This is a genomic window from Pseudomonas halotolerans (assembly GCF_039581215.1).
GTDB classification, from domain to species: domain Bacteria; phylum Pseudomonadota; class Gammaproteobacteria; order Pseudomonadales; family Pseudomonadaceae; genus Aquipseudomonas; species Aquipseudomonas tehranensis.
The window spans coordinates 1-57,671 of the sequence record NZ_JBCNTJ010000013.1 but is presented as its reverse complement, the minus strand read 5'-3'; the positions used below and the strand labels follow the sequence as shown (position 1 = coordinate 57,671).

At 60.6% G+C, this 57,671-nt stretch carries 43 protein-coding genes, 3 tRNA genes and 1 pseudogene (1 of these 47 running past the window's edge); 19 read left to right on the top strand and 28 right to left on the bottom strand.

Annotated features, from left to right (window positions below; genetic code table 11):
• Positions 1 to 979: the 5' portion of an ATP-binding protein gene (locus AAIS01_RS17700; RefSeq protein WP_047229018.1), read on the bottom strand. It extends 284 nt beyond the left edge of the window; 979 of the gene's 1,263 nt are visible here — the first part of the coding sequence; its start codon is at positions 977 to 979; the stop codon falls past the left edge of the window.
• Positions 980 to 1,350: 371 nt separating this feature from the next.
• Between AAIS01_RS17700 and AAIS01_RS17695 the strand changes: the two genes are divergently transcribed.
• Positions 1,351 to 2,067, top strand: coding sequence for an SIMPL domain-containing protein (locus AAIS01_RS17695; RefSeq protein WP_343469993.1), 717 nt, complete (start codon positions 1,351 to 1,353; stop codon positions 2,065 to 2,067).
• Between the two features lie 207 nt (positions 2,068 to 2,274).
• On the opposite strand, the gene AAIS01_RS17690 is transcribed toward AAIS01_RS17695, so the two are convergent.
• Entirely contained in the window at positions 2,275 to 2,661 is a 387-nt protein-coding gene (locus AAIS01_RS17690) for a DUF6124 family protein (RefSeq protein ID WP_343469991.1), read from the bottom strand.
• A 1,413-nt stretch (positions 2,662 to 4,074) separates the two neighbouring features.
• Here AAIS01_RS17690 and AAIS01_RS17685 point away from each other — a divergent pair.
• The 8 genes from AAIS01_RS17685 (at position 4,075) to AAIS01_RS17650 (ending at position 14,885) form a co-directional block, all read left to right on the top strand.
• Positions 4,075 to 5,700 (top strand): ABC transporter substrate-binding protein, encoded by a 1,626-nt coding sequence (locus AAIS01_RS17685; RefSeq protein ID WP_343469990.1) that lies wholly within the window; start codon positions 4,075 to 4,077, stop codon positions 5,698 to 5,700.
• A 397-nt stretch (positions 5,701 to 6,097) separates the two neighbouring features.
• Positions 6,098 to 7,699, top strand: a complete 1,602-nt coding sequence (locus AAIS01_RS17680; protein WP_343469989.1) for an ABC transporter substrate-binding protein — start codon at positions 6,098 to 6,100, stop codon at positions 7,697 to 7,699.
• Positions 7,700 to 7,868: 169 nt separating this feature from the next.
• Positions 7,869 to 9,248: an OprD family porin gene (locus AAIS01_RS17675; protein ID WP_343469988.1), complete on the top strand. Its 1,380-nt coding sequence runs from the start codon at positions 7,869 to 7,871 to the stop codon at positions 9,246 to 9,248.
• 75 nt (positions 9,249 to 9,323) lie between these two features.
• Positions 9,324 to 10,919, top strand: a complete 1,596-nt coding sequence (locus AAIS01_RS17670) for an ABC transporter substrate-binding protein (RefSeq protein WP_343469986.1) — start codon at positions 9,324 to 9,326, stop codon at positions 10,917 to 10,919.
• Positions 10,920 to 10,993: 74 nt separating this feature from the next.
• Positions 10,994 to 12,004: an ABC transporter permease subunit gene (locus AAIS01_RS17665; protein ID WP_047229029.1), complete on the top strand. Its 1,011-nt coding sequence runs from the start codon at positions 10,994 to 10,996 to the stop codon at positions 12,002 to 12,004.
• A gap of 10 nt (positions 12,005 to 12,014) precedes the next feature.
• On the top strand, positions 12,015 to 12,926 hold the full coding sequence (locus tag AAIS01_RS17660; RefSeq protein WP_092394199.1) for an ABC transporter permease subunit: 912 nt from the start codon (positions 12,015 to 12,017) through the stop codon (positions 12,924 to 12,926).
• 10 nt (positions 12,927 to 12,936) lie between these two features.
• Complete coding sequence (locus tag AAIS01_RS17655; protein ID WP_092394202.1) at positions 12,937 to 13,905, top strand: ABC transporter ATP-binding protein; 969 nt, start codon at positions 12,937 to 12,939, stop codon at positions 13,903 to 13,905.
• Entirely contained in the window at positions 13,905 to 14,885 is a 981-nt protein-coding gene (locus tag AAIS01_RS17650; protein ID WP_343469982.1) for a peptide ABC transporter ATP-binding protein, read from the top strand. The genes AAIS01_RS17655 and AAIS01_RS17650 overlap by 1 nt, the downstream gene beginning before the upstream one ends.
• Positions 14,886 to 15,136: 251 nt before the next feature.
• On the opposite strand, the gene AAIS01_RS17645 is transcribed toward AAIS01_RS17650, so the two are convergent.
• Together AAIS01_RS17645 and AAIS01_RS17640 are read right to left on the bottom strand one after the other, a co-directional pair.
• Positions 15,137 to 15,370, bottom strand: coding sequence for a hypothetical protein (locus AAIS01_RS17645; protein ID WP_343469980.1), 234 nt, complete (start codon positions 15,368 to 15,370; stop codon positions 15,137 to 15,139).
• Between the two features lie 617 nt (positions 15,371 to 15,987).
• Positions 15,988 to 17,571, bottom strand: a complete 1,584-nt coding sequence (locus tag AAIS01_RS17640) for a peptide chain release factor 3 (protein ID WP_343469977.1) — start codon at positions 17,569 to 17,571, stop codon at positions 15,988 to 15,990.
• 331 nt (positions 17,572 to 17,902) lie between these two features.
• On the opposite strand from AAIS01_RS17640, the gene AAIS01_RS17635 reads away from it, so the two are divergent.
• The 6 genes from AAIS01_RS17635 to AAIS01_RS17610 all read left to right on the top strand — a co-directional run bounded on the left by AAIS01_RS17635 (position 17,903) and on the right by AAIS01_RS17610 (position 25,718).
• Positions 17,903 to 18,619, top strand: coding sequence for an ABC transporter permease (locus tag AAIS01_RS17635; RefSeq protein WP_343469976.1), 717 nt, complete (start codon positions 17,903 to 17,905; stop codon positions 18,617 to 18,619).
• 25 nt (positions 18,620 to 18,644) lie between these two features.
• Positions 18,645 to 19,547, top strand: coding sequence for a glycine betaine ABC transporter substrate-binding protein (locus tag AAIS01_RS17630; RefSeq protein ID WP_343469974.1), 903 nt, complete (start codon positions 18,645 to 18,647; stop codon positions 19,545 to 19,547).
• 15 nt (positions 19,548 to 19,562) lie between these two features.
• Positions 19,563 to 20,216, top strand: coding sequence for an ABC transporter permease (locus AAIS01_RS17625; RefSeq protein WP_343469972.1), 654 nt, complete (start codon positions 19,563 to 19,565; stop codon positions 20,214 to 20,216).
• Entirely contained in the window at positions 20,213 to 21,370 is a 1,158-nt protein-coding gene (locus AAIS01_RS17620; RefSeq protein ID WP_343469970.1) for an osmoprotectant ABC transporter ATP-binding protein OsmV, read from the top strand. The genes AAIS01_RS17625 and AAIS01_RS17620 overlap by 4 nt, the downstream gene beginning before the upstream one ends.
• A 501-nt stretch (positions 21,371 to 21,871) precedes the next feature.
• On the top strand, positions 21,872 to 23,035 hold the full coding sequence (locus AAIS01_RS17615; protein ID WP_186657836.1) for a type III PLP-dependent enzyme: 1,164 nt from the start codon (positions 21,872 to 21,874) through the stop codon (positions 23,033 to 23,035).
• Between the two features lie 157 nt (positions 23,036 to 23,192).
• Positions 23,193 to 25,718: a PepSY domain-containing protein gene (locus AAIS01_RS17610; RefSeq protein ID WP_343469969.1), complete on the top strand. Its 2,526-nt coding sequence runs from the start codon at positions 23,193 to 23,195 to the stop codon at positions 25,716 to 25,718.
• 141 nt (positions 25,719 to 25,859) lie between these two features.
• Here AAIS01_RS17610 and AAIS01_RS17605 read toward each other — a convergent pair whose 3' ends face one another.
• The 4 genes from AAIS01_RS17605 to ptsP all read right to left on the bottom strand — a co-directional run bounded on the left by AAIS01_RS17605 (position 25,860) and on the right by ptsP (position 33,165).
• Entirely contained in the window at positions 25,860 to 27,401 is a 1,542-nt protein-coding gene (locus tag AAIS01_RS17605) for an alkaline phosphatase D family protein (RefSeq protein WP_343469968.1), read from the bottom strand.
• 200 nt (positions 27,402 to 27,601) lie between these two features.
• The gene (locus AAIS01_RS17600; protein WP_343469967.1) at positions 27,602 to 29,344 is read right to left on the bottom strand and encodes a PTS fructose-like transporter subunit IIB; all 1,743 of its coding nucleotides are present in this window, start codon (positions 29,342 to 29,344) and stop codon (positions 27,602 to 27,604) included.
• Positions 29,345 to 29,358: 14 nt separating this feature from the next.
• On the bottom strand, positions 29,359 to 30,300 hold the full coding sequence (pfkB, locus tag AAIS01_RS17595; protein ID WP_343469966.1) for a 1-phosphofructokinase: 942 nt from the start codon (positions 30,298 to 30,300) through the stop codon (positions 29,359 to 29,361).
• The gene (ptsP, locus tag AAIS01_RS17590; protein ID WP_343469965.1) at positions 30,301 to 33,165 is read right to left on the bottom strand and encodes a phosphoenolpyruvate--protein phosphotransferase; all 2,865 of its coding nucleotides are present in this window, start codon (positions 33,163 to 33,165) and stop codon (positions 30,301 to 30,303) included.
• A 289-nt stretch (positions 33,166 to 33,454) separates the two neighbouring features.
• Between ptsP and cra the strand changes: the two genes are divergently transcribed.
• Together cra and AAIS01_RS17580 are read left to right on the top strand one after the other, a co-directional pair.
• Complete coding sequence (gene cra, locus AAIS01_RS17585; RefSeq protein WP_092394245.1) at positions 33,455 to 34,450, top strand: catabolite repressor/activator; 996 nt, start codon at positions 33,455 to 33,457, stop codon at positions 34,448 to 34,450.
• A 20-nt stretch (positions 34,451 to 34,470) separates the two neighbouring features.
• Entirely contained in the window at positions 34,471 to 35,247 is a 777-nt protein-coding gene (locus tag AAIS01_RS17580; RefSeq protein WP_343469963.1) for a TatD family hydrolase, read from the top strand.
• Positions 35,248 to 35,368: 121 nt separating this feature from the next.
• On the opposite strand, the pseudogene AAIS01_RS25725 reads toward AAIS01_RS17580, so the two are convergent.
• The 4 genes and pseudogenes from AAIS01_RS25725 to AAIS01_RS17560 all read right to left on the bottom strand — a co-directional run.
• Positions 35,369 to 35,941 (bottom strand): annotated as a pseudogene (locus AAIS01_RS25725) (methyl-accepting chemotaxis protein); the annotation flags it as partial.
• A gap of 1,731 nt (positions 35,942 to 37,672) precedes the next feature.
• Entirely contained in the window at positions 37,673 to 38,509 is an 837-nt protein-coding gene (gene ampE / locus AAIS01_RS17570) for a regulatory signaling modulator protein AmpE (protein ID WP_214963769.1), read from the bottom strand.
• On the bottom strand, positions 38,506 to 39,066 hold the full coding sequence (gene ampD, locus AAIS01_RS17565) for a 1,6-anhydro-N-acetylmuramyl-L-alanine amidase AmpD (protein ID WP_343469959.1): 561 nt from the start codon (positions 39,064 to 39,066) through the stop codon (positions 38,506 to 38,508). The genes ampE and ampD overlap by 4 nt, the downstream gene beginning before the upstream one ends.
• 64 nt (positions 39,067 to 39,130) lie before the next feature.
• Entirely contained in the window at positions 39,131 to 41,344 is a 2,214-nt protein-coding gene (locus AAIS01_RS17560) for a DUF1631 domain-containing protein (protein ID WP_343469958.1), read from the bottom strand.
• Between the two features lie 268 nt (positions 41,345 to 41,612).
• Here AAIS01_RS17560 and nadC point away from each other — a divergent pair, with 268 nt between their 5' ends.
• The gene (gene nadC / locus AAIS01_RS17555; protein ID WP_343469956.1) at positions 41,613 to 42,461 is read left to right on the top strand and encodes a carboxylating nicotinate-nucleotide diphosphorylase; all 849 of its coding nucleotides are present in this window, start codon (positions 41,613 to 41,615) and stop codon (positions 42,459 to 42,461) included.
• Between the two features lie 70 nt (positions 42,462 to 42,531).
• Here nadC and AAIS01_RS17550 read toward each other — a convergent pair whose 3' ends face one another.
• Positions 42,532 to 42,837 carry a DUF6388 family protein gene (locus AAIS01_RS17550; RefSeq protein WP_092394266.1) on the bottom strand — a complete coding sequence of 102 codons (306 nt, stop codon included), beginning with the start codon at positions 42,835 to 42,837 and terminating at the stop codon, positions 42,532 to 42,534.
• Positions 42,838 to 43,137: 300 nt separating this feature from the next.
• Here AAIS01_RS17550 and AAIS01_RS17545 point away from each other — a divergent pair, with 300 nt between their 5' ends.
• A complete protein-coding gene (locus AAIS01_RS17545) occupies positions 43,138 to 43,683 on the top strand; it encodes a hypothetical protein (RefSeq protein ID WP_343469955.1) in 546 nt (181 codons plus the stop codon).
• A gap of 10 nt (positions 43,684 to 43,693) precedes the next feature.
• On the opposite strand, the gene AAIS01_RS17540 is transcribed toward AAIS01_RS17545, so the two are convergent.
• The 15 genes from AAIS01_RS17540 to AAIS01_RS17470 all read right to left on the bottom strand — a co-directional run.
• A tRNA-Thr gene (locus AAIS01_RS17540) sits at positions 43,694 to 43,769 on the bottom strand.
• Between the two features lie 125 nt (positions 43,770 to 43,894).
• On the bottom strand, positions 43,895 to 46,000 hold the full coding sequence (pnp, locus tag AAIS01_RS17535) for a polyribonucleotide nucleotidyltransferase (RefSeq protein WP_047229052.1): 2,106 nt from the start codon (positions 45,998 to 46,000) through the stop codon (positions 43,895 to 43,897).
• Between the two features lie 175 nt (positions 46,001 to 46,175).
• Positions 46,176 to 46,445 (bottom strand): 30S ribosomal protein S15, encoded by a 270-nt coding sequence (gene rpsO, locus AAIS01_RS17530; protein WP_024684882.1) that lies wholly within the window; start codon positions 46,443 to 46,445, stop codon positions 46,176 to 46,178.
• Between the two features lie 142 nt (positions 46,446 to 46,587).
• Positions 46,588 to 47,505 (bottom strand): tRNA pseudouridine(55) synthase TruB, encoded by a 918-nt coding sequence (truB, locus tag AAIS01_RS17525; RefSeq protein WP_076383530.1) that lies wholly within the window; start codon positions 47,503 to 47,505, stop codon positions 46,588 to 46,590.
• Positions 47,506 to 47,508: 3 nt separating this feature from the next.
• On the bottom strand, positions 47,509 to 47,910 hold the full coding sequence (rbfA, locus tag AAIS01_RS17520) for a 30S ribosome-binding factor RbfA (RefSeq protein WP_003177871.1): 402 nt from the start codon (positions 47,908 to 47,910) through the stop codon (positions 47,509 to 47,511).
• 159 nt (positions 47,911 to 48,069) lie between these two features.
• The gene (infB, locus tag AAIS01_RS17515) at positions 48,070 to 50,592 is read right to left on the bottom strand and encodes a translation initiation factor IF-2 (protein WP_092394272.1); all 2,523 of its coding nucleotides are present in this window, start codon (positions 50,590 to 50,592) and stop codon (positions 48,070 to 48,072) included.
• 27 nt (positions 50,593 to 50,619) lie between these two features.
• The gene (gene nusA, locus AAIS01_RS17510) at positions 50,620 to 52,101 is read right to left on the bottom strand and encodes a transcription termination factor NusA (protein WP_047229054.1); all 1,482 of its coding nucleotides are present in this window, start codon (positions 52,099 to 52,101) and stop codon (positions 50,620 to 50,622) included.
• A 59-nt stretch (positions 52,102 to 52,160) separates the two neighbouring features.
• Entirely contained in the window at positions 52,161 to 52,619 is a 459-nt protein-coding gene (gene rimP, locus AAIS01_RS17505) for a ribosome maturation factor RimP (protein WP_013692254.1), read from the bottom strand.
• Between the two features lie 140 nt (positions 52,620 to 52,759).
• Positions 52,760 to 52,836: transfer RNA gene (locus tag AAIS01_RS17500), tRNA-Met, on the bottom strand.
• A gap of 97 nt (positions 52,837 to 52,933) precedes the next feature.
• Positions 52,934 to 53,019 (bottom strand) — tRNA-Leu (locus AAIS01_RS17495).
• A gap of 21 nt (positions 53,020 to 53,040) precedes the next feature.
• The gene (gene secG / locus AAIS01_RS17490; RefSeq protein ID WP_047229055.1) at positions 53,041 to 53,424 is read right to left on the bottom strand and encodes a preprotein translocase subunit SecG; all 384 of its coding nucleotides are present in this window, start codon (positions 53,422 to 53,424) and stop codon (positions 53,041 to 53,043) included.
• 4 nt (positions 53,425 to 53,428) lie between these two features.
• Positions 53,429 to 54,184: a triose-phosphate isomerase gene (gene tpiA, locus AAIS01_RS17485; RefSeq protein ID WP_343469954.1), complete on the bottom strand. Its 756-nt coding sequence runs from the start codon at positions 54,182 to 54,184 to the stop codon at positions 53,429 to 53,431.
• A 66-nt stretch (positions 54,185 to 54,250) separates the two neighbouring features.
• Entirely contained in the window at positions 54,251 to 55,588 is a 1,338-nt protein-coding gene (glmM, locus tag AAIS01_RS17480) for a phosphoglucosamine mutase (RefSeq protein WP_343469953.1), read from the bottom strand.
• A gap of 16 nt (positions 55,589 to 55,604) precedes the next feature.
• Positions 55,605 to 56,456: a dihydropteroate synthase gene (folP, locus tag AAIS01_RS17475; protein WP_343469952.1), complete on the bottom strand. Its 852-nt coding sequence runs from the start codon at positions 56,454 to 56,456 to the stop codon at positions 55,605 to 55,607.
• Positions 56,457 to 56,464: 8 nt separating this feature from the next.
• The coding region (locus tag AAIS01_RS17470; RefSeq protein ID WP_343469951.1) for an ATP-dependent metallopeptidase FtsH/Yme1/Tma family protein at positions 56,465 to 57,671 on the bottom strand (1,207 nt) is incomplete at its 5' end.

Below are 57,671 nucleotides of genomic sequence, written 5' to 3'. Positions count from 1 at the left end.
CGGCGTTGTTCAACAGGTTGAGCAGCGCCTGGGTCAGGTCCGGCGGCGGCGCCATGCGCGGCACCGGGCCCTGGCCCAGACGCTGGAAGCGATAGCTGGCCTCCGGGCGCATCAGGTGCCAGCGATTCAGGGCCTCGTCGAGCCAGTCGGTGACGTCCTGCATGTCGATGGCCAGGCGGCGGTTGGCCTCAGCGGCACGCACCAGGTACTGCAGGGTCTCCTTGCAAAGCTGGACCTGATCCTGCAGCACGCCAAGGTCTTCCTGCAGCGCCGGGTCGTGATGATCCTGGCGCATCTCCTTGAGCAGTACGCTCATGGTGGCCAACGGCGTACCCAACTCATGGGCGGCACCCGCGGCCTGGGTCGCCACGGCCAGCAATTGCTCATCCCGCAGGCCCTCTTCACGGCGAATGGCCCGCAGCTCTTCTTGACGACGCAACTCTTCGGCCATGCGCGCGGCAAAAAACGTAATGACCGCCGCCGCCAGGGCGAAACTCAGCCACATGCCGTAGATCTGCAGGTTTTCCCGGGCGATGGGGAAGGTTTCCAGCGGATAGAACCGCGCCAGCAACAAGGTGTACAGCGCCAGGGCGATGCCGGACAGGATCAGCGAATACCGCCACGGCAACGTCACTGCGGCGATGGTCAGCGGCACCAGGTAATAGGACACGAAGGGGTTGGTGGAGCCGCCAGAGAAATACAGCAACGCGCTGTGGATAAACAGGTCGCAAGCCAGTTGCACGGCGTATTCCAGCTCAGTCACCGGCCACGAGGTGCGCAGGCGAATGGCGGTCAGCGCGCACAGTATCGAAGAGCAGGCCAGGGTGATCGCCAATTGCAGCCAGGGCAGCGGCAGCAGCTCGAACCAATAGGCGAGCCCCACAGACCCGGCCTGGGCGGCCAGGACCAGAATTCGGATAAACGTCAGGCGCCAGAGGTTCTGGCGAGAGGCGGAAGTCATTTGCAAAGGGGCGAGCATGAGCTCTCCTGATGAGCGCTCCAGGCGGATCGCACGGAGTATAACCAAGGCGCGGGTGGCACAGGCAGCTATGCGGCAAAGCGCCACAGCTCCGAAATGACACACTCACCATTGTGGCGAGGGGATTTATCCCCGCCGGGGCGCGAAGCGGCCCCCAAAATAAGGTCGGGCACCACGCTGAGCTAGATCATGACAATTCTGGGACTGCTGCGCAGTCCAGCGGGGATAAATCCCCTCGCCACAGAAGCCCTCCATTGTCTTCAGGTATCTGTATCGAAGTTGTAACTGTGCGAACCCACCCATAAAAGCTAGAGTCTTATCCTTCACGCAGGCCCGGACCTCACCCCTGCGCCTCAACCCAAGGAGCTTTCATGCACACGTTCAGTCGTCACGCCGCCCTGCTCGCCTTAAGCCTCGGCACCGTCGCCAGCCTGCCGGCCCTGGCCGCCGATGAGCTTCACTACAACCAGATTTCCGTGCGCGCCGAAGCCAGCCAGGAAGTCGCCCGCGACCTGATGATCGTTACCCTCTACACCGAGGAACAAAACACCGACCCGGCCAAACTCGCCGCTGCCGTCAGCACCACGCTGAACAAAGCCATCGGCCAGGCCAAGCAGGTCAAGGACATCACCCTGCGCCAAGGCAGCCGCAACAGCTACCCGGTCTACGACAACAAAGGCCAGAAAATCACCGGCTGGCGCGAGCGTGCTGAACTGCGCCTGGAAAGCGCCGACTTCGCCGCCTTGTCCAAACTCACCGGCGAGTTGCTCACCGATATGAAAATGGCCGGCATGGACTTCGCCATCTCCACCGCCACCCGCCAGACCAGCGAAGACGCCCTGCTCAAGGACGCCGTCAACGCCTTCAAGGCCCGCGCCCAACTGGCCACCGAAGCCCTGGGCGGCAAGGGTTACAAAATCGTCAACCTGAACCTCAACAGCAACGGTTATCCACAGCCCTACATGCGCCCGCAGATGATGATGAAAGGCGCGTCCATGGATGCCGAGTCCGTCACGCCTGAAGTCGAAGCAGGCACCAGCAAAGTGAACATGACGGCGGATGGAGTGGTTGAGGTGTTGATGCAGTAATGATGGGCTGACAGAGACATCCAGCCCAGTGAAATACCCTTGTGGCGAGGGGATTTATCCCCGCTGGGCTGCGTAGCAGACCCAAACCTGACACCCCGGTGCGTCAGGTTTATTGAGTCGCTGCTTTGGGGTTGCTGCGCAACCCAGCGGGGATAAATCCCCTCGCCACAGAACGGTGCCCGACCTGAATTAGGCGGAGAGCCCCCGCTACACCTCAGCCGAACCGGCCGGCACTTCAAGCTGATCCAACGCCTTGTCCACCAGCAACTGGCACAACTCCACCAACTGATGAATCCCCAACGCCACACTTCGCCGCGTCCCCTCCACTTCAAAGGCCAGATCCTCAGCCATGGCTTTTACCGAAGCCAAGGTTTCGGAGGTGCTGGTCAGCAACGTGTCAGCGTCAGCTTTGGCGGTGACGGAAAACAGGCTGTCGATGCGGGAGTCGGTGCTTGGCTCTGGTTTTTTTGGATTGAGGTAATGATTGAGTGCCCGCTCGGCGGCGGCGCGGTCATTGAGTAGGTCTTCGATGGAGTCGAAGCCGGAAAGGGGGTTGGTTTTGTTGAAGGGTGGGTCGGGGACTGACTTATCCATTTATTTGTACCTATTTAGTGATGAGGACCATCACTTGCCGTTTCTCACTCGGCAAAGTGGTGGCAGCTGTGTGCAGGGGTGAGAAATCCGAGAAATAGGTACTCGGCCAGACCGAGGCCTGCCCGCACACAGCCGCCATAACGCATCTACTACAGGCAGCGGATAAGCTGGCGGCAATTATGCAGGTACAGAGGCTGGATGCCTATTATTCGGGTTTCTCACGCCCGGTCGCTGAATCGCAGCGACAGCAAAAGGTTAGAGAGCGCATTTCCGAGGGACAACCTTAAAAGCTTGTCGGATGTTTCGTTCTGAAGAGCGGATCCTTCCGACGGACCTGAATGATTTATGCGGCCTTCCGCCCCACCGCAACCCCCGTGGCGAGGGAGCTTGCTCCCGCTGGGCTGCGCAGCAGCCCCAACCCAGGCACTGCTGCGGTGTGCCAGATGTAGGGAGCCGCTGCTTTTAGGGCCGCTTCGCGCCCCAGCGGGAGCAAGCTCCCTCGCCACAGGTTTGGTGTTCGACGAAGCGTAGGCGTCGGCTGCAAGACCGTCTGCGCAAGCAGGCTCACTCACCATTGGATTGGGGTACAACCGCAAGAAACAGGTCGGCTATAAGGCCGCCTCGCGAGCAAGCTTTGCTCCCACAGGTCCTGCTCAAACAGGTCTGATGGGTGTACACCCGCAAGAGACAGGCCGGCTATAAGGCCGCCTCGTCCCGGCTTTTGATCTGGGCGCCCCGTTAACCACGCTGGCCGAACGCAGGTATTGCGCAGTGGGCAACCCGGCATGGATGCCGGGTTAGCCGCGCTGGGCCATGGATGGCCCTTCGCGGCGGGCCCACGGAGCAATGCCGGAGTGAGGGCATGCCGAGCCCTAGCGAGGCACCGAGTGGTGGGGCAAAGCGCTTTTGGTTACTTTTGGCGCTCTTCCAAAAGTAACCCGCCGTAAGGGCGGAACCCTAAGCCGCCGTTACCGCAGAAATGGATATGTACCCGGTCAAAAAAATCCTGGCCAGCCGCCAGACCGCCTCGCGAGCAAGCTTTGCTCCCACAGGTAAGCGGCCAAATACAATCGCCCGCAATACACACAAAAACCGCCCCGCTAAACACGCCAAGACACTTTGGTTGCACCGCTCTACCTCACGGGTTTCAAGAAGTGATACCCGCCCCAACCCGGTGCGCAGGCGCCTTGCCGACGCACCGGCAAGGAGCACCATTGCAGCGAAAAACGTCCTCGCAAACGATCAAATGCGTCAGAAGTTACACGGATGCGACATTAAGGTACGTTCGTGCCACTGTTTCAGCCTTGTAACGGCTCTGGATCTTGCATTGGGTATGGGGCCTGCATAAGTATCCGCAGGTCGACTCACGAGGTCGCCCTCAAATCAAAAATGACAACAAATCATGAGGCCAACATGCTTAAACAAGCGGTCATTCCGTTTTTAGTCGGCGCAGGCTTATTAGCCAGCGCACCTTTCGCCCAAGCGGCGACTAACCTGGTGTTCTGCTCCGAAGGCAGCCCGGCCGGTTTTGACCCTGGTCAGTACACCACCGGAACCGACTTCGACGCCTCTGCAGAAACCATGTTCAACCGCCTGACCCAGTTCGAACGCGGCGGCACCGCTGTGATTCCTGGCCTGGCGACCAAGTGGGACATTTCCGAAGACGGCCTCACCTACACCTTCCACCTGCGTGAAGGCGTCAAGTTCCACACCACCCCGTATTTCAAGCCGACACGTGAATTCAACGCCGACGACGTGCTGTTCACCTTCAACCGCATGATCAGCAAGGATGACCCGTTCCGTAAGGCCTATCCGACCGAGTTCCCGTACTTCACCGACATGGGGATGGACACCAACATCACCCAGATCGATAAAATCGACGACCACACCGTCAAGTTCACCCTCAAGGATGTTGACGCCGCGTTCATCCAGAACATGGCCATGAGCTTCGCCTCGATCCAGTCCGCCGAGTACGCGGCCCAACTGCTCAAGGAAGGCAAGCCTGCCGACATCAACCAGAAACCGATCGGCACCGGCCCGTTCGTGTTCAAGAGCTACCAGAAAGACTCCAACATCCGCTACACCGGGAACAAGGACTACTGGAAGCCTGAAGACGTGAAGATCGACAACCTGATCTTCGCCATCACCACCGACCCGTCGGTACGCATTCAGAAGCTGAAGAAGAACGAGTGCCAGATCACCCTCTTCCCGCGCCCCGCCGACCTCAAGGCGCTGAAGGAAGACAAGGCCCTGAAAATGCCTGACCAGGCTGGCTTCAACCTGGGTTACATCGCCTACAACGTGATGGACAAGATCAAGGGCAGTAACGAGCCGAACATTCTGGCCGACTTGAAAGTGCGCCAGGCGCTGGACATGTCGGTCAACAAGCCGCAGATCATCGATTCGGTCTACCAGGGCGCGGGCCAACTGGCGGTCAACGCCATGCCGCCAACCCAATGGTCCTACGACACCACCATCAAGGACGCCAAGTACGACCCTGAGAAGGCCAAGACGCTGCTCAAGGAAGCCGGCGTCAAGGAAGGCACCAACATCACCCTGTGGGCGATGCCGGTACAGCGTCCGTACAACCCGAACGCCAAGCTGATGGCTGAGATGCTGCAGTCGGACTGGAAGAAGATCGGCCTGAACGTCAACATCGTCAGCTACGAATGGGGCGAGTACATCAAGCGTTCCAAGGGCGGCGAGAACCAGGCCATGATCATTGGCTGGAGCGGTGACAACGGTGACCCGGACAACTGGCTCAACGTGCTGTTCGGCTGCGACTCCCTGGCCGGCAACAACTTCTCCAAATGGTGCGACAAGAAGTTCGACGACCTCGTCAAGCAAGCCAAGCGCACCACCGACCAGACCAAGCGCACCGAACTGTACAAACAGGCGCAACACGTCCTCAAGGACGCTGTGCCGATGACACCTATCGCTCACTCGACGGTGTATCAACCCATGCGCGCCAATGTGCAGGACTTCAAGATCAGCCCGTTTGGCTTGAACTCCTTCTACGGCGTCAGCGTCAGCAAATAAAGTGACCTGTGGCGAGGGAGCTTGGTCCCGCTGGGCCGGTCCGACGCTTCGGGCGTAGCAGCCCCTTTTGTAAGTGCGATGGCGGTGTACCAGCAACGCCATCGCGAGCAGGGCTCGCTCCCACGGCATACCGTTGCTTTAGGCCAAGACTCAGGAAAACGCCTACATCCAAAAGCACTGCGTACCTCAGCAGTTGGTTTAGGACGTATCGCCTTTTCCCACAAGTCTTTCAGGCGTTACGCATTTACTGCCTGGTTCCACGACTCATACCGTCGGGAGCCAGGTCGATCTGCTGGCACTGCGGCATTGCTGTTCGCAATGGATTGAACTCAGTACCCGGACAGGTCCCGCAAGGGCGCCGGTCACTGTTAAATACCCCATAGAGAGAGGGAGCGTCATGCGCCATACCTTGGTTTTATCCGCATTGCTGGGCTCCGGCCTGCTGGCCGCCACCTCCATTGCCCAGGCCGCCGGCGGCAGCCTGGTGTTCTGTTCCGAAGGCAGCCCCGCCGGTTTCGACACCGCGCAATACACCACGGCCACCGACAACGATGCCGCCGAACCGCTGTACAACCGCCTGGCCGAATTTGAAAAAGGCGCGACCAACGTCGTACCTGGCCTGGCGACTCGCTGGGACATTTCCGAAGACGGCCTGAAATACACCTTTCACCTGCGTGAAGGGGTGAAGTTTCATACCACCGATTACTTCACGCCGACCCGAGATTTCAACGCCGACGACGTGCTGTTCACCTTCAATCGCATGCTTGACCCGCAGCACCCGTTCCGCAAGGCCTACCCGACCGAGTTTCCGTACTTCAACGGCATGAGCCTGAACAAGAACATCGCCAAGGTCGAGGCGACCGGGCCGTTGACCGTGGTCATGACCCTCAACAGCGTGGACGCCGCGTTCATCCAGAACATCGCCATGAGCTTCGCTTCGATCCTGTCGGCCGAATACGCCGATCAGTTGCTCAAGAACGGCAAGCCCAGCGACATCAACCAGAAGCCGATTGGCACCGGACCGTTCGAGTTCAAGAGCTACCAGAAAGATTCCAACATTCGCTACGTCGCCAACAAGCAGTACTGGGCGCCGGAACGGGTCAAGCTGAACAACCTGATCTTCTCCATCAACACCGATGCCTCGGTACGGGTGCAGAAACTCAAGGCCAACGAATGCCAGGTCACCCTGCATCCGCGTCCAGCCGATGTGCCGGCCTTGAAAAACGACCCGAAACTGCAACTGATCGAGAAACCGGGTTTCAACCTCGGCTACATCGCCTATAACACCCGCCACAAACCGTTCGACCAGGTCGAAGTGCGCCGGGCGCTGGACATGGCGGTGAACAAACAGAGCATCCTCAACGCCGTGTACCAAGGCGCGGGGCAATTGGCGGTCAACGCCATGCCGCCAACCCAGTGGTCCTACGACGACACGATCAAGGACACGCCGTATAACCCGGAAAAAGCCAAGGAGCTGCTCAAGGCCGCCGGGGTCAAGGAAGGCACCGAAATCACCCTCTGGGCCATGCCGGTGCAACGCCCGTACAACCCCAACGCCAAGCTGATGGCCGAGATGCTCCAGGCCGACTGGGCGAAGATCGGCCTGAAGGTGAAGATTGTCAGCTATGAATGGGGTGAGTACATCAAGCGCACCAAGAACGGCGAGCACGATGTCAGCCTGATCGGCTGGACCGGTGACAACGGGGACCCGGACAACTGGCTGGGCACGCTGTACAGCTGCGATGCCATTGGCGGCAACAACTACTCCATGTGGTGTGATCAGGACTACGACAAGCTGATCAAGCAGGCCAAGGTCGTCACCGATCGCGACCAGCGCACCGTGCTTTACAAACAGGCCCAGCAGTTGCTCAAGCAGCAAGTGCCGATCACCCCGGTGGCCCACTCGACGGTCAACCAGCCGCTGAGCACCAAAGTCGAAGGATTCAAAGTCAGCCCCTTCGGTCGCAACGTGTTCTCGGGCGTCAGCCTGAACCCATAACCGATTAGCCACACAACGAGGGCCCACTTGGGCCCTCACGCCGATGTCTTGCCGGAATTCGCCGATCAGGCGCCGTGCAAACGTTTGCGATGTGCCGATGAGTTGTAAAAACCAATAGCCGTATCACCAAAAAAGACCGGCATTAAAAGAAACAAAAGGAGCTTTACCCATGAAACTGAGCAGCACCGCGTTACTGGCCTTGGCCATCAGCAGCGTTACGGCCACGGCGTACGCAGAACCGCAGAGCCAGGCGTTCAATCCGGTAACCGTCAAGACCACCAGCGCTCAATCCGAAGCCACCGGTTTCGTAGAAGGACAGTCGGTCAGCGGCAGCACTCGCAACTGGTATTCCAACGAATTGCGACGCCGCGGTAGCGCCTTCAGCTATACGCGCGACGGCGTGACACGCAGCGATTCGCGCCGGACCAACTGGGTTCAGGGCACCATCCTGAACTACACCTCCGGCTTCACCCAGGGCACCGTCGGCTTCAGCACCGAAGTCGCCGCCTACAACGCGATCGCGTTGCTCGGTGATCACGATGACATCATGGGCGGTTCCAACCGGACCCTGGCGCACTCCGACGGCGACGCCGTCGACCAGTGGAGCAAACTGGGCCTGGCGAACGTCAAGGCGCGGGTTTCCAACACCACCCTGACCGCCGGTCGTCAAAACTTCAGCAGCCCGATGGTCGACGTCATCGGTAACCGTGCCCTGCCTTCAAGCTTCCAGGGCGTGAGCCTGCACAGCGAAGAATTGGAAAACCTGACATTCGACGTCGCGACCTTCGACCGCAACTCTCCCCGTACCGAGCAAAGCCTCGCCAAGTTCCGCTCCGAATACGGCAGTTCTTCGGCCGAAGCTGATCATGTGAACACCGCCGGTATCACTTACCAGCCGTTCGCCAGCCTCACCACCAGCCTGTGGGGCACCCAGGCCGAAGACCTGTGGGACCAATACTACTTCGGCGCCAGCCACGTATTGGGCGACAGCTCGGTGCTGAGCCTGACCACCGGCCTGAACTACTACAGGACTGTGGATTCGGGCAAAAGCAAACTGGGTGATATCGACAACAATACCTACTCCCTGTCGTTTGGCCTGACGCACCAGGCCCACAGCCTGACGTTCTCGTACCAGGAAGTGGACGGTAACGAGTACTTCGACTACCTGCACGAAACCAACGGCATCTACCTGGCCAACTCCCTGCTGTCGGACTTCAACGGCCCGAACGAGAAGTCCTTCCAGATCGCCTATGGTCTGAACATGGCTGAATACGGCGTGCCAGGCCTGAAATTCAACATCTATCAGGCGCGCGGCTGGGGCATCGACGGGACGCATTACAACAGCACCGGTTATACCGACGTGAGAGCCATGGACGGTGAGCATCATTACGAATACGGCATCGGTGCGTCTTACGCCGTACAAAGCGGCCCGCTGAAAGCTACCGCGGTACGCGCGACCTACACCACGCACCGCGCCAGCGAAAACCAGGCTGATGGCAACCTCAACGAGTTCCGTCTGGTCACCACCATCCCGTTCAACATTCTCTAAACCCTCCGCCGAACGGCCGACTCACGAGGTCGGTCGTTCGGTTTTTGCCATTGAACCGATTGCAGAGGATTGCCGATGAACATGAATCCCCTACGCGCCGCCATCGCCGCTGCGTTGCTGAGTGTCGCCGTTGGCGCCACGGCCAAGCCCCTGGTGGTTTGCACAGAAGCCAGCCCGGAAGGCTTCGACATGGTCCAGTACACAACTGCAGTCACTGCCGATGCCGTGGCAGAAACCATTTTCAATCGCCTGGCCGACTTCAAGCCCGGCACCACCGAAGTGATTCCGGCCCTGGCCGAATCCTGGGACATCAGTGACGACGGCCTGACGTACACCTTCCATCTGCGCAAAGGCGTCAAGTTCCACACCACCGATTATTTCAAGCCGACCCGCGACATGAATGCCGACGATGTGGTCTGGAGTTTCCAGCGCCAGCTGGACCCGAATCACCCATGGCACAAGCTGTCGAGCGTGGGCTTCCCCTACTTTGAAAGCATGGGCTTCAAAGAGCTGCTCAAAAGCGTCGAGAAAGTCGACGAGCACACAGTCAAGTTCAGCCTGACTCGCCGTGAAGCGCCGTTCCTGGCCGACATCGCCATGGCCTTCTCCTCGATCTACCCGGCCGAATACGCCGACCAGTTGCTCAAGACCAACAAAACCGGCGATCTGAACAGCAAGCCGATCGGCACCGGCCCGTTCGTCTTCCAGCGCTACAACAAGGACGCCCAGGTGCGCTTCAAGGCCAACCCGGATTACTTCCGTGGCAAGCCACCGGCCGATGCACTGATTCTGGCCATCGCCACCGACAACAACGTGCGCATGCAAAAGCTCAAGACCAACGAGTGCCAGATCGCCTTGTACCCCAAGCCCGACGACATTCCGAGCATCAAGAAAGACCCGAACCTGAAAGTCGCTGAGCTGGACGCGATGACCGTTTCCTACACGGCCATGAACACCAGCCACAAATACATGAGCGATGTGCGGGTGCGCAAAGCCATCGACCTGGCCTTCGACAAGGAAGCCTACGTCAATGCGCTGTTTGGCAAGGGCAACGCCACCGTGGCGGTCAACCCGTATCCGCCGACGCTGCTGGGCTTCAATCACGACCTGAAGAACCCGCCTCGCAACTTGGACAAGGCCCGTGAGTTGCTCAAGGAAGCCGGCGTGCCGGAAGGCACCGTGTTCACCCTGTTCACCCGTAACGGCGGCGGCCCCACCAACCCCAACCCGATGCTCGGCGCGCAGATGATGCAGGCGGACCTGGCGAAGGTCGGGATCAAGGTCGACATCCGCGTGATGGAATGGGGCGAAATGCTCAAGCGCGCCAAGAACGGCGAGCACGATATGGTTTCCGCCGGATGGGCGGGCGATAACGGCGACCCGGATAACTTCCTGACGCCTATGCTCAGTTGCGAAGCGGCCAAGAACGGCGAAAACTACGCGCGCTGGTGCAACGAGAAATTCCAGGCGCTGATCGACCAGGCCCGCGCCACAGTGAACCCCGAGGAGCGCACCAAGCTCTATGAACAGGCCCAGGTGATTTTCAACCAGGACCAACCGTGGATCAGCATGGCCCACACCCGCATGTTTACCGCAATGCGCAAGAACGTAGAGGGCTATGTGATTAGCCCGCTGACGACCAATAACTTCGCCACCACCCAGGTGAAGTAGATAAGAAAACGCCCGACATCCCTTACCCTGGGGCTGTCGGGCACGCCTAACCGGCTGATGAGGTACACCTTAAGATGTTTAGTTTTATTGCCCGCCGACTGGGATTGTTGATCCCCACGTTCTTCGGCATCACCTTGCTGACCTTCGCGTTGATTCGCATGATCCCCGGCGACCCCGTGGAAGTGATGATGGGCGAACGTCGGGTCGATCCCGAAATGCACGCTCAGGCAATGGAACGCCTTGGCCTGAACAAACCGCTGTATGCCCAGTACCTGGACTACATCGGCAAACTGGCCCAGGGCGATCTCGGCGAATCGCTGCGCACCCGCGAAAGCGTCTGGACCGAGTTCAGTTCCCTGTTTCCCGCGACCCTGGAACTGTCCATGGCCGCCCTGTTGTTCGCCGGTATCCTGGGCCTTTTGGCCGGGGTGATCGCGGCACTCAAGCGAGGATCCCTGTTCGACCATGGGGTGATGGGCATCTCCCTGGCGGGGTATTCGATGCCGATCTTCTGGTGGGGCCTGATCCTGATCATGTTCTTCTCGGTGTCCCTGGGCTGGACGCCGGTGTCGGGGCGGATCGACCTTTTGTACGACATCGAACCGAAAACCGGCTTCATGCTGATCGACACGCTGCTGGCCGATGAGCCGGGCGCGTTTCTCGATGCTCTGCACCACCTGATCCTGCCGGCCATTGTGCTCGGTACCATTCCACTGGCGGTGATCGCCCGCATGACCCGCTCTTCGATGCTCGAAGTGCTGCGCGAAGACTACATCCGCACCGCCCGCGCCAAAGGCCTGTCGCCGTCGCGCGTGGTGTTCGTGCATGGCCTGCGCAACGCACTGATCCCGGTGTTGACCGTGGTCGGTCTGCAAGTCGGCACCCTGCTGGCCGGTGCGGTCCTGACCGAAACGATTTTCTCCTGGCCGGGCATCGGCAAGTGGCTGATCGAAGCCATCGGCGCCCGGGACTATCCCGTGGTGCAGAACGGCATCCTGTTAATCGCCTGCCTGGTGATTCTGGTCAACTTCGTCGTGGACGTGCTCTACGGCTTTGCCAACCCACGTATCCGTCACCAGCGCTGAGATCAAAACCATGAGTACTCCAACTACCTCGGTAGCAGTCGATCAAAGCCTGCTGTATCCGTCCCCGTACAAAGAATTCTGGCAGGCGTTTTCCCGCAACAAGGGCGCCGTGGCCGGGCTGATGTTCATGATCCTGATCGTGTTTTGCGCGCTCTTTGCCCCGTGGGTCGCCCCCCATGACCCGAGCGAGCAGTACCGCGACTTTCTGCTGACCCCGCCGGTCTGGCTCGAAGGCGGTCAGATGCAGTTCCTGCTGGGCACCGACGAACTGGGGCGCGATTTGCTGTCGCGGCTGATCCAGGGTTCGCGCCTGTCGCTGCTGATCGGCTTGTCGTCGGTGGTGATGTCGCTGATCCCGGGCATCCTGCTGGGCCTGTTCGCCGGGTTCTTCCCGCGTCTGCTCGGCCCGACCATCATGCGTTTGATGGACATCATGCTGGCCTTGCCTTCGCTGCTGCTGGCCGTGGCGATTGTCGCCATCCTCGGCCCTGGCCTGATCAACACCGTGATCGCCATCGCCATCGTGTCGCTGCCGTCCTACGTGCGCCTGACCCGCGCCGCCGTGATGGGCGAGCTGAACCGTGACTACGTGACTGCCGCGCGCCTGGCCGGTGCCGGCCTGCCGCGCCTGATGTTCATCACCGTGCTGCCCAACTGCATGGCGCCGCTGATCGTGCAGGCGACCTTGAGCTTTTCCTCGGCGATCCTCGACGCCGCCGCCCTGGGCTTCCTCGGCCTCGGCGTCCAGCCGCCCACCCCGGAGTGGGGCACCATGCTGGCTTCGGCCCGGGACTACATCGAACGCGCCTGGTGGGTGGTGAGCCTGCCCGGCTTGACCATTTTGCTCAGCGTGCTGGCAATCAACCTGATGGGCGACGGTTTGCGCGATGCGCTGGACCCGAAACTCAAGAATGCCGCCTGAGGAGATTCCCATGTCACTGCTAGAAATCAAGAATCTCAACGTTCGCTTCGGCGACGCTACCGCCGTCCCGGTGGTCGACGGTCTGGACCTGACCGTGGAAAAAGGCGAAGTCCTGGCTATCGTCGGCGAATCGGGCTCGGGTAAATCCGTGACCATGATGGCGCTGATGGGCCTGATCGAGCACCCCGGCATCGTCACCGCCGACGCGCTGAACTTCGACGGCAAGAACATGCTCAAGCTGAGCAACCGCCAGCGCCGGCAGATCGTCGGCAAAGACCTGGCGATGGTCTTCCAGGACCCGATGACCGCGCTCAACCCCAGCTACACCGTGGGGTTCCAGATTGAAGAAGTGCTGCGCCTTCACCTGAAGATGTCCGGCAAGGCCGCCCGCCAGCGCGCCATCGAACTGCTGGAAAAAGTCGAAATCCCCGGTGCCGCCAGTCGCATGAATGCCTACCCCCATCAACTCTCCGGCGGCATGAGCCAGCGTGTGGCGATTGCCATGGCCATTGCCGGCGAGCCAAAACTGTTGATCGCCGACGAACCGACCACCGCGCTGGACGTGACCATCCAGGCGCAGATCATGGACCTGCTGCTGGCCCTGCAGAAAGAGCAGAACATGGGCCTGGTGTTGATCACCCATGACTTGGCCGTGGTGGCTGAAACCGCCCAGCGCGTGTGCGTGATGTACGCCGGTCAAGCCGTGGAAGTGGGCAAGGTGCCGGAGTTGTTCGACATCCCCGCGCACCCGTACAGCGAAGCCCTGCTGGCGGCGATTCCCGAACACAGCATGGGCGCCGAGCGCCTGGCGACGCTGCCAGGCATCGTCCCCGGTCGTTACGACCGTCCACAGGGTTGCCTGCTGTCGCCACGCTGCCCGTATGTGCAGGACAACTGCCGTCAACAGCGCCCAGCGCTTGACCCGAAAGCCGCCAGCCTCGCCCGCTGCTTCTACCCGTTGAACCAGGAGGTGGCGTGATGGCCGTCGTACTTACCGCCCGTGACCTGACCCGTCATTACGAAGTGTCCCGTGGCATGTTCAAGGGCCATGCCACCGTGCGCGCCCTCAATGGCGTGTCGTTCGAACTGGAAGCTGGCAAGACCCTGGCCGTGGTGGGTGAATCCGGTTGCGGCAAATCCACCCTCGCCCGCGCCCTGACACTGATCGAAGAACCGTCCACCGGCTCGCTGAAAATCGCCGGCCAGGAAGTGGCCGGCGCGAACAAGGCTGAACGCAAGCAGTTGCGCAAAGACGTGCAGATGGTGTTCCAGAGCCCGTATGCGTCCCTCAACCCACGGCAGAAAGTCGGTGATCAACTGGCCGAGCCTTTGCTCATCAACACCAACCTGTCGGCCACCGAGCGGCGGGAAAAAGTCCAGGCGATGATGAAGCAGGTGGGCTTGCGCCCCGAGCATTACCAGCGTTATCCGCACATGTTCTCCGGCGGACAGCGCCAGCGCATCGCCCTGGCCCGCGCCATGATGCTGCAACCCAAGGTGCTGGTGGCGGACGAACCGACCTCGGCGCTGGACGTGTCGATCCAGGCCCAGGTGCTGAACCTGTTCATGGACTTGCAGCAGGAGTTCAACACCGCCTACGTGTTCATCTCCCACAACCTGGCGGTGGTGCAACATGTGGCCGACGACGTGATGGTGATGTACCTCGGCCGCCCGGTGGAAATGGGCCCTAACGAGTCCATCTACAGCCGCCCGCTGCACCCGTACACCCAAGCGCTGCTGTCGGCCACCCCGACCATCCACCCGGACCCGAACAAGCCGAAGATCAAGATCGTCGGCGAACTGCCCAACCCGCTCAACCCACCGTCCGGCTGCGCCTTTCACAAGCGCTGCCCGTACGCCACCGAGCGTTGCCAGACTGAAGAACCGGCCTTGCGCCTGCTGGACAACCGCCAAGTGGCCTGCCACTACGCCGAGCAGTTCCTCGACGGCGCGGCGTAGGGACCCACTCAACCTCCTGGCGAGGGAGCTTGCTCCCGCTGGGCCGGTAGGAGCTGTCGAGTGCAACGAGGCTGCGATCTTTCCCCGGCCACTTGAATCTCAAGCGAAAGATCAAAAGATCGCAGGCTTCGCCAGCTCCTACGGTCCAGCGGGAGCAAGCTCCCTCGCCGCGGGTTAAGTAAGCTGGAGCAGCTAATACCCTCCTCCCCGATTACGATCAATCGAGTTGGAGGGTTCTTTTTGCTTCAACTCTACGTCTGGCTATCACCCTCGTCGGCATCGGGATCATCGATCGACGAGTCGTCATTGTCCTGATCGCCGGGCGTCTGTTCCTCGTTCGCGGCAAGCATCAACTCGCCCTGCGCCACCTGCACGTACGCCGCTTGTTTTTCATGCTCATCGCATTCGGCCCAGGCCGCTGACGAACCGATAGACAGCAACACTAAAACCTTCAGCAAAATCATCGCGCGTAGAAATGTGTTCATAGCCGATTCCTTTTTTCTCTGGTTAAAGCCCAAGCCTGACTGCGTTCAAGAAACGCTGCTTCCGAACGGTCGGTTCCTCAGATAAGACGCCTATGTATAGGGAGAAATGCCATCCAGGAACAGAATGCTTTCGAATAAGGCTTATCCCGAACAGCTATGAAGTGAAAGCGCCTTTAACCCACCCAGCGACCGAATGTGGGAGCGGGCCTGCCCGCGAAGGCGGCGGTACATTCGACATGGATGCAAGCAGACCTACCGCCATCGCGAGCAAGCTCGCTCCCACAGGGGATCTGAGGTGAACATGGACCCTGCGACCAGCCCGACACCCGTGTGGGAGCGGGCTTGCCCGACAGGGGATCTGAGGTGAACATGGACCCTGCGACCAGCCCGATACCCGTGTGGGAGCGGGCTTGCCCGCGAAGGCGGCGGCACATTCAACATGGATGCAAGCAGACCTACCGCCATCGCGAGCAAGCTCGCACACAGGGGATTTGAGGTGAACATGGACCCTGCGACCAGCCCGATACCACAAGAGGGGTTGGTGGTGCCCAGTCATTAAGTGGAAATAAAAAACCCCGCAGCTTTCGGTGCGGGGTTCTGGGTGTACAGCTCAGCGCTTAGTGATGCTCACGCGTCGCACGGAAGTTCACATCCGGCCAGCGCTCTTCCATCAGTGCCAGGTTGACCCGCGTCGGGGCCAGGTAGGTCAGGTGACCACCGCCGTCGAGCGCGAGGTTTTCCACGGCTTTGTTGGAAAACTCTTCGAATTTCTTCTTGTCGGCGCAATCGACCCAACGAGCGGACCACACGGTGATGGGCTCGTAGGAGCACTCGACCTTGTATTCCTCTTTCAAACGGCTGGCGACGACGTCGAACTGCAGCACACCGACGGCGCCGAGGATGATGTCGTTGCTGCGAGTCGGGAAGAACACCTGGGTGGCGCCTTCCTCGGCCAACTGCTGCAAGCCCTGACGCAATTGCTTGGACTTGAGCGGGTCCTTCAGGCGCACGCGGCGGAACAGCTCCGGGGCGAAGTGCGGGATGCCGGTGTAGCCCAGCACTTCACCTTCGGTGAAGGTGTCGCCGATCTGGATGGTGCCATGGTTGTGCAGGCCGATGATGTCACCGGCAAAGGCTTCTTCCAATTGCTCGCGTTCCGAGGAGAAGAACGTCAGGGCGTCGCCGATGCGCACATCCTTACCGGTGCGCACATGGCGCATCTTCATGCCTTTCTCGTATTTGCCGGAACAGATGCGCATGAACGCGATGCGGTCGCGATGCTTGGGGTCCATGTTCGCCTGGATCTTGAACACGAAACCGGTGAACTTCTCTTCCACCGGTTCCACGGTGCGCTCGTTGGCCACGCGCGGCAGCGGGCGCGGCGCCCAATCGACAACGGCGTCGAGTACGTGGTCCACCCCAAAGTTGCCCAACGCAGTCCCGAAGAACACTGGCGTCAGTTGGCCGTCGAGGAACTCCTGCTGGTTGAATTCATGGCAGGCGCCCTGCACCAGTTCCAGTTGCTCGACAAAACGGTCGTACTCATCGCCCAAGTGGGCGCGGGCCTCGTCGGAATCGAGCTTCTCGATGATTTTGACGTCGGTGCGCTCATGCCCATGACCGGCGGTGTAGACGATGATGTAGTCGTCAGCCAGGTGATACACGCCCTTGAAATCGCGGTAGCAGCCAATCGGCCAGGTGATCGGCGCGGCCTTGATCTTCAGGACCGCTTCAATCTCGTCGAGCAGTTCGATCGGGTCGCGGATGTCTCGGTCGAGTTTGTTGATGAAGCTGACAATCGGTGTGTCCCGCAGCCGGCAGACGTCCATCAGCGCGATGGTCCGTGGCTCGACGCCTTTACCGCCGTCGAGGACCATCAGCGCCGAGTCCACCGCAGTCAGGGTGCGATAGGTGTCTTCGGAGAAGTCTTCGTGGCCCGGGGTGTCGAGCAGGTTGATCATGTGATCGCGATACGGAAACTGCATGACCGACGTGGTAATGGAAATACCCCGCTGTTTTTCCATTTCCATCCAGTCGGAGGTGGCATGGCGATCGGACTTGCGAGACTTCACCGTGCCGGCCACTGCAATCGCCTTGCCCATCAGCAAGAGCTTTTCGGTGATGGTGGTCTTACCGGCATCGGGGTGGGAAATAATGGCGAAAGTGCGGCGTTTCGCGACTTCGGCGGCCTGTTTGGTCATGGGAAATCGCCTGGCAGGTGATTCAAAAAAGGGCGGCGATTATAGCTCAACTTGTGCCAGGAACCGAACCATTGGGCACATTCAGGGTGGCCAGATGCTTCCATGTGTGGGAACCTTTTAAAGCGTGGAGGCGTCCACACCCCTGATACGGCTGTTCGTCAGGGCCTTGAAAATCAGCAAGTTAGCCTGACGAGGCTGCGCTTATGGCTCAATTTACAGGCCGTTTTACCGGCACTGAACAGAGCTGCTTCTCGCGAACGCTTTCCCGGCAACCTTGACGGTTTGCCGCACGGGAAAGCGCGCGCCGACTGAAAGACAAAGGAGTCCGCCTGTGGCTATCCGCTATGGCAAAGGGCTGACAGGGGGCGCGATCGTCGTCGCTCTCCTGGCCCTGCTGGTCCATTGGATCGGTATCGATACGATCCAGCGTTACCACGACGATTTACTGTTTTACCTGCAAGCTCACCTGATGCTCGTTGTGGCATCCATGCTGGCGGCCCTGATCGTGGGCATCCCCGCCGGTATCGCCCTCAGCCGCCCCACCATGGTCGGGCGCGCCGAACGCTTCATGCAAGTCTTCAACATCGGCAACACCGTGCCGCCCCTGGCCGTGCTGGCCATCGCCCTGGGCTTCCTGGGTATCGGCAGCGGGCCCGCCATCTTCGCCCTGTTCCTCGCCTCGCTGCTGCCCATTGTGCGCAACACCTACGAAGGCCTGAAAAACGTCCAGGGCTCCCTCAAGGAAGCCGCTGTCGGCATCGGCATGACCCCGCGCCAGGTGCTGTGGAAAGTCGAACTGCCCAACGCCGTGCCGATCATCGTCGGTGGCGTGCGGGTGGCTCTGGCGATCAACGTCGGCACCGCCCCGCTGGCGTTCCTGATCGGCGCCAACAGCCTTGGCAGCCTGATCTTCCCCGGCATCGCCTTGAACAATCAGCCGCAACTGCTGCTCGGCGCGGTGTGCACCGCCCTGCTGGCGCTGCTGCTCGACGGCCTGGTGACACTGGCCAGCCGCCTCTGGCTGGAACGCGGTCTGCGAGCGGCATAGACCCGGCTGCAATAAAGGAATCGTTATGAAGAAGTTGAGCTTGATACTGGGCTGCGTCCTGCTGTTCGCAGGATTTGCCCAAGCCGCTGAAAAACCGCTGATTCGCCTCGGCGCCCGGGTGTTCACCGAACAGACGCTGCTGGCGGAAATCACCGCCCAATACCTGCGCGGCAAAGGCTACGACGCGCAGATCACCGGCGGACTCGGCAGCAACCTGGCCCGCAGCGCCCAGGAAAGCGGGCAACTGGACCTGCTCTGGGAATACACCGGCGTGTCGCTGGTGTCATACAACCACATCACGGAGAAACTCGACAGCGCTCAGTCCTACGCCCGGGTGAAAGAAATCGACGCCAAAAAAGGCCTGACCTGGCTGACGCCGTCGAAATTCAGCAACACCTATGCCCTGGCCTTGCCGGAGACAATCGCGAAGCAATATCCACAGATCAACACCATCAGCCAATTGAACAGCGTGTTACAGGATGAAGCCGATGAACATCACCTGGTGGCCCTGGACACCGAGTTCGCCAACCGTTCCGACGGGCTGGATGGCATGGTCAAGCTGTACGGCATGAACCTGACCCGCGAGAACATCCGGCAAATGGACGCGGGCCTGGTCTACACCGCCCTGCGCAACGGCCAGGTATTCGCCGGCCTGGTGTACACCACCGACGGACGGTTGAGCGCGTTCAAACTCAAGCTGCTGGAAGATGACAAGCAGTACTTCCCGGACTACACCGCCGCGCCCGTGGTGCGCCAGACGACTCTGGATGCCAATCCGCAACTGGCCGCGCAGCTCAAACCCCTGGCCGAATTGTTTGACGATGAAACCATGCGCCAGCTCAACGCCCGCGTAGACGTCAACCACGAAAGCCCGTCGACCGTTGCCGCCGATTTCCTGCGCCAGCATTCCCTGCTCTCAACCCAATGACCTGGAGGAAAAGCCATGGATTTTCTTGACGCCTTTTCCCATCTGGACTGGCCGCTGGTGCTGCACTTGACCTGGCAGCACATCACCCTGGTGGGCATCGCCGTGACACTGGCGATTGTGGTCGGCGTGCCGCTGGGTATTCTCATGACCCGCTTTCCGACCCTCGCCGGCCCATTGCAGGCCAGCGCCACGGTACTGCTGACCATTCCATCGATCGCCTTGTTCGGCCTGTTGCTGCCGGTCTATTCCACGTTCGGCCAGGGCCTGGGGCCGATGCCGGCGATCACTGCGGTGTTTCTCTATTCCCTGTTGCCGATCATGCGCAACACCTACCTGGCCCTGACAGGCGTGGAACCCGGCATCCGCGAAGCCGCCCGTGGCATCGGCATGACCTTCGGCCAGCGCCTGCGCATGGTCGAGCTGCCCATCGCCGTGCCGGTGATCCTGGCCGGCGTGCGCACCGCCGTGGTCATGAACATCGGCGTCATGACCATCGCCGCCACCATCGGTGCCGGTGGCCTGGGCGTACTCATCCTCGCTTCCATCAGCCGCAGCGACATGTCGATGCTGATCGTCGGCGCCGTGCTGGTCAGTCTCCTGGCCATCTTCGCCGACCTGCTTGTGCAATGGCTGCAACGTTCGCTGACTCCAAAAGGACTCCTCAAATGATCGAACTTCAAAACCTCAGCAAAACCTTCAAGAGCAACGGCAAGGACGTCAAGGCCGTGGACTCGGTGAGCCTGACCGTCAACGAAGGCGAGATCTGCGTATTCCTCGGGCCATCGGGCTGCGGCAAGAGCACCACGCTGAAGATGATCAACCGCCTGATCGCGCCCACCTCGGGCAAGGTGTTGATCAACGGTGAAGACACCACCGGGCTGGACGAAGTGACCCTGCGCCGCAACATCGGCTACGTGATCCAGCAGATCGGTCTGTTCCCGAACATGACCATCGAGGAAAACATCACCGTGGTTCCCCGCTTGCTGGGCTGGGACAAGCAAAAATGCCACGACCGTGCCCGCGAGCTGATGAGCATGATCAAGCTTGAACCCAAGCAGTACCTGCATCGTTACCCGCGTGAACTGTCGGGTGGCCAGCAGCAGCGGATCGGCGTGATCCGCGCATTGGCGGCCGATGCCCCGCTGTTGTTGATGGACGAACCCTTCGGTGCGGTGGACCCGATCAACCGCGAGATGATCCAGAACGAGTTCTTCGAGATGCAACGGGCGCTGAACAAGACCGTGATCATGGTCAGCCACGACATCGACGAAGCTATCAAGCTGGGGGACAAGATTGCCATTTTCCGCGCCGGCAAACTGATCCAGTTCGATCACCCCGACACGCTGCTGGCGCATCCTGCCGACGAGTTCGTCAGCAATTTTGTTGGCCAGGACAGCACGCTCAAGCGTTTGTTGCTGGTCCGCGCTGAAGACGCGGCGGACGACGCGCCATCGGTCAGCCCCGAAACCCCGGTGGCCGAGGCACTGGAGTTGATGGACGAACATGACCGTCGCTACCTGGTGGTGACCTGCGCCGAGAACAAGGCCCTGGGCTTTGTCCGGCGCCGCGACCTGCATCGCCAGACCGGCGCCTGCTCGCAGTACCTGAGCCCATTCAACGCCACAGCGGCGTACGACGAACACCTGCGGATCCTGTTGTCGCGCATGTACGAGTTCAACCGTTCGTGGCTGCCGGTGATGGACGCCGAGCGGGTGTTCCTCGGGGAGGTGACACAGGAGTCGATTGCCGAGTACCTGAGCTCCGGTAAGTCCCGTGGAGGCAAGACCAGCATTGTCTCGCCGGCCGAGACTGCGCAGGCCTGATCGCCCCAACGAACCCTGTGGGAGCCGAGCTTGCTCGCGATAGCGGTGGGTCAGTTGGCGGTAGTGCTGGCTGTGCCGCCGCTATCGCGAGCAAGCTCGGCTCCCACAGTTTCCGGGGCGGTCACCAAAATGGTGGCTCTCCCCGAAACGCCCCGATTATCCATCCAGCGGGAACATCAATCTGTCACGCAGGTCGGTTACATCAGGAGCTGTCGCGTGCCGCACGACGAATGAGTGCAAAAACGCGACATTTTTAGTTGATCTCAGGCCCCTCACGCCCTAAAGTTCGCGCCGAACGTCCATGCTGGAAACGATCCATCCGGCTCAAGTACTGACGACGAGACAGCAAGGCCAAGGGCATTACGCAGCCCATGGCCTTTTTGCTTTCGGCGACATGCCTTGGGAAGTAGGCGAACCAAAGTGGGGATACGGAGGACGTTCACGAGGGCTGCTTGCCCTTACACCCATTGATCCTGATGTTTGCCAGTAGGAGTCCCAAGTATGTCGATCCAGGTCGAAGATTATTTCGCGCGCGAGACCTTTCAGAAAATGAAGGCGTTCGCCGACAAGCAGGAAACCCCGTTCGTGGTGATCGACACCGCGATGATCTCCAAGGCCTATGACGACCTGCGCGCCGGTTTCGAATTCGCCAAGGTCTATTACGCCGTCAAGGCCAACCCGGCGGTGGAAATCATTGACCTGCTCAAGGATAAAGGCTCGAACTTCGACATCGCCTCGATCTATGAACTGGATAAAGTCATGAGCCGTGGCGTTGGCCCGGATCAGATCAGCTACGGCAACACCATCAAGAAATCCCGGGACATCCGCTACTTCTACGAGAAGGGCGTGCGCCTGTACGCCACCGACTCCGAAGCCGACCTGCGCAACATCGCCAAGGCCGCGCCGGGTTCGAAAGTCTATGTGCGCATTCTCACCGAAGGCTCGACCACCGCTGACTGGCCGCTGTCGCGCAAATTCGGCTGCCAGACCGACATGGCCATGGACCTGCTGATCCTGGCCCGCGACCTGGGCCTGGTGCCGTACGGCATTTCCTTCCACGTTGGTTCGCAACAGCGCGACATCAGCGTCTGGGATGCGGCGATCGCCAAGGTCAAGGTGATCTTCGAGCGCCTTAAAGAAGAAGACGGCATCGTCTTGCAACTGATCAACATGGGTGGCGGCTTCCCGGCCAACTACATCACCCGCACCAACAGCCTGGAAACCTACGCCGAGGAAATCATCCGTTTCCTCAAGGAAGACTTCGGCGACGACCTGCCGGAGATCATCCTGGAGCCGGGCCGTTCGCTGATTGCCAACGCCGGCATCCTGGTCAGCGAAGTGGTGCTGGTGGCCCGTAAATCCCGTACCGCCGTCGAGCGCTGGGTGTACACGGATGTGGGCAAGTTCTCCGGCCTGATCGAAACCATGGACGAAGCCATCAAGTTCCCGATCTGGACCGAGAAGAAAGGCGAGATGGAAGAAGTGGTCATCGCCGGCCCGACCTGCGACAGCGCCGACATCATGTACGAAAACTACAAGTACGGTTTGCCGCTGAACCTGGCCATCGGTGACCGTCTGTACTGGCTGTCGACCGGTGCCTACACCACCAGTTACAGCGCGGTGGAATTCAATGGCTTCCCGCCGCTGAAGTCGTTCTACGTGTAATTGGCTGGTGGCTGGACCCGAAAGCCCGTGACTGTGTCACGGGCTTTTTTGCAACAGCACGAAACGCGCCCATCAGCGTGGCTTTTATGTGTGTTTATGAATGGTTCTCGATAACATGCGCGCCATGATGAACAGCAATGACTGAAAGGCGGGCGACGTGTTTAAGAAAACCCTGTTCCAGTTGCACTGGTTTTTCGGCATCAGTGCCGGGCTGGTCCTGGCATTTATGGGCATTACCGGTGCCGCGGTATCGTTTCAGGACGAAATCCTGCGGGCGTTGAACCCCCAGGTGCTGACGGTGGAGAAACAACTGGCCGGGGTCCTGCCGCCTGCCGAACTGGTACAACAGATCGAGGCCGCGTCCGGTAAAACCGTCGCCATGCTTTGGGTCGAGACCGACAGCGGCCATGCCGCACGGGTGATTTTCGCCGCTCCGCCAGGGGAAAAGCGCGGGCCCATGCGTTATTTCAACCCGTACAACGCACAGTTCATGGGCGATGTGGTGGGCCAGGATCTTTTCAGCCTGATGCTCAGGCTGCACCGCGTCCTGGCCCTGGAGGATGTGGGTCGCCAGATTACCGGTGCCTGCACGCTGATCCTGGTGTTTTTCTGCCTGTCCGGGCTGTACCTGCGCTGGCCGCGCCAATGGAAAAGCTGGCGTGCCTGGCTGACCCTCGACTGGGCGAAAAAAGGCCGCAGCTTCAACTGGGACCTGCACTCGGTGGCGGGCACCTGGTGCCTGGCGTTCTATTTGCTGGCGGCGCTGACCGGGCTGACCTGGTCCTACGAATGGTACAACAACGGCGTGACCCGCCTGCTCTCCGACGCCCCCGAAGAAGAACGGGTGCGCAACCGCGGCCCAGCGCCGAGCGGTCCGCCGCCAGTGGCCGATTACCGGGCCATGTGGAGCAGCATCTACAGCGCCGCCGGCCCTGGCCTGATCTCCTACAACGTGCGTATGCCGCCGGTGGCCGGGCAACCGGCGACGGTGTTCTACCTGCTGAAAAACGCGCCTCACGACCGGGCGCTGAACCAGCTCATCCTCGATCCGGCCACCGGTGTCATCAGTCGTCACAGCCGCTACAGCGACAAGAGCCTCAAGGCGCAACTGCTGACCAGCGTTTATGCGCTGCATATCGGCAGCTATTTCGGCCTGATCGGGCGGATCCTGGTGACGGTCGCCGCGCTGACCATGCCACTGTTCTTCATCACCGGCTGGTTGCTGTACCTGGACCGTCGCCGTAAGCAGCGTCAAATCAAGAACGCCCGCCAGGCGCTGGACGCCCCACACAGCGACGCCCCGGCGTGGCTGATTGGTTTTGCCAGCCAGAGCGGTTTCGCCGAGCAACTGGCCTGGCAAACCGCCGGCCAGCTACAGGCAGCCGGTTTGCCGGTGAAGGTCCAACCTCTGGCCGCTGTCAGTGAACAGCAACTGAGCCATTGCAGCCACGCCTTGTTCGTCGTCAGCACCTTTGGCGACGGTGAAGGCCCGGACAGCGCTCGGGGTTTCGAGCGCAAAATACTGGGCCGGGCGATGAGCCTGGAGCGCTTGCAGTATTCGGTGCTGGGCCTGGGCGATCGGCAATACGAAAACTTCTGCGGCTTCGCCCGACGCCTGCACACCTGGCTGTCGGAGCACGGCGGCAAGACTCTGTTCGCTCCGGTGGAAGTCGACAGTGGCGACCCTTACGCCCTGCGTCACTGGCAACAGCAATTGGCCGAACTGACCGGCCAGGCTCCGCCGGACACCTGGCAGGCGCCCAGTTTCGAGAACTGGACCCTGACCCACCGTACCCTTCTCAACCCCGACAGCAGCGGCTCGGGCGTGTATCGGCTGGGGTTTACCGCGCCCGGCCCGAGCAGTTGGCTGGCCGGTGACCTGGTGGAAATCCTGCCGCGTAACGACCTGTCGGCCATCGACCATTTCCTCGATGGACTGGGCATCGCCGGCGTTGCTCGCGTGCAGGTCGATGGCTTGCCGCACCGTCTCGATCAGGCCCTGGCCAACCGCCAGTTGCCGGAAAATCGCGCCCATCTGGTGGGCATGCATGCCCAGGCCCTGGTGGATGCCCTGGCGCCACTGGCACTGCGCGAATATTCCATCGCTTCGATTCCCGCCGATGGCCTGCTGGAACTGATCGTACGCCAGGAACGTCACGCCGACGGCACGTTGGGTATCGGCTCCGGCTGGCTCACCGAACATGCGCCGCTGGGCAGCGCCATCAGCTTGCGGGTGCGCCGCAACAGCGGCTTCCATCTGCCGCCCCAGGGCGTGCCCATGATATTGCTGGGTAACGGCACCGGCCTGGCCGGCCTGCGCAGCCTGCTCAAGGCGCGCGTGGCCGAGGGCATGCAGCGCAACTGGCTGCTGTTTGGCGAGCGCCAGCGCGAGCATGACTTCCACTGCCGTGATGAGTTACAGGAATGGGTGACATCCGGCGACCTGGAACGCCTGGACCTGGCGTTTTCCCGAGATCAGGCACAGAAAATCTACGTCCAGGACCTCCTGCGCGAATCGGCGGCCCTGCTCAAGCAGTGGCTGGCCGACGGTGCGGTGATCTATGTCTGCGGCAGCTTGCAGGGCATGGCGTCGGGCGTGGACCAGGTGCTCAACGACGTGCTCGGAGCCGAGGCGGTGGAGCGCTTGATCGAGCAGGGGCGGTATCGGCGGGATGTCTACTGACAATCCCCTGTTCTAGAGAACACATTTCTCTTGTGGGAGCGGGCTTGCTCGCGAAGGCAGTGGGTCAGGCAATACATCTGCCAACTGACACACCGCCTTCGCGAGCAAGCCCGCTCCCACAGGGTCTCGGTGATCCCTGAATCAAACCGGCTGCAACTTCTTCTCAAACACCGCCACGCCCTCCAGATCCCGCAACACCACGCTCATTTCCCCGCTCTGGCCGTCGATGTTCACCTCGCCAAAGAACTGGTATCCGGCAAACGGCGACGTGTTCTGGGCCGGTGGTGCTTTCTGGAACACCACTTCGGGGCCGAACGTCTTGTCCAGAGGGTTGGGCCCGAAGCTGCCGGCATTCAAGGGCCCGGCGACAAACTCCCAGAACGGTTCGAAATCCTGGAACGCGGCCTGTTCCGGGTGGTAATGGTGGGCGGCGCAATAGTGCACGTCAGCGGTGAGCCAGACGTAGTTGTGCACCTGATGCTTGCGCAGGTAGCCGAGTAACTCGGCGATCTCCAGTTCCCGGCCCTGGGCCGCGCCCGGATCACCGTTGGCGACCGCTTCCCAGCGCGCCACGCCGGGGCTGACTTCGCCGTCGGGCACGCCCAGGCCGATGGGCATGTCGGCGGCAATGACTTTCCACTGGGCCCGGGACTGCTTCAATTCGCCCTTGAGCCAGTTCAACTGCTCGCGACCGAGAAAGGGTTTGGCCGCGCCGAGGTTGGCGTCGTTGGCTTCGCGGTAGCTGCGCATATCCAGCACGAACACGTCCAGCATTGGCCCATAACTGAGCTTGCGGTAGATCCGCCCGCCGCCGTCGGCCTTCTGCAAGCGCATGGGGGCGTATTCCAACCAGGCCTGCCGCGCACGGCCCACCAGGCTGTGGATATCCTGGGTCTGGTAGCGTTCATCCAGTTGCTTGCCCGGCGACCAGTTGTTGACCACCTCATGGTCGTCCCACTGCCAGATCTGCGGCACTTCGGCATTGAAGCGGCGCACGTTTTCATCCATCAGGTTGTAGCGGTAGTTGCCACGATACTCGTCCAGGGTCTCGGCGACTTTGCTCTTGGCTTCAGTGGTGAGGTTGCGCCAGATGCGCCCGCCTTCGGTGGTGATCTGCGCCGGCACCGGACCGTCGGCGTAGATGGTGTCGCCGCTGTGGATAAAAAAATCCGGCAGGCGCAAGCGCATGGCTTCGTAGATGCGCATCCCGCCGATGTCCGGGTTGATCCCGAAGCCCTGGCCGACGGTGTCGCCGCTCCAGACAAACCGGATGTTGCGCTTGAACTGCGGCACGCTGCGCAGGTGACCGAGCCAGGGTTCACTGGCGACACCGGTCTGGGCATCTTCAAAATGCACCCGGTAGAAAATCGCCTGGTCAGGCGGCAGCCCGGTGAGCTCGACCCGGGCGGTAAAATCGCTGCGGCTGTCGACCAGTGGCGAGACAAAACGCCGCGGGTTGGGCAACTGACTGCGGGTGTCCCATTCCACCACCATCCGGGCCGGGCGGTCGCAGCGGCTCCAGATCATCGCCCGGTCGCCCTGCAAATCGCCAGACTGCACGCCATCGGTGAGCAGCGGGCGATCCTTGACCGAAGCAATCACCGCCGGCGCCAGCCCCGGCAACAACAACCCCGCACCCACGGCTTGCATCACACGGCGACGGCCCAGGTCGAATTCGCTCATGGTGTTTCCCCTAAAAGGGAAAACTTAAGCATGGCAGTGTGAATCGGGCGTGACAGGGGTCTTGTGAACACCCCAAAACCACTGTGGGAGCGAGCCTGCTCGCGATTGCTGAGTGTCAGGCGACCCATTGTCGACTGATACACCGCTATCGCGAGCAGGCTCGCTCCCACAGGGAATTTTCATTGTTCAAACTAACGTGTTCAGGCCTTCACCGGCTCCAGCGCCATCTCCACCACTTCCGGGCGCTTGAGCAGCGCATAGGACACTGCCGTCAGCAGACTTCCCGCCACGATCGCCAGCAAATACAACAACGCATGGTTGATGGCGTTAGGGATCAGCATCACGAACAGGCCGCCGTGAGGCGCCATCAGTTTGCAGCCGAAGTACATCGACAGCGCACCGGTCAGTGCGCCACCGGCGATGCTGGCCGGGATCACCCGCAACGGGTCCTTGGCGGCGAACGGAATCGCCCCTTCGGAAATAAAGCACAGCCCCAGCACCAGCGCCGCTTTACCGGCCTCGCGTTCGGTCTGGGCAAACTTGCGACGGGCGATAAAGGTTGCGATGCCCAGGCCAATCGGCGGCACCATGCCAGCGGCCATGGCCGCCGCCATCGGTGCATAACTCTGCGACGCCAGCAGCCCCACGGAAAACGCATAGGCGGCCTTGTTGATCGGCCCGCCAAGGTCGACACACATCATCGCCCCGAGCAAAACACCCAACAGAATCGCGTTGGTGGTGCCCATGCTGTCGAGGAAATGGGTCAGGCCATCGAGCATGCCCGCCACCGGTTTGCCGACGATGTAGATCATCACCAGACCGGTAAACAGGCTCGCCAGCAGCGGGATAATCAGAATCGGCTTGAGCGCTTCCAAGCTCTGGGGCAAGCGCGCGTAGCGGTTGATCGCCTTGGCCGCGTAACCGGCCAGGAAGCCGGCGATGATCCCGCCGATGAACCCCGCGCCCAAGGTGCTTGCCAGCATCCCGCCGATCATGCCGGGCGCCAGGCCTGGACGGTCGGCGATGGAATAGGCGATGTAGCCGGCCAACAACGGCACCATCAGTTTGAACGCGGTGTCGCCGCCGATCTGCATCAGCGCAGCCGCCAGTGTGCCAGGCTCCTTGAAGGCCTCGATGCCGAACACGAACGACAAGGCGATCATCAAACCACCAGCCACCACCATCGGCAGCATGAACGACACCCCGGTGAGCAGGTGTTTGTAGATGCCGGTTTTTTCCGCTTTGGCCGGGCCGCTGGCGCTGCTTGAGGCGCTTTCCTGGCGGCCTTCGGCCAACGCTTTGTTCAGCGTGGCTTCGGCCTGCTTCAAGGCGATGCCGGTGCCGCAACGGTAGATTCTCTTACCGGCGAAACGCTCAGTGGCAACCTCGATGTCGGTGGCCAAAAGCACCACGTCAGCTTCGGCGATGGCCTCGGGGCTCAGCGGGTTGCGAGCGCCCACCGAGCCCTGGGTTTCCACTTGCAGGTCGTAACCGAGCTTCTTCGCTGCCTGCTGCAACGCTTCGGCGGCCATGAAGGTATGGGCCACGCCGGTCGGGCAAGCGGTAATGGCGACCAGACGCGGAGCACGCTCGGCCGATACCATCGGCGCCTCTTCCAGCACATCCGACTCGGTAAAAACCTGAGCCTCTTCGGCGCCACGGCGCAGCAACGAGTCAACGTCTTGCAGGGCCTGGGCCGGGGTGCTGCGAAACAGACGTTTGCCGACGAACCGCGACAGGTCCACCGGGCCGCTGGCAACCAGCAATACCCATTCAGCCGCTTCCAAGGTCGCGGCCGACAATTGACGTTCAGGATGGGCCGCGTCATGGACTTCCACGCTGGTGCTCCAACCCTGGCGCTGGGCCGCCGCGTCCAGCAGACGGGCGCACAACACACTGGTGACCATGCCGTTCGGGCAGGCCGTCACAATGGCTAATTTCATTCTTGCCAACCCTCTTATTGTTCGGTCAGGGGGCGCACGCGCACGCCCTGTTCAAGCGACGCCAGCAACGCGGTGTCATGGATACCAAAACCGATCTGCGTCACGGCCATCGCGGCGATGGCCGTGGCGGTGCGCAAGGTCTGCTGCGGTGTATCGGCACTGAGCAGGCCATGCAGCATGCCGGCCAGTAGCGAATCACCGGCCCCCACAGTGCTGGCGACAGTGACGCTGGGCGGCGAGGCATGCAGCGCCGAACCGACACTGAACCAGTTCACACCGTCGGCGCCATGGGAAATCACCACGTGCTCGATGCCTTGGGCGTGCAGGCGCTGCGCGGCTTGCGCCTGCGCCAACTCACCCACCACCTCACACCCCAGCGCATCGGCCAGCTCTTCGGTGTTCGGCTTGATCAGCCATGGCCCCGCCGCCAACGCGACGCGCAAGGCTTCGCCGCTGGTGTCGAGGGCCACGTTCAAGCCCAATGCCTTCAAGCGAATGATCAGCGCCTGCAGCCATTGCGGGCTGACGCCCCGGGGCAGGCTGCCCGCCACCACCACGACATCGTGGCCGGGGGCGATTTGCTCCAGTCGCTCAAGCAACGCTTGCTGCGCGGCGGCATCAACCACCGGGCCCGGGCCGTTGAGATCGGTGATGCGTCCGTCCTGCTCGGCCAGCTTGATGTTGCTGCGGGTCTCCCCGGGCACGCGGATAAAGGCGTCGACAAAACCGCGCTGGGCGAACAGCGTTTCGAACGGTTGGGCGTTGTCTTCACCAAGAAAGCCACTAACGGTCAGGGTGTGACCGAGGTCAGCCAGCACCTGGGCCACGTTCACGCCTTTGCCGGCGGCGTGGCTGTGCATGGCATCGCTGCGGTTGACCTGACCGGGCTCCAGGCGCGCCAGTTCCACCGTGAGATCGAGCGCCGGGTTGAGGGTCAGGGTAAGGATCTTGGCCATTTACAGCGCCTCCACTAATGCACGCACGTCATTGGCGCTGCCGACGGCCAACGCTGCTTGGGCCAGGGTTTGTACCTGAGCAAGATCCAATTCGCGCACCCGCGCCTTGACCTCGGCAATGCTGCGGGCCGAAACGCTCAGCTCGTCTACGCCCAAGCCCACCAGCACCGGCACCGCCAGCGGATCGGCCGCCAGCTCACCGCACACGCCAACCCATTTGCCATGGGCATGGGCGGCACGCACGGTGATGTCGATCAGTTGCAGCACCGCCGGGTGCAGGCCGTCAGCCTGGGCCGAAAGGGTTGGGTGACCGCGGTCGATGGCCAGGGTGTATTGCGTCAGGTCGTTGGTGCCAACACTGAAGAAGTCGACTTCCTTGGCCAGCACCGGCGCCAGCAGTGCCGCGGATGGCACCTCGATCATGATCCCCAGTTGCAGGTCCGCCACGGGGATCTCCAGACGCAGGCGCTCGGTCATGTCCCGGGCCTGGCGCCACTCATCGACGCTGCCCACCATCGGGAACATGATCCGCAACGGACGGTTGTCGGCAGAACGCAACAAGGCGCGCAATTGCGCTTCCATGACTTGCGGGCGCTGCAAAGTCAGGCGAATGCCACGCACGCCGAGGAACGGGTTCTCCTCTTTCGCGATCGGCCAGTACGGCAGCGGTTTGTCGCCGCCCACATCGAGGGTACGCACCACCAGCGGCCGCCCGGCCAGGCCATCGAGCACCTTGCGGTATTCGGCTTCCTGAGTCGCTTCATCGGGCGCCTGGGTGTGAGCCATGAAAATCAGTTCGGTGCGCAACAGGCCAATGCCTTCGGCGCCCTGCTCCACCGCACTGGCGACACCGGCGCTCTCACCGATGTTGGCGAATACTTCCACGGCGTAGCCGTCACGGGTCAGCGCCGGTTGATGACGTTGTTCGGCGGCAACCTTGAGACGTTGCTCGCGGGTGTCGCGCTCTTCGGTGGCCCGTTGCAGCGTGGGCGCGTCGGGGTCCACGTGCAAGCGACCGCGCTGGCCGTCCAACAACAGGGAAGTGCCCGGTGCCAGCAGCAACACCGCCGCCCCGGCCCCCACCAGCGCCGGGATACCGAGTGCTCGCGCGACGATGGCGCTGTGGGCGGTGGCGCCGCCGCGCGCGGTGAGAATCCCCGCTACGCGGGCGGGGTCCAGGCGGGCCACATCGGACGGGCCGACTTCGTCCATCACCAGGATGTAGGGTTGATCGGGTTCGCTCGGGGTTTCGACGCCGCACAGTTGCGCCAGCACACGCCGACCGACGTCCCGCAAGTCGGCGGCGCGTTCGGCGAGCAGCGCGTCCTGCAACGCTTCCTGTTCTTTGGCAGCCGCTTCGATCACGCCCATCCACGCCGCTTGCGCACTTTCACCCAGCTTCAATCGGGTGTCGACTTCGTCGGTCAGCGCCGGGTCGTCGAGCATTTCCTGATGGGTGATAAAGATTTCGCGGATGGCTTTGGCCTTGGCGCGTTCGACCAGACCTTCGATATCGCGGCGCACTTGGTTCAAGGCGTTTTGCAGGCGCTCACGCTCGATGGCCGCCGACTCGCCGCGCAACGGATAATCAAAGGCCTGCAACACCTGGATGTGGGCCGGGCCGATGGCAATGCCCGGCGCGGCAGCAACGGCCTGGATCAAGCTGCCGGACTCCGGCGCCAGCATGACGGTAGCCACTTCGGCCATGGTGGTTTGTTGTGGCGCACTCGGTGGTGGCAACGGCTCGACTTCTTCGCCCAGGCCTTCCTCGATCGCGGCCAACAGCGCTGGCAAGGCGTCGGCGGCGATGCTCGGTTCGGCGATGAACTCCAGGACCTGGCCGCGACGGGCGCCCAGGCTCAGTAACTTGCTCAGGCTCTTGACCGACACGGCGCTGTCCTGGCCGTCGACGATGCGCACGCGGATCTCGCCTTCGAAGCTTTTCGCCAGTTGCGCGAGGATCTTCGCCGGACGCGCGTGCAAGCCGTGGGCATTGGCCAGGCCGATGCGCGCGCTGGGCCAATCGGCGGGCAGTTCGCCGCCCAACACTTCCAGCACCTTGCGGCTACTGGTGGCGCGGCCCAGTTCATGACCGCGACCTTCGATCAACAACGCGCAGAGCCTTTCGAGCAAGGCCTGGTGCGCCTCACCGAGGCTGGCGAGACAGAACAGACCGCTCAAGGGCTGACCGAGGTAACGGATGGGTTTGTCCGGCGTGACGAAGGCCAGGCCCGGACGCTTGACGGTCTGTTCGCTGTGCAGCCACCACAAACCATCGCCCAAGGGCAACGCCTCGACCTGCTGCAACACACCCGCAAAGCCGTTGCTCACACAGTCGGCCTGGCGCAGCAGACGGGCACCGCGCCAGACCAACTCTTCGAAGTCGTCGGCTGACACGCCAAGGCCGATCATCTGCGCATCCAGGGCCAATTCTTGCGGGGCGCCTTGCAACAGCTTCAACAGTGCTTCGGGCGAACCGGCGCGGCGCAGGGCCTGGCCCAGGTCAGTTTCCCCCAGGGCCCGGGTCAACAATTGCAGCAGACGCAAGTGTTCGTCGGACTTGGCCGCGATGCCGATCGCCAGGTAAACGATCTGCCCGTCGCCCCAGTCCACCCCCTCAGGGAACTGCAGCAAACGCACGCCGGTGGAGTAAACCAGATCGCGGGTTTGCGGGGTGCCGTGGGGGATGGCAATACCTTGGCCAAGAAAGGTCGAGCCCTGGGCCTCGCGAGCCTGCAGACCGGCCAGGTAACCCTCGGCTACCAGGCCATCGGCCACCAGTTTGTCGGCGAGCAATTGCAGCGCGGCGTCTTTATCCACAGCCGTCTGGGCCATGGATATCTGCTCTAGAGTGAGCTCGAGCATGCTTTCTCCTTTTTGGCGTCGGGTTGGCGCCAGGTATTGTTTTGAATGAATCAGCTTAGCGTTACAGGACGACTTTTGGCGCTATCGCGGCAGACGGGCCAAAAAATCCTGCTAACCTTGAAAATACGCTTGCTGAAACGTTTAATCTAGAAAGATTGGCACGTTACTCGATAATCTCTCATCCTTGAAGTGCAACTTGTCGCCGCCGTTGCGACAGCAACCGTCATCCTGAATCGGGTAGGATGCCCCTCATTGTCGGGGCAAACTCGAAAAAACAAGGAAAACCGGGTTGAAACTCAGTGATATCGCCCAGTTGGCCGGTGTGTCCGTGACCACCGCCAGCTATGTCATCAATGGCAAGGCCGAACAGCAACGCATCAGCAGCGCCACCGTCGAACGCGTGCGCGCCGTGGTCGAGGAGCATGGCTTCACGCCCAACCCCCAGGCTGCCGGGTTGCGCAGCCGGCATACGCGCACGCTGGGTTTCATCCTCCCGGACCTGGAAAACCCCAGTTACGCGCGCATCGCCAAGCTGCTGGAACAGGGTGCTCGAGCGCGGGGCTATCAATTGCTGATCGCCAGCTCCGACGATGCGCCCGAGAGCGAACGGCAACTGTTGCAACTGTTCCGCGCCCGGCGCTGCGATGCGCTGATCGTCGCCAGTTGCCTGCCGGCCGGGGACGACAGTTATCGCCAGTTGCAGGCCAAGGGCATCCCGATCATCGCCATCGACCGGGTGATGGAGCCTGCGCACTTCTGCTCGGTGATCAGCGATGACCGCCAGGCCAGCCTGCAACTGACCCGTAGCCTGCTGCAAACCAATCCCCGCCAGATCGCGCTGATCAGCGCCCGGCCCGAATTGAGCATCAGCCAGGAACGCACCGCCGGGTTCAACGAAGCCCTGGCCGGGTTCGAAGGCCAGGTGCTGATCGAGCACGGCGAGTCGTTCAGCCGTGAATGCGGCCGCCAGTTGATGGAAGAATTGCTTGCGCGACTGGGGCACCTGCCTGATGCGTTGATCACCACCTCCTATGTGCTGCTGCAAGGGGTGTTCGACGCCCTGCACGACTTCCCGCTCAAGTCGCGTCCGCTACGGTTGGGCACCTTTGGTGATACGCAACTGCTGGACTTCCTGCCGCTACCGGTCAACGCCATGTCACAGCAGCATCAACTGATCGCCGACAAAGCCCTGGCGCTGGCGCTGGCCGCCATCGAAAACGATGATTACCAACCCGGTGTGCAGGCCATCGCACGCACGTTCAAGCAGCGCATTCATCAGGGCTGAGCATTCTTCAGGATTGAAGCATGGAACTGATCGATACCCACACCCATCTGGACTTCCCCGACTTCGATGCGGATCGCCCGGCGCTACTGGCCGAAAGCCGCGCCTTGGGCGTCCGGCAGATGGTGGTGCTGGGGGTGTATCGGGACAACTGGCAACGGGTCTGGGATCTGGTGCAAAGCGACCCGGACCTGCACGCGGCCCTGGGCCTGCATCCGGTGTATCTCGATCAGCATCGTCCCGACGACCTGGGGCAATTGCGCCAGTGGCTGATCCGCCTGGCCGGGCACCGGCAGTTGTGTGCAGTGGGGGAAATCGGCCTCGATTACTACATCGAAACCCTGGACCGTGAGCGTCAGCAGACGTTGTTCGAGGCGCAACTGCAACTGGCGGCGGAATTTGAATTGCCGGCGCTGATCCACGTGCGCCGCAGCCATGCCGCCGTGATCGCTACGCTCAAGCGCATGGGCCTCAAGCGCGGGGGGATTATCCACGCCTTCGCCGGCAGTTTTGAGGAGGCTCGCGAGTACATCAAGCTCGGCTTCAAGCTCGGCCTCGGTGGCGCCGCCACTTGGCCTCAGGCCCTGCGCATGCACCGGGTGCTGGCGAAACTGCCGCTGGACGCGGTGGTGCTGGAAACCGATTCGCCGGACATGGCCCCGGCGATGTTCCCCGGCCAACGCAACAGCCCGGCGCATTTGCCGGCCATTTGTGAAGCACTGGCTGGGATCATGACGATCAGCCCTGAGCAGCTGGCTGAGGCCAGCACGACCAATGCCCACCAATTGTTCAATTGGTGAACCCCTGTGGGAGCGGGCTTGCTCGCGAAGGCGGTGTATCAGGTGATCTCATCATTGACTGACACAACGCCTTCGCGAGCAAGCCCGCTCCCACATTGGATTTGCGGCGAATCAGCCAGAATCACACCCGAAACGCATTGATCAACTGCTTGAGCTGCATCACCTGGGCGGACAACTCACGGCTGGCGTCCTCGGTCTGGTGCGCGCCTTCGGCGGTGCGTTCACCGGCGCGGTTGATCTCGACGATGTTCTGGTCGATGTCATGGGCCACGGCCGTTTGCTGCTCCACCGCGGCGGCGATCTGCTGGTTCTGGTCGACGATCATCCCGACGGCGCCGAGGATATTTTCCAGCGCCTGCTGGACCTTTTCCGATTGCCCCACCGTGCCACTGGCCATCTCGTGACTGGTGCCCATGGCTTTGACGGCAGCGCCCACGCCGCCGTGCAGGCGGGTGATCATTTCTTCGATTTCTTCGGTCGATTGCTGGGTGCGCTTGGCCAGGGTCCGCACTTCGTCAGCCACCACTGCGAAACCGCGCCCCTGCTCTCCGGCCCGTGCGGCTTCGATCGCAGCGTTGAGTGCCAGCAGATTGGTCTGTTCGGCGATGCTCTTGATCACGTCCAGCACACGACTGATGGCCTGGCTGTCAGTCGCCAATTGATTGATCACCTGCACCGACTGATCGATCTCGCTGGCCAGGCGCACGATGCTGCTCTGTTGCGACTCCACCAACCCGCGCCCGCTGAGGGTTTCGTCGTTCACGCTGTGGGCGCTACTAACCGCCGCGGCAGCGCTGCGAGCCACTTCCTGGGCGGTGGCCGACATCTGGTTCATCGCCGTGGCGACCAGTTCGATCTGACTGCGCTGGCCGGACACCGCCTGGTTACTCCGGGCCGACACCGCCTCCACCTGCCCGGCCTGGCGCTCGACCTCGGCAACGGTCCGACCGACCTGTTCGATCAGGTCATGGATCTTCGCCACCGTGCCATTGAACACTTCACCCAACTCGCCCAGCTCATCCTTGCTGCGGGCCACGAAGTTGACCGTCATGTCGCCCGCAGCGACCTTGTCCATCATCTCGCCGAGATGTTTGAGGGTGGTGCGGGTCGAGGCGTAGAAGCCGGCGTACAGGTAAAAGATCAGCAGGAATACGGCGACCAGCGCCACCGCTTGCAGCACCATGTGGCTGCGATTCTGCTCCAGGCGAAGCTGCAACTGCACGTCCAGGAAACCCAGGGTCACATCGTTCAGTTGGTAGGTCTGCTCCATCAGGCTGCTGACCTGCTCGTAAAACGGCAGCCAGGGTGCATCCAGCGTGTCAGCCATCACCACCTGCTCTTCGATCAGTTCTGCGGCTTTCTTCAGGGTCGCCTTGCTGCCTTCGGCCTGAGTGGCAAGCGCCTGCTCGGCCGCCTTGCTGGAACCCAGGGCGTCCTGGAGCTTGAGGTCGTATTCCCCTTGCAGCTTTTCGATCTGCCCCAGCAACTCGTCGAACCGGGTGCTCGACGCCGAATTGAGAAAGCCCAGGCCCAGGGACGCAGCGCCCAGCGCACGGCCCTCACCCAGGGTTTGGGTAACGTGGGGGGTCACGCCGATGATCAATTCGCTCAGTTGGCGGATGTCGCCCTGATTGTCGCGGCTCAGGCCAGCCTGGCTGGCGATGATTTGACTGAACATCTGCGCGCTGTTGAGCAGCTTGCCGATCAGTGCACTTTTGCTTTGCAGGGAGCGCTCGGCCTGCTGGGCCTTGAAAGCGGCAATCATTTCGTCGCGCTTGGCATCGAACGCGCTGACCTGTTCAGGGTCAACCGCCATGGCGTGCAAGCTCTGCAACCGCGCCAGGACCTGCTTTTCAAGGCTGCCGATCTTCGCTTCCACGTCCCCGGCCTTGCCGGACTGACCGAGGCTGGCGTTGATCTGCACCAGGTTGTTCAGGGTTTCCAGGTCCCGCCGCAGGGTCAGGCTGTTACCCAGCAGATCGAGGCTTTGCAGCTCCACTTGCGTGCCCTGGAATTCACGATAGGAATCGCGCACCAAAAAGAAATTGGTCACCAGCATCGGCAGCAGGAACAACACGCTGATCAAGCTGAACTTCATGCCGAAGCTCAGGCGGTTCATCAGCGCGACGGCGGGCCAGAGCAAACTCTTCACAAGGAAGTCTCCCGGTTGTATTTCTTGTTTTTTTGGGCAGGCGCACAGAGACAGCAGATAGCCACTACTTGGGCGCTGTCCCTGTATAGCCTAAATCGGCGGGAAGATTTGTAACTTAAGGTTAACGACGAGCCGTGGCACGGTTCTTGTGGCGAGGGGATTTATCCCCGCTGGGGCGCGAAGCGGCCCCTAGCTATCTTAAAGCCCGCAATCAATGGGGCTGCTGCGCATCCCAGCGGGGATAAATCCCCTCGCCACAGAGCGTGCGCTCACCTAAGCCAGCACTGTCCACAGCGCAAACCCGGCATACCAGAGCACCGCGGCACGCAACAGCAACTCCCACAACCGATCCAGGCTGTTGATGCCGTCCGGCCCGGCGACAGGGTCGGGTATCTCGCCGGCCACCAGCCCGACCTTGCCGATCAGGTCTGCCGCGCTGATGTTCCAGTTCAACAACTCATGCAGCATGACCCGGCTGACCGCCACGAAGTTGCCCACCAGGGCGAAGCTCGCGGTCAGCAGCCGCACCGGCACCCAATCGAAGGCATGACGCAACTGCGTCGCCCGCTCGGCCACGCCGGGGTTCTGACTGTGCTCGGCGGCCAGCGCCAGCAGGCGATAGCTCAGCGCCGCGACCGGCCCCAGCAGGAAATACCAGAAAATCACCGCGAAAAAACTCTGGTAAGCCTGCCACAGCAGATGCCCCTGGACCCGCTCCAGCAACTGCTCGCCACTATCGGCCTCAATATTCAGGTCGCGCTTGGCCACATGGTCGGCCGCTTGCAGGTCTTCCCGCCGCCACGCGTCACGAAACGGACCCAGGTCAGCGAGCAGATCCCCCCGACCCAGGCTGTAAATCACCACCAGCAGATGCACCGGCAAAGCCAGCAGACCATAGGCCACCGGTTCCAACACCCACAACAACAGAGCCAACAGCGCCACCGGCAGCAGGATCAGCACAATCAGCACCAGCCAGGGCCGGTTGACCCAGCGCGGGCCAGTCTCCAGTTTGTTCAGTTCGCGCAACCAACCGCCGTCACGCTGGACCCGATGGCGCAGCGCCGAGAACTTCTCGATCCAGATCGCCAGCAGCAGTACCAGAAAACTCATTGCACTTCCCCTTCTATCAGGGCCGCGCGGTAGCGCGCCCAGTCGAATGCCGGTCCCGGATCGGTCTTGCGACCCGGGGCGATGTCGCTGTGCCCGCAGATGCGCTGCAGCGTGATCGCCTTGAACGCCGCCTGCAACTGCCGGGTCAGATCCGCCAATGCGACATATTGCGCGTCCGTGAAGGGCAGATCATCGGTGCCTTCCAGCTCGATGCCTATGGAAAAATCGTTACACGTCTCCCGCCCTTCAAAGCACGAAACGCCCGCGTGCCAGGCACGATCCAGACAGGAGACAAACTGGGTAATCGCGCCGTCACGCTCGATCAGAAAATGCGCAGACACACGCAGATCGGCGATACCGGCAAAATAGGGGTGTTGCGTGACATCCAGACGATTCTGGAAGAATTCCTGCACCTTGCCCGTGGAAAACTGTGCCGGCGGCAGGCTGATGTTGTGGATCACCAGCAGTGAAATTTCGCCCTCGGGGCGCGCATTGAAGTTGGGTGATGGGCAATGCCGCACGCCATCACACCAACCACTGGCGGGGTCCAACTGCATACAGGTTCCTTCGATGACGTCAGTGAATGCCGCCAGTATGCCGCGATCGGCCCTGGCTGCGCGATCACTTGCCGCGATTGAGCTGACGCAGATTGCCCAGCACCGATTCCAGCGCTCGGTCGAACAGCAAGGTGTCGTCGAGCAGACGCGCCGTCCCCCGGCGGAACTCCAGGGCCAGGCTGGTGCGGCTGTGCTCCAGCACTTTGAGGCCGGTGCGGTTGACAAAAACGTATTTGCCGGTGGCCTCAATGATCGCCGCCAGTTTGCAACGCAGGCTGTTGTCGTCGTCCTCCTGGAACTCAACCCAGCTTCCCAATCGCAATTGATCGACCTGAAGCAGGCCCACATCATCGGCCGGCAAGTGCACCGCCGCGCTGTCTTCCGGGGCCTTTTGAGCCGTGCGCAGGACAATTTTCTCCGAGACCTGGACCATGACCGGCGAATTGATCGACTGAGTTTGTTCCGTTGCCTGTCCCATGCGTTCGAGGGCCAGCACGTGGAGGGCTTCCAGCTCGCTGAAAAACTCGCTGGTGGCAAACGGGTCGAACGCCGAACGGCTCAGGCCTTCACGCAAGGCTTTGAGCAACTGCGGCACTATCGTCAGCAAGCGCAGGCCCGCATCCGGTTCTTCGTGAGGTTGGACGCTCCAGATCAGTTGTTCCAGCGTCAAAACGTCGGCCTGCCACTCGGCTGAATATTTGCCGTGCTTGAAGCAGGTCAGCAATAACACCTGGCTCCAGGCGTGTTGCACGAACTCCACCACCGCCTGCGGCAACACTTTGCCCAGCATCACCTGGTTCAGCACGCCTTCGACGCGCAGGCGCGCCAGTTCGGCCTTGGCCCGACCTTCTTCGGCGTCACGAATGCGCTGTTCGAGCAGTTCGCTGCGACGTCTTTCATCGCTGGTGAACGCCAGGAAATCGGCCAGCAATTCAGAGAAGATCGCCGGGTCATCGACAAAATCATTCAACAACCGCTGCACCACCTGCTCGATGCGCAGATAGAGGCTGTCGCGCTGATGGTCGTCGCAATCGCCCCAGCCGGTGGCCGCAGCGGCGATTTCATTGAGCAGCCGTCGGGCAGGATGATTGCCCCGGCTGAAAAAGCTCTTGTCCTGCACCGCAACCTTGAGCATCGGAATCTGCAGACGACCGATCAACGCCTTGAAGGAGTCCGGCAGGTTATGGTCGTCGAGAATGAATTCAAACATCATCGAGATCAGGTTGATCACGTCTTCATCGGCGTCGTCGACCACCCGAGACTTGCCGCTTCGCACGCTCACCCGAGTCAGCAACTGCTCGAGCTGGCTGCGCAGGTCGAACTCATCCTCGATGGCAGGCACCGGAACGTACTGCTGCAAATGGGACAGCAGGCGCAGCAAGTCACGGGTTGAGATCGGCTGGGCCGGTGCGCTGGCCTCCAGGGTCGGCGCCACACTGCCACGCACTTGCATCAATAGCTTCTGCAACGCAGCAAACACTTCCTGCACACTGTCGTCGACTTCGGCAGCCTTGGCGCCGGCCGCACTTTCGGCCTTGGTACGCGGGGCGTCCTCGACGCGATCCGAGGCCCGTCGCGAGGGTGAAATCTTGAGATCCGGCAGGATGCCCGTAGCGGCCAGCAACTGGTTGGCCTCGGTATACAGTTGATCGCACTCGCTGAGCACATAGCGCTCAAACAATTTGAGCAAGATCAGCTTGACCTTGATTTCCACCCCCAGGTTGCGCCCGGCCTGTAGAAAGTGTTCACACAGCAGCGTCGGGCTCAACGGGTTCTGCTGGTTTGCCAGCGGCCTGGTCAGCAGCACGCTGAGCCGCGCCGTCAGTTGCTCGAGAGCCACGCCATCGCGGCTGAGCACGCGGGTGACCATGGCCTCCACCGCCAGATGACGCTCCAGGTCATCATGCGTGCGCTGAACCTGCGAGGCGGAGGGCTGCGCCGGTGCCAAGGTAACCTGGGTCGGATCGTATTGGGCGAGGCTGACGAAGGCTTCGAAAAACTGCTCGATGAATTCGCGCTCAATGCTTTTGCGCTTGAGGCGCAAGTCTCGCATGGCTTCGAAGAACAGGTTCTGATCAACATCGTTGCGCGCCCGATCAGCCATTTCAAACAGCGTGTCGTCGGCATTGTCGAACAGCCCCTGCAAGCCCAGACGCAACTGCTGGGCGGCCTTGTCGCGCACCTGAAGCAGAATCACAGGCAGGCGGGCGAGCGGCGAGCGGTGCGCCTGGTCGGTAGAAACCTTGTGCAAAGGCACTACATTCCCGTCGTTGTGCATCCTGATCTCCTGAAAGGGTGCTCTCGAGCTCAAAACGTCAAAGCCATGACGTCAATCGAAAGGCGGATTATCTGGCAAAAGAACCTGGTCGTGCCAGCAGACTCTGTGATCCAGATCGAAATACTGCGCAATAAGTGACCGGACAATCGGGAAAATGTTGCGAGGATGCGACCAAATGCAGGTTTCAATCCCGCAGCGGGCGTCCGGCGCCTTGGGTTCGCTCACGGCCTGCCCCTATAATCGGGCCACTTTGTTTGTGGAGCCCGTTATGCCGAATCTACGCCTCGCCGATCTGACCGCCGAAATCGAAGCCAACGTGCGTCGCGCATTGCTCGAAGACATCGGCAGCGGCGACATCACTGCGCAACTGATCCCTGCCGAACGCCTGGCCAAAGCCACCATCATCACCCGTGAAGCCGCCGTCATCAGTGGCACGGCCTGGGTCGATGCGGTGTTCCGGCAACTGGACCCGCGCGTTGCGGTGCATTGGCAAGTGCGCGACGGCGACCGCGCGAGCGCCGATCAGGCGTTGTTCCACCTCGAAGGCCCGGCCCGCTCGCTGCTGACCGGCGAACGCAGCGCGCTGAACTTTCTGCAAATGCTTTCCGGGGTGGCCACCCGGGCCCGCTACCTGGCCGACTTTGTTGCCGACACCCAGGTCAAGCTGCTGGACACTCGCAAAACCCTCCCCGGGCTGCGTCTGGCCCAGAAGTACGCCGTCACCTGTGGCGGTTGCCATAACCACCGCATCGGCCTCTACGATGCCTTCCTGATCAAGGAAAACCACATCGCCGCCTGCGGCGGCATCGCCCAGGCCATTGCGACCGCCCACAAGATCGCCCCGGGCAAACCGGTGGAAATCGAAGTGGAAAGCCTGGCCGAATTGAAAGAAGCGCTGGCGGCCAATGCCGACATCATCATGCTCGACGAACTGAGCCTGGATGACATGCGCGAAGCTGTGCGTCTGAATGGCGGCAAAGCGAAGCTGGAGGCCAGCGGCGGGATCAACGAAAGCACGTTGCGCCCGATTGCCGAAACCGGGGTGGACTACATCTCGATCGGGGCAATGACCAAGGATGTGAAAGCGGTGGACCTGTCGATGCGGCTCAGCCTCTGAGGAGCAGTGGGGAGCTGCAAGCTGCAAGCTTCAAGCGGTTCGACGCTTGTCTTGCAGCTTGTAGCTGCCCTCAAACTACAAGATTATTCATCTCGCAGTATTCATCCCATTCCACACCCAGCACCTCGGCGGCTTCCTTGTGCAAGGCAAGGCGCTGTTCCTCGAACTCTTCAGGTGTGCTGGTGTACTTGAGCGTCAACTCCCAAGGCTGTAACCCTTGGGCTTCGGCCTCATCCTCAAACGCCCACTGGATCTGGTCTTTCTGATCGTCGGCGGACAAGTCCTTGATCTCTTCGAGCAACTGGGGCGCATCCAGCACGTATTTCTTCAGCGCCTCTTCGTGCCTGGCTTCCTGGGTCAATTCTTTAACGGTCATGGCGTTCTCGCTGATCTTGGGAATGGAAGATGGATCTGGATCATCAAGGATCTCTCTGACGCAAAAAACCGTGTAAAGCCCGGTTCATCTGGCCTTCAGAACCATTCGGGGATCATCTGAAAACTGCTTGGCGATGCTCGTGCAACCACGAATATAGGATGTTTTGCCGATGATTTACACGGCTCTTTACATCTATCCCACAAAAAACAGTTGCGCAAGGTGCGCAGGAAGCTGGGAACATATGTCAAAACATCCACCCATAGCCATGTGCCACATCAGCATTCCACAAGGAACCCAGTGATGCGCAGTTTTTCCAAGCTTCCCTCTACCCGGCTTGCGACCGCCACCTTGCTGCTCGGCAGCCTGACAATGGCCAGCCTTGCTCAAGCCGCTGTCGAAGCCACCTCCGATTTGCCGTTGGCGTCCGACACAATTCCTGCTCTTCGTAACTCATTTGATAAGGACATACTCGTCAAGACCAACATCAGCGTAGGGGCCTTGGAAAACCTGCCAAAAACGGTGAAGGACAACGCCGCCGAACTGGAAAATCAAAAGCGCACCCTCCACGAGCAAGCTCGCCAGATTGAGGAGCTCAAGCGCAACAGTGGGACCCGTTCCAACTCCAGCAGTAAGGAGACTGAGGATCTCAAGCGCACGCTCAAGGACCAGGAAAGCGATCTGAAAAACCTTGCCAGGCAAGTGGAAGAACTCAAGCGCAACAGCGGCTCCAACTCGAACTCGAACAACAGCGAAATTTCGTCCCTGAAACGGGAACTCAGCGATCAGGATCGCGAGATGGATCAGCTCAAACGCACTGTCGATGAACTGAGCAGAAAGGTGAAATAGCGAGGGGAGATGGTGCCCGAGACAGGAATCGAACCTGCGACCTTCGCGTTACGAGTGCGCTGCTCTACCGGCTGAGCTACACGGGCGGTGGGCTAAACCTAGCACTGAGCTTATGGCCAGGCAACCTGCGAAACAGTGATTTCCCGCACACAGCAAAACGCCCCGAACCAGTCGGGGCGTTTGCTTGTTCAGCGGCTCAGCGAGGGGGTGATTAAACGCCCGACGCCTTGGCTGCCGCTACGTCCTTGATGGACAGCTTGATACGGCCGCGGTTGTCCACGTCCAGTACCAGCACTTCCACTTCCTGACCTTCTTTGAGGATGTCGGTCACTTTCTCGACGCGAGCATCGCTCAGCATGGAGATGTGAACCAGACCGTCCTTGCCCGGCAGGATGTTGACGAACGCGCCGAAGTCGACGATGCGCTCTACCTTGCCGACGTAGATCTTGCCGATCTCGGCTTCTGCGGTGATGCCCAGGACGCGCTGGCGTGCTGCTTCTGCCGCTTCCTTGGTTTCGCCGAAGATCTTGATCGAGCCGTCGTCTTCAATGTCGATCGAAGCCTTGGTTTCTTCACAGATCGCACGGATGGTCGCGCCGCCTTTACCGATGACATCACGGATTTTGTCGGTGTCGATTTTCATCGCGATCATGGTCGGAGCGTTTTCCGACAACTCGGTACGCGACTGACCAATGATCTGGTTCATCTGGCCGAGGATGTTCAGGCGCGCTTCCAGGGCTTGGCCCAGGGCGATTTCCATGATCTCTTCGGTGATGCCCTTGATCTTGATGTCCATCTGCAGTGCGGTCACGCCTTTGGCGGTACCGGCCACTTTGAAGTCCATGTCGCCCAGGTGGTCTTCGTCACCGAGGATGTCGGTCAGGACGGCGAACTTCTCGCCTTCTTTCACCAGACCCATGGCGATACCGGCAACCGGAGCCTTCATCGGCACACCAGCGTCCATCAGAGCCAGGGAAGCGCCGCAGACCGAAGCCATGGAGCTCGAACCGTTGGACTCGGTGATTTCCGATACCACGCGAATGGTGTACGGGAACACGTCAGCGGCTGGCAGCATGGCCTGGACCGAACGACGGGCCAGACGGCCGTGACCGATTTCGCGACGACCGGCGCCACCCATGCGACCACACTCGCCCACCGAGAACGGAGGGAAGTTGTAGTGCAGCATGAACGGGTCTTTTTTCTCGCCTTCGAGGGTGTCCAGCAGTTGCGCGTCACGGGCGGTGCCCAGTGTTGCAACGACCAGGGCCTGGGTTTCGCCACGGGTGAACAGCGCCGAACCGTGGGTCTTTGGCAGAACGCCGACTTCAATGTTCAAAGGACGCACGGTGCGAGTGTCGCGACCGTCGATACGTGGCTTGCCGTTGACGATGTTTTCGCGAACGGTGCGGTATTCGATTTCACCGAAAGCGGCTTTGACTTCAGCGGCAGTTGGCTGGCCTTCTTCACCGGACAGCTTGGCAACGACCTGGTCTTTCAGCTCGCCCAGGCGCGCATAACGATCGGCCTTGACGGTGATGGTGTAAGCCTGGGAGATCGCTTCGCCGAACTCGGCACGGATCGCGCCCAGCAGCTCGGTGGCTTCGGCTTGTGGAGCCCAGGTCCAGGTTGGCTTGGCGGCTTCGGCGGCCAGTTCCTTGACGGCGTTGATCACCACCTGGAACTCATCGTGGGCGAACAGTACGGCGCCCAGCATCTGGTCTTCGGTCAGCTCTTTGGCTTCGGACTCAACCATCAGCACAGCTTCGGAAGTACCGGCCACGACCATGTCCAGGCTCGAAGCTTTCAGTTGCTCGTAGGTCGGGTTCAGCAGGTAACCGGTGCTTTCGTGGAACGCAACGCGGGCAGCGCCGATCGGACCATCGAAAGGAATGCCGGAGATCGCCAGCGCAGCCGAAGTACCGATCATCGCAGCGATGTCCGGATCGGTCTTCTTGCTGGTGGAAACGACGGTGCAGACAACCTGCACTTCGTTCATGAAACCTTCAGGGAAAAGCGGACGGATCGGACGGTCGATCAGTCGGGAAGTCAGGGTTTCCTTCTCGGAAGGACGGCCTTCGCGCTTGAAGAAACCGCCAGGGATCTTACCGGCAGCGTAAGTCTTTTCCTGGTAGTGGACAGACAGAGGGAAGAAGCCCTTGCCTGGATCGGCTTGCTTGGCACCGACAACGGTCACCAATACGCTGACGTCGTCGTCAACGGTGACCAGCACTGCGCCGGAGGCCTGACGGGCGATACGGCCAGTCTCGAGGGTAACGGTCGACTGACCGAACTGGAATTTTTTGATTACCGGGTTCACGGTGTCCTACCTTCTTTGTGGCTCTTGGGGAACTTGTCTTCTTGCGAAATTCTTGGGCAGTGCGGGGAATCGGCCCAACGACTGTCCAGATAAAACTTGAGGCTGGGAGCCTGCCGGCTGCCGGCGCAAAACGCAGGCAACAGGCAGACAACCAACCTCATAGCGCAATCGCTGATTAGCGACGCAGACCCAGGCGACCGATCAAGGTGCTGTAACGACTTACGTCCTTACCCTTGAGGTAATCCAGCAGCTTACGACGCTGGTTTACCATGCGGATCAGACCACGACGGGAGTGGTGATCTTTACCGTTGGCCTTGAAGTGACCCTGCAGTTTGTTGATGTTGGCGGTCAGCAGTGCAACTTGCACTTCTGGCGAACCAGTATCACCCACAGCCTGCTGGTAGTCGGTCACGATCTGAGCTTTTTCTTCAACGCTGAGTGCCATGTGGCTTTCCTCTTGTAAGGTACCGTTCCCAAGGAAACCGTACCAACAGGCCAGGGACAAATCCCTGTATCTATAAATGAGTAGTGACCGTGCCTGTTAACAGCCACACTCGCCAACCTGCTGTTACACAGGCTGGTTCCGGTCATTCCGACCGAATCAGTCGACGCGGCGCAATGCGCCCGTCTTCGCTCACTTCACCGATACCGATGAAGCGACCATTGTGATCCTGTACCCGTACCATGCCGAACTTCGGTGCATCCGGGGCACGTACCGGTTGGCCGTTGAGCCAGTAGAACGCGCTGTGCTCGGAGAACTGTAACAGCGGCCAGTCCAGCAGGCCGCTGTCCGATGGCATCAGGAAGCGATCGACCGCTTCGTTGCCGCCTTCGGCATGTACCGCTTCGAGCTCTTCCAGCGTGACCGTCTGGGCCAGCGTGAAAGGCCCGGCCTGGGTCCGTCGCAGTTCGGCCACGTACGCACCACAGCCAAGCTTTTCACCGATATCCTCCACCAGGGTCCGGATATAGGTGCCTTTGCTGCAATCGACGGCCAGCCGCGCAGTATTACCGTCAAAGGCCAGTAATTCCAAGCGCGCAATAGTAACAGAACGCGGTTCACGCTCCACTACTTCGCCTGCACGGGCCAGCTTGTACAATGGCTGGCCATCACGCTTGAGCGCAGAGTACATCGGCGGTATCTGGCTGATTTGGCCGCGAAAACCCGGCAACACAGCCTCGATATCAGCCTGACCAACGGTCACCGGCCGCTCCAGCAGCACCTCTCCTTCGGCATCTGCCGTGGTGGTGGTCTTGCCCAGTTGCGCCAGGGTTTCGTAACCCTTGTCGGAATCGAGCAGGTACTGGGAGAACTTGGTCGCCTCGCCGAAACACAACGGCAGGACGCCGGTGGCCAGCGGATCGAGACTGCCGGTGTGTCCCGCTTTCTCGGCATTGAGCAGCCAGCGAACCTTCTGCAACGCCGCGTTGGAGGTGAACCCCAGCGGCTTGTCGAGCAGGATGATGCCGCTGACGTTACGGCGGATACGTTTGACCTGAGCCACCATTTACTCCTTGGTGTCTTCGGGTTCAGCCGCAACCGGGTGCTGACTGTCTTCAGCCACGGCGCGCTCGATCAGGGCCGACAGATGTGCGCCCCGCACGACGCTTTCGTCGTAGTGGAAGTGCAACTGTGGCACGCTGCGCAACTTCATCTCCCGGGCCAGCTGCATCCGCAGAAAACCGGCAGCCGAGTTGAGCACCTTGATGCTTTGGGCGATTTCTTCGGCGCTGTCCTGCCCCATCACGGTGATGAAAATCTTTGCATGACCGACGTCACGGCTGACTTCCACTGCGGTAATGGTGACCAGGCCGACGCGCGGGTCTTTGACTTCGCGACGGATCAGTTGGGCCAGCTCGCGCTGCATCTGATCGCCTATTCGTTGGGTACGGCTATATTCTTTTGCCATGTCTTGTTACCTGTTACTGCCCCACGGTCAAACCCGTGAGGTCTGAAAGCGGCAAACGCCCGGCCTGACAAAAGCCAGACCGGGCGTTGCGTTTAGAGTCCGCCTGAGAGGCAGCGCATGTTCATGCGGCTGCCCGGTGCGGCTCTTGAAGTACGCGAGTCAGAGGCTGCGAGCAACCTGGACCTTCTCGAAGACTTCGATCTTGTCGCCGACCTTGACGTCGTTGTAGCTCTTGACGCCAATACCGCATTCCATGCCGGCACGGACTTCCGAAGCGTCATCCTTGAAGCGGCGCAGGGATTCCAGCTCGCCTTCGAAGATAACGATGTCTTCGCGCAGTACACGGATTGGACGGTTACGGTGAACAACACCCTCGATCACCATGCAACCGGCGATCGCGCCGAACTTCGGCGAACGGAACACGTCACGCACTTCAGCGGTACCCAGGATGTTCTCGCGAACATCGCTGCCCAGCATACCGGTGAGGGCTTTCTTGACGTCTTCGATGATGTCGTAGATCACGTTGTAGTAACGCATATCCAGGCCTTCCTGCTCGACGATCTTGCGAGCGCCGGCATCGGCACGCACGTTGAAGCCAAACAGTACAGCGTTGGAGGCCAGGGCCAGGTTGGCATCGGATTCGGTGATACCACCGACACCGCCGCCGACCACGCGCACTTGCACTTCGTCGTTACCCAGGCCGTTCAAGGCGCCGTTCAACGCTTCGAGCGATCCACGGACATCGGATTTGAGGACGATGTTGAGCGTCTTCTTCTCTTCCTGGCCCATGTTCTCGAAGATGTTTTCCAGCTTGCCGGCATGAGCACGAGCCAGTTTGACTTCACGGAACTTGCCTTGACGGAACAGCGCCACTTCACGGGCTTTCTTCTCGTCGGCCACAACGCTCATCTCGTCACCAGCGTCCGGTGTACCGTCCAGGCCGAGGATCTCGACCGGGATAGCAGGACCTGCTTCCTTGATGGGCTTGCCGTTCTCGTCGAGCATGGCGCGCACGCGGCCATAGTTCGAACCGACCAGCACCATGTCGCCTTGGCGCAGGGTACCGTCTTGAACCAGAACGGTCGCAACCGGGCCACGGCCCTTGTCGAGACGGGACTCAACAACCACACCGCGGCCAGGAGCCGAAGGTGTAGCGGTCAGTTCCAGAACCTCGGCTTGCAACAGAACGGCTTCGAGCAGTTCGTCAACGCCGGTACCCATCTTCGCGGAGACCGGTACGAATGGAGTGTCGCCACCCCACTCTTCTGAAGTCACGCCGTGAACCGACAGTTCGCTACGGATGCGATCGAGATCGGCGCCCGGCTTGTCGATCTTGTTCACCGCGACCACCAGAGGGACGCCAGCTGCCTTGGCATGCTGAACGGCTTCGATGGTTTGTGGCATCACGCCGTCGTCCGCCGCAACCACCAGGATCACGATGTCGGTCGCTTTGGCACCACGGGCACGCATTGCGGTAAACGCAGCGTGACCCGGGGTATCGAGGAACGTCACCATGCCGCGGTCGGTTTCAACGTGGTAGGCGCCGATATGCTGGGTGATACCACCCGCCTCGCCTGCCGCTACCTTCGCACGACGGATATAGTCGAGCAGGGAGGTCTTACCGTGGTCAACGTGGCCCATTACGGTCACGACCGGAGCACGGGAAACCGCCTCGCCTTCAAACTTCAGGGACTCGGCCAGGGAATCTTCCAGGGCCGTGTCGCTGACCAGGGTCACTTTGTGGCCCAGCTCTTCGGCAACCAGTTGGGCAGTTTCCTGGTCCAGTACCTGGTTGATGGTGGCCGGCGTACCCAGCTTGAACATGAACTTGATGATTTCAGCAGCCTTGACCGACATCTGCTGGGCCAGATCGCCCACAGTGATGGTCTCGCCGATCTTCACTTCACGCACGACAGGGCCGGTAGGGCTCTGGAAACCGTGGGCGTTGCGCTTCTTCAGCTTGGCCTTGCCGCGACCGCCACGACGGAAGCCATCGCTTTCTTCGTCGGTGGTACGTGGCGCAACGCGTGGCGCTGGCGCCTTTTCCTTGACCGAAGCACGATGAGGAGCGTTTTTGCGCTCGCCATCGCCACTGCCCCGACGGTTGTCGTCGGCACGTGGTTTGTCCGGACGACGCTGTTCGTCGCGCTTGCGAGTATCGGCCGCAGGTGCTGGAGCTGCTGCCAGGACCGGCGCGCTTTCACGCACGGGTTCGGCTGCCGGGGCTGGAGCCGCAACGGCTTCGGCCGGAGCGGATTGCGCAGCAGCAGGCTGGCGACGCGCTTCTTCTTCGGCGCGACGCTTGGCTTCTTCTTCAGCCTTCTGACGTGCAGCATTTTCTACTGCGCGACGTTCTTCCAGTTCGCGTTTGCGCTCGGCTTCGATTTCTTCCGGGCTGCGCTGTACGAAGACTTTCTTCTTGCGTACTTCAACGCTGATGCTTTTGCTACCGGCAACACGCAGGGTGCTGGTGGTTTTACGCTGCAGAGTGATCTTGCGCGGTTCTTCCACTTTCGCCTTGTGACTGCTCTTCAAGTGAGTCAGCAGGGACTGCTTCTCACTGTCGGTCACATGTTCCTCGGCGGCGGTGTGCGGCAGACCTGCCTCACGCATCTGCTGCAACAGGCGCTCTACCGGTGTTTTGACCTCATCGGCCAGTTGTTTCACCGTGACTTGCGTCATGCACTTCTCTCCTCAGGCCGCGCCTAATTACTCGAACCAGTGGGCTCGGGCGGCCATGATCAACTTGCCGGCACGATCATCGTCAATGCCGTCGATGTCGAGCAGATCGTCAATAGACTGCTCGGCCAGGTCTTCGCGGGTAATTACGCCGCGCACCGCCAGTTCCATCGCCAAATCCTTGTCCATGCCCTCAAGCGAGAGCAGGTCTTCGGCCGGATGGGCGTCTGCCAGCTTTTCCTCAGTAGCGATGGCTTTGGTCAACAAACGATCCTTGGCCCGAGCGCGAAGCTCGTTGACGATGTCCTCGTCAAAGCCGTCGATGTTGAGCATTTCCTCCACCGGTACGTAGGCAATCTCTTCCAGGCTGGTAAAGCCTTCATCCACCAGCACCTGCGCCAGTTCTTCATCGACTTCAAGCTCTTCGATGAAGTTGCGCAGGATATCGCCGGTTTCAGCTTGCTGCTTAGCCTGGATGTCCGATTCGGTCATCACGTTCAGTGTCCAGCCAGTCAATTGGCTAGCCAGACGCACGTTCTGACCACCGCGACCGATGGCCTGAGCGAGATTGTCTGCGCCAACGGCGATGTCCATTGCATGGGCATCTTCGTCGACGATAATTGCCGCCACTTCAGCAGGCGACATGGCGTTGATCACGAACTGAGCCGGGTTGTCGTCCCACAGGACGATATCCACACGCTCGCCGCCCAACTCGCCGGATACGGCCTGGACACGCGAACCACGCATGCCAATGCAGGCACCTTGCGGGTCGATGCGTTTGTCCTTGGAGCGGACCGCGATCTTGGCACGCGAACCCGGATCACGGGAGGCGGCCATTACTTCGATCAGGCCTTCAGCAATTTCCGGCACTTCGATGCGGAACAACTCGATCAGCATTTCCGGCGCGGTACGCGACAGGATCAGCTGCGGGCCCCGGTTCTCGGTGCGGATTTCCTTGAGCAGCGCACGCAGTCGCACGCCAACCCGGAAAGTTTCGCGAGAAATGATGTCTTCACGGGCCAGCAACGCTTCGGCGTTGTTGCCCAGGTCGACGATCACGTTGTCGCGGGTGACTTTTTTCACGGTGCCGGAGATGATTTCCCCCAGGCGCTCGCGATAAGCATCGACGACTTGCGCACGCTCGGCTTCGCGAACTTTCTGCACGATGACCTGCTTGGCGGTCTGCGCAGCAATACGACCGAACTCGATGGATTCGATCTTTTCTTCGACGACATCACCTACCTTGGCGCCAGGATGCGTTTCTGCAACCTTGCTCGGCCAGGTTTCGATAGCCGGATCGTCCAGGTCGGCTTCTTCGACCACCGTCCAGCGACGGAAGGTCTCATAGGCACCGGTGTGGCGATTGATTTCCACACGCAAATCAACTTCGTCTTCAAACCGCTTCTTGGTAGCAGTGGCCAGAGCCAGCTCCAGCGCTTCAAAAATAACGTTAGCCGGTACGCCCTTTTCATTGGATACCGACTCAACAACCAGCAGTACTTCTTTGCTCATCGTACGCCTCGCCTTTCGCAAGCCATTGGATCCGCGGGATCCGCAGTATCTGGCACGTATCAGTCAAAACTGGGAATAATGTTGGCCTTGTCGATCATATCGATCGGCAACAGGAACTCATGGTCGTCTACCTGCACCACGACATCCTGCTCTTCTACACCGCGCAGAAGGCCTTGAAAGTTGCGTCGCCCCTCGAAAGGCGAGCGCAGCTTGATCTTCACTTGTTCACCGGCAAACGAAGCGAACTGTTCAAGGGTGAACAGAGGGCGCTCCATGCCAGGCGAGGAAACTTCAAGGGTGTATTCGGAAGTGATTGGATCTTCGACATCCAATACACCGCTGATTTGACGGCTGACGATGGCGCAGTCATCCACCAATACGCCGCCTTCCTTATCGATATAAACGCGCAACAGTGAGTGGCGACCTTGAGCCGAAAACTCAATACCCCAGCATTCATAGCCAAGGGCCACGACCACCGGGGCCAACAAGGCCTGCAACTGTTCTAGCTTGCTCGACACCTGAACCCCCTCGTGCATGTTTGTGCATGCTGTGCAAATAAAAAAAAATGGGCGAATAGCCCATCCCTGAAACGCCGTTGAACAGCGGCGTTATAAAGTGTCCAGCTAACAAAAAGCCCCTTGGAAGGGGCCCCTGAAACTGGTTGCGGGAGCCGGATTTGAACCGACGACCTTCGGGTTATGAGCCCGACGAGCTACCAGACTGCTCCATCCCGCGACAAAGCTGGGGCGGAAGTATACGACCGATCCCTTACAGGGTCAATGTAACGCTTCCACCTACAAGAAAGCCCGCAATCGCGGGCTCTCCTGATAATTGGTACCGAGAAGGGGACTCGAACCCCTACACCCTATGGGCACAACCACCTCAAGGTTGCGTGTCTACCAATTCCACCACCTCGGCAATACAGCGTTTGAAACCTTCTTACTTCTGCTCTTGAGCTGGAGGTACGTCAGTCGCCGGATTGGCCGACTGTTGCTCTTGAAGCACCGGTACATCATCAGAAGCCGGTTGTTGCTTTGGCACTTCCAACACTGCCGGGTTTGGCAAACCTACTTGAGTCAGCTCTTGAGCCTTCTCTTTAGCAAAGTAACCTAACCCCAAGCTGGTTATGAAGAAACCGGCGGCGAGTATAGCAGTAAACTTACTAAGAAAGGTAGAGGAACCTTGGCTTCCGAACACAGTATTTGAAGCACCTGCACCGAAAGACGCACCAGCATCCGCACCTTTACCCTGCTGCAGCAATACCAGGGCAACTACGCCCAACGCACCCAGCAGATGAAAAACGACTACGACTGTTTCCAGCATTTTTTCAGTTTCCCGCGGCGCGACAGATCGCACCGAACTCATCTGCATTCAGGGACGCTCCACCAATGAGCCCCCCATCGATATCCGGCATGCCGAACAGTTCGACCGCATTGGCCGCCTTCACGCTGCCGCCGTATAGAAGCCGCACACCTCGTGCCACTTCAGAATTCTCTGCCGCCAACTGCGCGCGGATGGCGGCGTGCACATCCTGCGCCTGTTGCGGCGAAGCAGTCAGCCCGGTACCAATGGCCCAGACCGGCTCGTAAGCAATGACCGCCTTTGTAAAAGCACCGACACCCAGCTCCTCGATGATGCTGCCCAGCTGACGCTCGACAACTTCAAGGGTCTTGCCGGCTTCACGCTGCGCTAGGGTTTCCCCTATGCACAACACCGGAATCAGACCACAGGCCTGGGCCGCAGCAAACTTGCGGATCAAGGTCTTGTCCTGCTCACCCATGATCATGCGGCGCTCGGAATGCCCGACCAAAACCAGCGAACAACCTGCATCCACCAGCTGACTCGGCGCAATTTCACCGGTCAACGCGCCCTGCATGGATTCCACTGCGGAATTCTGCGCACCAACCGCAATCGACTTGCCTTTCAAACCATCAACCACTTGATTGATATACAGGCAAGGCGGGAATACCGCGACGTCAACACCGCTTGACAAGGCCAGATGACGAAGGCCTTTGATCAGCTCAGCGACGCTGGCGCGGGTACCGTGCATCTTCCAGTTACCAGCTACCATAGGGCGACGCATGCTGTACCTCGTCGGTCAAAGTGGGCGCAGATGTTACCCAACCGATTGATGACTGGCAAGCCGAATTCAGGCAGAAACTTCACTAACAAGCTTCGCCAGCTCTTCAGCATAACCGCGGACCTGTGCTTCATCCTCGCCTTCGACCATGACCCGCACCAACGGCTCGGTACCCGACTTGCGCAATAGCACGCGCCCACGCCCGGCCATGGCCTGCGTCACACGCTCGCTGGCCTGCTTGACCGTCGCATGCTCAATAGGATTGGCTCCCCCACCGAAACGTACATTGATCAACACCTGCGGACATTTGCGCAATGCCTGGCGCGACTGCGCGAGCCCCTCGTTGCGGGCCTTGAGTGCCATCAGCACCTGCAGGGCAGCAATAATCGCATCGCCAGTGGTGGTGTGATCAAAACAAACGATGTGCCCGGAGTTCTCGCCCCCGATCACCCAATTGCGCTCCAGCAGCTCCGAGATCACATAGCGATCACCGACGTTGGCCCGCACAAAGGGAATGTCCAGGTCTGCCAGGGCCAGCTCGAGCCCGAGATTGCTCATCAACGTTCCCACCACGCCACCCGGCAACTTGCCGCGCCCGTGCAGATCGCGAGCAATGATGAACAGCAGCTCATCACCATCGACGACAGTGCCGGTGTGATCAACCATCAGAACCCGGTCACCGTCACCATCAAAGGCAATCCCGAGATCAGCCTGCTCGGCCAGTACAGCCGCTTGCAGAGCCTCGGTATGAGTGGAACCGCAGTTGTCGTTGATGTTCAGCCCGTTAGGCTGGGCGGAGAGTACGACAACCTCTGCCCCCAACTCGCGGAATACGCTTGGTGCGACTTTATAAGTTGCGCCATGAGCACAATCGACGACGATTTTCAGACCCGAAAAGCTCGTACCGGTGGGCACGCTGCCTTTGCAGAATTCAATGTAACGACCTGACGCATCGTTGATCCGCGACACTTTACCGATCTTGCTCGACTCAACCACTGTCATCGGCGCGTCCAGCAGCTCTTCGATCATCAGCTCGATATCATCCGGCAGCTTGGTACCCTGGCCGGAGAAGAACTTGATGCCATTATCATCATGCGGGTTGTGCGAAGCACTGATCACGATGCCTGCCTGGGCCTGGAACGTACGCGTCAGATAGGCAATGGCCGGCGTCGGCATCGGGCCGAGCAGCATCACATCGGCACCCGCCGAAGTCAGGCCGGCCTCGAGCGCCGATTCGAACATGTAGCCGGAAATTCGCGTGTCCTTGCCAACCAGTACCTTGCAGGCGCCCATCTTGCGGAATGCCATACCGGCAGCCCAGCCGAGCTTGAGCATGAAATCAGGGGTAATGGGGTATTCGCCGACCCGACCACGAATACCGTCGGTGCCAAAGTATTTCTTGCTCATAAGTGCTCCGTCATTCTTATTCGGCTGAATCCACTGCTGCGATCATCCGCACAACATCCATCGTTTCGGCCACATCATGCACCCGCAATATGCGTGCACCTTTTGTAATGGCCAGGGCCGCCAGCGCAAGACCGCCGTACAGGCGCTCTCCCACGGGACGACCCAGGGCATTGCCTATCATGCTCTTTCGCGAAACCCCGACCAACAGGGGGCGGCCCAGGGCATGCAAGGCTTCCATATGTTTGAACAGGCTCAGGTTGTGAGCCAGCGTCTTGGCAAAACCGAAGCCGGGATCAAGAATGATCCGCTGCGCAGGAATACCTGCGACGGCACATTGATCCAGGCGCTCCACCAGAAACTCTCCGACTTCCCTGGTCACATCATGATAGTGCGGGTCGTTCTGCATGGTTCCGGGCTCGCCCAGCATATGCATCAGGCACACTGGCAACCCCGTAGCCGCTGCGGCATCCAACGCGCCATCGCGCTGCAAGGAACGAACGTCGTTGATCAGGCCCGCGCCAAGTCGCGCAGACTCACGCATGACTGCGGGCGTGGACGTATCCACCGAGATGATGACATCAAGCTCGCGATGGATGCGCTCGACAATCGGCGCCACACGCTCCAGCTCTTCGGTGGGCGAAACTGCCCGCGCGCCTGGCCGGGTTGACTCGCCGCCGACATCGATCAGCGTCGCACCGGCGGCGACCATGGCTTCGGCATGCCGCAACGCAGTGTCAAGCTGACTGAATCGACCGCCGTCGGAAAAGGAATCGGGAGTGACATTGAGAATGCCCATGACATGGACATGGGACAAATCAAGAACCCGGTTGCCGCAAGGCAACCGGGTTGAGGACTGAACAGAAGTCATTTCAAGCCTTAAACGTCAGCAGCCGGACCGCCAATCGGTGTTTCCGGACGCTCGCCCTGTACCGCCGGAGGCGTACCGGACGTGCCGGTGCCGCCGCCCGACCAGTCACGAGGCTCACGTGGCTCGCGACCCGCCATGATGTCGTCGATCTGCTCGGCATCAATGGTTTCATACTTCATCAGGGCATCAGCCATGGCGTCGAGCTTGTCACGGTTGTCCGTGAGGATCTGCTTGGCGGTGCCATAGCACTGATCAATGATGCTGCGCACTTCAGAGTCGATCAGTTTTGCCGTCTCACCGGAGAAGCTTGCGTGCTGGCCACCGCCACCACGACCGAGGAACACTTCCCCCTCCTCTTCGGCGTACATCAGCGGGCCCAGCTTCTCGGACAAGCCCCACTTGGTGACCATGTTCCGGGCGATCTGGCTGGCACGCATGATGTCGTTGGACGCGCCGGTGGTTACACCGTCAAAGCCCAGCGTCATTTCTTCGGCAATACGACCGCCGTAGAGCGAACAGATCTGGCTGATCAACGCACGTTTGGACAGGCTGTAACGATCCTCTTCCGGCAGGAACATGGTCACACCCAAGGCACGACCGCGCGGAATGATCGAGACCTTGTAGACCGGGTCATGCTCAGGCACCACACGACCAACGATCGCGTGACCCGCTTCGTGATACGCCGTGTTCTGCTTTTCTTTCTCGGACATGACCATGGATTTGCGCTCGGCGCCCATCATGATCTTGTCTTTGGCCAGCTCGAACTCTTTCATTTCAACGACACGCTTGCCGGTACGAGCAGCGAACAGCGATGCCTCGTTGACCAGGTTCGCAAGGTCGGCACCGGAAAAACCCGGGGTACCACGAGCGATCACCGCCGGAGCGACGTCGTCACCCATTGGCACCTTGCGCATATGAACCTTGAGGATCTGTTCACGACCACGAATGTCCGGCAGCCCCACCACAACCTGGCGGTCGAAACGACCTGGACGCAACAGTGCAGGATCGAGCACGTCCGGACGGTTGGTGGCGGCAATCACAATGATGCCGTCATTCATTTCGAAACCGTCCATCTCGACCAGCAACTGGTTGAGGGTCTGTTCGCGCTCATCGTGACCACCGCCCATGCCGGCGCCACGATGGCGACCGACAGCGTCGATTTCGTCAATGAAAATGATGCATGGCGCGTGTTTCTTGGCCTGTTCGAACATGTCA

Bases quoted from the DNA above. Each gene is read 5' to 3' on its own strand.
- AAIS01_RS17695 (WP_343469993.1), top strand. From the start codon at position 1,351: ATGCACACGTTCAGTCGTCACGCCGCCCTGCTCGCCTTAAGCCTCGGC.
- AAIS01_RS17690 (WP_343469991.1), bottom strand. From the start codon at position 2,661: ATGGATAAGTCAGTCCCCGACCCACCCTTCAACAAAACCAACCCCCTT.
- AAIS01_RS17685 (WP_343469990.1), top strand. From the start codon at position 4,075: ATGCTTAAACAAGCGGTCATTCCGTTTTTAGTCGGCGCAGGCTTATTA.
- AAIS01_RS17680 (WP_343469989.1), top strand. From the start codon at position 6,098: ATGCGCCATACCTTGGTTTTATCCGCATTGCTGGGCTCCGGCCTGCTG.
- AAIS01_RS17675 (WP_343469988.1), top strand. From the start codon at position 7,869: ATGAAACTGAGCAGCACCGCGTTACTGGCCTTGGCCATCAGCAGCGTT.
- AAIS01_RS17670 (WP_343469986.1), top strand. From the start codon at position 9,324: ATGAACATGAATCCCCTACGCGCCGCCATCGCCGCTGCGTTGCTGAGT.
- AAIS01_RS17665 (WP_047229029.1), top strand. From the start codon at position 10,994: ATGTTTAGTTTTATTGCCCGCCGACTGGGATTGTTGATCCCCACGTTC.
- AAIS01_RS17660 (WP_092394199.1), top strand. From the start codon at position 12,015: ATGAGTACTCCAACTACCTCGGTAGCAGTCGATCAAAGCCTGCTGTAT.
- AAIS01_RS17655 (WP_092394202.1), top strand. From the start codon at position 12,937: ATGTCACTGCTAGAAATCAAGAATCTCAACGTTCGCTTCGGCGACGCT.
- AAIS01_RS17650 (WP_343469982.1), top strand. From the start codon at position 13,905: ATGGCCGTCGTACTTACCGCCCGTGACCTGACCCGTCATTACGAAGTG.
- AAIS01_RS17645 (WP_343469980.1), bottom strand. From the start codon at position 15,370: ATGAACACATTTCTACGCGCGATGATTTTGCTGAAGGTTTTAGTGTTG.
- AAIS01_RS17640 (WP_343469977.1), bottom strand. From the start codon at position 17,571: ATGACCAAACAGGCCGCCGAAGTCGCGAAACGCCGCACTTTCGCCATT.
- AAIS01_RS17630 (WP_343469974.1), top strand. From the start codon at position 18,645: ATGAAGAAGTTGAGCTTGATACTGGGCTGCGTCCTGCTGTTCGCAGGA.
- AAIS01_RS17625 (WP_343469972.1), top strand. From the start codon at position 19,563: ATGGATTTTCTTGACGCCTTTTCCCATCTGGACTGGCCGCTGGTGCTG.
- AAIS01_RS17620 (WP_343469970.1), top strand. From the start codon at position 20,213: ATGATCGAACTTCAAAACCTCAGCAAAACCTTCAAGAGCAACGGCAAG.
- AAIS01_RS17615 (WP_186657836.1), top strand. From the start codon at position 21,872: ATGTCGATCCAGGTCGAAGATTATTTCGCGCGCGAGACCTTTCAGAAA.
- AAIS01_RS17605 (WP_343469968.1), bottom strand. From the start codon at position 27,401: ATGAGCGAATTCGACCTGGGCCGTCGCCGTGTGATGCAAGCCGTGGGT.
- AAIS01_RS17600 (WP_343469967.1), bottom strand. From the start codon at position 29,344: ATGAAATTAGCCATTGTGACGGCCTGCCCGAACGGCATGGTCACCAGT.
- pfkB (WP_343469966.1), bottom strand. From the start codon at position 30,300: ATGGCCAAGATCCTTACCCTGACCCTCAACCCGGCGCTCGATCTCACG.
- ptsP (WP_343469965.1), bottom strand. From the start codon at position 33,165: ATGCTCGAGCTCACTCTAGAGCAGATATCCATGGCCCAGACGGCTGTG.
- AAIS01_RS17580 (WP_343469963.1), top strand. From the start codon at position 34,471: ATGGAACTGATCGATACCCACACCCATCTGGACTTCCCCGACTTCGAT.
- ampE (WP_214963769.1), bottom strand. From the start codon at position 38,509: ATGAGTTTTCTGGTACTGCTGCTGGCGATCTGGATCGAGAAGTTCTCG.
- ampD (WP_343469959.1), bottom strand. From the start codon at position 39,066: ATGCAGTTGGACCCCGCCAGTGGTTGGTGTGATGGCGTGCGGCATTGC.
- AAIS01_RS17560 (WP_343469958.1), bottom strand. From the start codon at position 41,344: ATGCACAACGACGGGAATGTAGTGCCTTTGCACAAGGTTTCTACCGAC.
- nadC (WP_343469956.1), top strand. From the start codon at position 41,613: ATGCCGAATCTACGCCTCGCCGATCTGACCGCCGAAATCGAAGCCAAC.
- AAIS01_RS17550 (WP_092394266.1), bottom strand. From the start codon at position 42,837: ATGACCGTTAAAGAATTGACCCAGGAAGCCAGGCACGAAGAGGCGCTG.
- AAIS01_RS17545 (WP_343469955.1), top strand. From the start codon at position 43,138: ATGCGCAGTTTTTCCAAGCTTCCCTCTACCCGGCTTGCGACCGCCACC.
- rpsO (WP_024684882.1), bottom strand. From the start codon at position 46,445: ATGGCACTCAGCGTTGAAGAAAAAGCTCAGATCGTGACCGACTACCAG.
- rbfA (WP_003177871.1), bottom strand. From the start codon at position 47,910: ATGGCAAAAGAATATAGCCGTACCCAACGAATAGGCGATCAGATGCAG.
- infB (WP_092394272.1), bottom strand. From the start codon at position 50,592: ATGACGCAAGTCACGGTGAAACAACTGGCCGATGAGGTCAAAACACCG.
- nusA (WP_047229054.1), bottom strand. From the start codon at position 52,101: ATGAGCAAAGAAGTACTGCTGGTTGTTGAGTCGGTATCCAATGAAAAG.
- secG (WP_047229055.1), bottom strand. From the start codon at position 53,424: ATGCTGGAAACAGTCGTAGTCGTTTTTCATCTGCTGGGTGCGTTGGGC.
- tpiA (WP_343469954.1), bottom strand. From the start codon at position 54,184: ATGCGTCGCCCTATGGTAGCTGGTAACTGGAAGATGCACGGTACCCGC.
- glmM (WP_343469953.1), bottom strand. From the start codon at position 55,588: ATGAGCAAGAAATACTTTGGCACCGACGGTATTCGTGGTCGGGTCGGC.
- folP (WP_343469952.1), bottom strand. From the start codon at position 56,456: ATGACTTCTGTTCAGTCCTCAACCCGGTTGCCTTGCGGCAACCGGGTT.